Source organism: Shinella sp. 838 (assembly GCF_029623935.1).
In the GTDB taxonomy this organism is placed as follows: domain Bacteria; phylum Pseudomonadota; class Alphaproteobacteria; order Rhizobiales; family Rhizobiaceae; genus Shinella.
On the sequence record NZ_JARSBQ010000006.1, the window covers coordinates 230,687 to 288,357 of the forward strand.

The window sequence follows — 57,671 nt, forward strand, 5'->3', positions numbered from 1 at the left end:
CGACGACATGCGCGACGCGCCGTCGATCTCCATCATCCAGGCCCTGCAGGACGGCGGCGCGAAAGTTTTCGCCTACGACCCCGAGGGCATGGAGGCCTCCCGGACCGTGCTCGACCACGTGACCTACGGCACCTCGCCCTACGACATTGCCGAGGGTGCGGAGGCGATGGTCATCGTCACGGAATGGAACCAGTTCCGCGCGCTCGATTTCCAGCGGCTGAAGGCGAGCATGGCCAAACCCGTGCTGGTGGACCTGCGCAATGTCTACAAGCCGGAGGAAGTGGCCCGCCACGGCTTTGCCTATTCGAGCATCGGCCGCGGCACCTCTCCGATGGTCGCACCGGTCTCCGAGGCGGCGGAATGACGCATTTCCTCGTCACCGGCACCGCGGGCTTCATCGGCTTCCACCTCGCGCGGCGCCTGCTCGCCGACGGCCACACGGTCACCGGCTTCGACGGCATGACACCCTATTACGACGTGCGGCTGAAGGCGCAACGCCTCGCCCTGCTCGAACCTCATGACGGCTTCCGCCAGGTCACCGGCCGGCTGGAGGACCGTGCCGCGCTCGATGCCGCGGCCGCGCTGAAAGAGCCCGACGTCATCCTCCATCTCGCCGCCCAGGCCGGCGTGCGCTACAGCCTGGAAAATCCCGGCGCCTATGTGGAATCCAACCTCGTCGGCTCGTGGAACGTGCTGGAGCTGGCACGCGCGCTGCAACCGAAGCACCTGCTGCTCGCCTCCACCTCCTCGATCTACGGCGCCAACGAGAAGGTTCCCTTCGCCGAGGCCGACCGGGCCGACGAGCCGATGACGCTCTATGCCGCCTCGAAGAAATCCATGGAGCTGATGGCGCATTCCTACGCCCATCTCTACGGCGTGCCGACGACGGCCTTCCGCTTCTTCACCGTCTACGGCCCCTGGGGCCGGCCCGACATGGCGCCGATCAAGTTCTCCGACGCCATCCTCTCCGGCCGCCCGATCGACGTCTATGGCGAGGGCAGGATGAGCCGCGACTTCACCTATATCGACGACATCGTCGAGGCCATCGTGCGGCTCGTCGACGTCGTGCCGCGGGAAGACGGCCGTGTCACGGCGCCCGGCATCATCGATACGCTCTCGGCCGGCGCGCCCTTCCGCACCGTCAACATCGGCGGCGGTCAGCCGGTCGGGCTGATGACCTTCATCGAGACGATCGAAAAAGCGCTCGGCCGCCCCGCCACGCGCAACTACATGCCCATGCAGCCCGGCGACGTGCCCCGCACCTTCGCCTCCACCGACCTGTTGACCCACCTCACCGGCTTTGTCCCACGCGTGTCGCTGGAAGACGGCATCGCCGCCTTCGCGGCATGGTATCGGGAGTGGCGGGCGCACTGACGCCGCGTCTGCCCACGGGGCAGGGGTGGCGCAAGGGGACTGGGGCCGCCAGACAGTGCCTCGGCGATCAGAGCCGCATTTTTCGCCCTCAGATCACATAAGGCGATTTATGGAACGCATGTACCGTCCATGCCTCCGGCCGGAAGCATCTCACCCGGCAGCCGGTTCTGTCGCATGGCAGGATTGCAGGTCGTAGAGGCGGAAGACCGGGCGGGGGCCGGCGGGGAGCGGTTTGGCGGGAGTGAAGGCGATGCGACGTGTCTCGCCGGCCGCAAGGTCGAAGGCATTGTCGGAATAACGGCCGTCGGTGTCGGTCTCGATCATCACGAAGAGCGCCAGTCCGGTGGCGGTGACGTCGAGATGGATGGTCCCGTCCGGTCCATCTTCCTGCGTGAATGTCAGCCCGGCCGGCTCCAGGTCCAGCGCCTTGTAGGTGCCATGCACATAGTGCCCTTCGCCCTGCATGCCGTTCGATGCGGTGAAGCGCCAGACGATGAGGGCACCGGCCGGCAGATCCGCCGCCGTGACGGTCGCAGCGGTCACCGCGGCGTCCGGCGTGCAGGCCGCCCGGGCATCCACGAGCGGCCGGCGCTCTCCCTTCATGTCGAGGAGCGCGATCGAAAGGTCGACCGTGACATCGGCAAGCGTGTCGTTGACCAGCGAGAAGCGGATCGCTCCGCCGCCTTCCTCCGGGATTGCCGCGATCGCGACCGGCTGGAAGAAGCGGCGGACGAGATAGTGCATCGCCTTCCAGCGGCCGCCATAGTCGAGGCTCGACCAGGAGGCGACCGGCCAGGTGTCGTTGAGCTGCCAGTAGAGCGTGCCCATGCAATGCGGCTTCAGCGAACGCCAGTATTCCACCGCCGTCTTGATGGCGAGACCCTGCTGGATCTGGCTGAGATAGACGAAGTTCGGGAAATCCTTCGGGAAGCGGAAGTAGCGGAACATGGTGGCGGCGATGCGTTCGTTGCCGCCGGCATTCTTCTGGTGCAGTTCCATGACGGGCGAGGCGATGTTCATATCCCTCGCCTCGGCATAGGTCTTGATGACGGGCAGCGACGTATAGGACTGGAAGCCGAACTCCGAGCAGAAACGCGGCCGCACGCTGCGGTAATTGTCGAACGGCTTGTTCTCGTGCCAGACGGACCAGTAGTGCATGTCGCCGGAGCCGTCGGCATGCCAGGCGTCGCCGAAATCGAGATAGCCGGAGGCCGGGCTCGACGGCCACCAGATCGCATCGGGCGCCGCCTTGCGCATCGCCTGCTCGATCGTGCGGTTCAGGCGATCATAGGACACCAGGTAACGGTCGCGGTCCTTCCGCGGCTCGTCGAACCAGGTGAGCGCGCCGACCAGCTCGTTGTCGCCGCACCAGAGCGCAAGCGACGGATGGGAGGAGAGGCGACGCACCTGGTAGTCCACCTCCCGTGCGACATTGTCGAGGAAGTCCTCGGTGGAGGGATAGAGATTGCAGGCGAACATGAAGTCCTGCCAGACGAGAAGACCCAGCCGGTCGCAAAGGTCGTAGAACCAGTCCGGCTCGTAAAAACCACCGCCCCAGACGCGGATCATGTTCATGTTGGCTGCCGCAGCGGATTGCAGGAGATCCGCGGTCCCGTCCGGGCTCGACAGTGAAAACAGCGCGTCGGCCGGGATCCAGTTGGCGCCGCGGCAGAAGATTTCGCGCCCGTTGACCTTCAGCGCGAAGCGGCTTCCGGCCGCGTCGGGCGTGGTGACGAGCTCCATCATGCGCAGACCGATCTGCCTGACGACGACATCACCGGGCAGCTCCACGCCAAGCGTGTAGAGCGCCTGCTCGCCGCTTCCCGCCGGCCACCACAGCCGCGGCGCGGCGATCTCGAAGACATGGGTAACAACCGTTTCGCCGGCATTGACGCCGACATCGAGGCGGACACGCTCGTCACCAAGCGCGAAATGGAGGGCCACGATGTCTGGGTTCTTCGCAAAAACCGTCGCCGCCACCTGCAGATAGACCGAACCATCCGCATTGTGCGTCTGCCGCGTCGTCACGTGCTCGATGCGGGCCCTGTCGAGCCGGCAGAGCCGGATCGTGCCGTAGAGACCCAGCGGCGCGATCGCGATGTTCCAGTCCCAGCCGAAATGGCACTGCGGCTTGCGCAGCATGTTGCCGTTGGGGATGGGCGAATTGCCGGGATGGTAAGGAACGTAGAAGGGCTGCCGGGCCTGTCGGTCGGCACCCGCCGCGATGCTCGACTGGAAGACGATGCGGATGACATTCTCGCCCGCCTTCAGCTGGGCGCCGACATCGGGCCGGTAGCGGCGGAAGCAGTTGTCGGCGAGCAGCACCGGCGCGTCGTTGACGAAGACGGCCGCCACCGTGTCGAGATAGTCGATGTCGAGGTACCAGTCGCCATCCGGTTCCGGCAACAGGAAGCGGCGCTCGAGAACCCAGCCGCGGTGCGCCACCCATTGCACCGCCTCCTCGTTGCGGCCGACATAGGGATCAGGAATGAGGCCCGCGGCCGTCAGCGCCGTGTGCACATCGCCCGGCAGCGTGATCGGCGCCGTGATGTCGCCATCGGCCGAGGTGAGTGTCCACGGGCCGGAAAGATCGATCGCGGGATTGGCTTTCGGCAAGGATGTCATGGCTTTGTCCGGATCTGCCGCTCGATGGACGACCGGCGGCCTGCAGGGATCGGCAGTGACGATGACCGCACGCGCAGGTGCATCGACATTCGCCAACTTAATCGATAATGTAAATTGCTACGCCACATCGGAATATTTTTCAATACACCACCAAAAGCATCTTCTACTATTCTGATTCATAAAGATATTTTTCCGAGCGGGGATATCACCCAAAATACTTTATCGTTAAAGCAAATCGTAGAAAATTTCGAGCGGATGCCCGGCGGGCCTGATCGCATCAGGCGCCATAGGGAAATGGAGAGCGACATGCGGGATGGAAACCTGCCCCCCACCCTGAAGACGATCGCCTTCATGACGGGCCTCAGCACCACATCGGTTTCACGCGCGCTCAGCGATGCGCCGGATATCGGGCCGGAAACCAAGGAACGTGTCCGGCTCGTCGCCAGCCAGATCGGCTATCAGCCGAACAGGGCGGGCCTGCGCCTCCGGACGGGCAGGACCAGCGTGCTGGCGCTGGTCCTGAATGTCGACGACGAGATCATGGGCTTCACCAGCCAGATGATCTTCGGCATTTCGCAGGCGCTGAAGGACACAGGATACAATCTGATCGTCAGCCCGAGTTCCCATGACAGCGATCCCCTGCTGCCGGTCCGCAACATCCTGCAGAGCCGCTCGGCCGACGGCGTCATCATTATGCGCACTGCGCCGGACGACCGGCGCGTGCAGCTGCTGCTGGAGAAGGACTTTCCCTTCGTGACCCATGGCCGGACCGATTCCGGATGGACGCATCCCTTCCACGATTTCGACAATGAGAGCTTCGTCTATCAGGCCGTCGGGAAGCTGGCCGGCCGGGGCCGCAGGCGCCTGGCGATCATCCGCCCTCCCCGCGACCTCACCTACGCGGCCCATATCGCCGCCGGGCTCGAGCGCGGGCTGCGCGACTTCGGCATGACCGAGGTGTCGTTGCCGGTCTCGATCGACACCCCCCTTCTCGACGTCAGGGCCGCGATGGACCGCGCGATGCGGGCGCCGGAGCCGCCGGACGCCGTCCTCTGCGTCAGCGCCAGCCTCGCCGTTGCCGTCAGCGCTGGCGTCGAGATGGCCGGCAAGGAGATCGGCAAGGACCTCGACATCGTTTCCAAGCAGGTCTCGCCCGCCCTCAACTGGATGCGCCCGGAGATCCTGACGGCCGACGAGGACGTGCATCTGGCCGGCCGCGAGATGGCGAGAGCGCTGATGGCCCGGATCGCCGGCGCCGATGCCCGCAGCCTGCAAACCCTCAGCCATCCGGTCTGGAAAAATCCCGAAGCGGCCTCACACCTGCGTTGATCGGCACCGCGCCGGCGCAACGCCCGGTTCGCATGCCGGCAAGCCCGGCGGGGAAAACACCCGGCGCCAACCCTGGCAGTGTTGCAGGCAGGCGCCCGTCGTGCTGAAACCAGCAAACCGGTTTTGTCCAGCGGAGGAGTGTTTCGTGACGGTCAGGACATTCGGCAAATCGTCTGACGAGACGATCCAGCGGCAAAGGAAACGCCTTGCCGCACTGGAAAACCTCGATCTCCTCAACAGTCCGCGCGACGCGGGCTTCGACCGGTTCGTCCGGCTGATCCAGCAGATCTTCACCGTGGAGATCGGCCTCGTCTCCCTCATCGACGGGCATCGGCAATGGTACCAGGCCTGCTCCGGCCTTTCCGCAGACGAGGTCCCGCTCGAGGATACGTTCTGCCGCCATGTGCTTGTCGACGAGCAGCCGATGATCGTCCAGGACGCGACGCGGGATCCGCGTTTCGTCGCGCATCCCGCGGTCACCGGCCCCGAGCACATCCGCTTCTATGCCGGCGTGCCGCTGAAGACCAAGGCCGGCTCCACAGTCGGCACGGTCTGCGCGATCGACCGGAGGCCGCGCTCCTTCGGCCGGAAGGATCTCGACATCCTGCAGGAGCTGGCGGGGGCTGCGATGGACCGAATCGAACTGATGCAGACGGCCGCGACCGACAGCCTGACCGAGGCCCTCACCCGCCGCGCCTTCAAGCGCGAGGCGGAACAGCTGATCGCCGCGGCACTGCGCCACAAGCACGACCTGTCGTGCCTGGTGCTGGATGTCGATCACTTCAAGAACGTCAACGACACCCACGGCCATGCGGCGGGCGACGAGGCACTGAAGGCCGTGGCCGCCGCCTGCCGGTCCAGCCTGCGCGCCAGCGATCTTTTCGGGCGGCTCGGCGGCGAGGAATTCGCCATCGTACTGCCCCATACGAGCGCGGAAGATGCGATGATCACCGCGGAAAAGCTGCGCGGCGAGATTGCCGCACGGCCGATTTCCGGCGCCTTCGGCACACTCGCCGTTACCGCCAGCTTCGGCTGCGCGGCTCTGTCCATCGTCGGGCGGGACATCGAAACGTTGCTGGCCCAGGCGGATGCCGCCATGTACCACGCCAAGCAGAACGGGCGAAACCGCTGCACCGCCTGGTCGTCCCTGCAGGCGGCCGGCGGTATCGGCGCACGGCGGCGCGTGCTGAAGGCCGGATCCATCATCTTCAACGACCGCCGCTCGACGATCGACTGCACCGTCAAGAGCCTCGGCGTGGACGGCGCGGGCATCACGGTCAGCAATTCCGCGGGCATACCGCCCGATTTCATGCTCTCCATCAAGGCGGAGGGCTTCGAAACGGCCTGTTCGGTCATTGCCCGCGACCGGCAGAACCTCGAAGTGGCCTTCTGCTAGCAAACGGCAAGCCGGTCAGGAGACCTTGCCGCGCTCCGCAAGAAAATCGAGCAGCGCCCTCACGCGGGAAGGAAGCGGCCCGCCCTGGCCGACATAGACCGCATGGAAGGCCTCCTTCTCTTCGGCACCAAGATGCCCGAGCACAGGCACGAGGCGGCCGGCGGCAATGTCTTGGCGCACGGTGAAGGCGGAAAGACGGGCAAGGCCGACCCCCGCCAATGCCAGATAGCGAAGGGCTTCGCCGTCGCTCGCCTGGATACGGCCCGTGGCGGGCACGATGACGGCCTTGCCGTTCTCCCGCAGCGGCCAGCCGTCCACTGCCCGCGTATAGCCGAAGCCGAGGCGGTTGTGCGCCTGAAGCTCGGCGATCGTGCGGGGTTCGCCGCAGCGTGAAAGGTAGGCGGGCGCGGCAACGACGACCAGTTGCGTCTCCCCCAGCTTGCGGGCGATGAGGCTCGAGCTTTTCAGCGGTCCGGCACGCACGGCGACATCGGTGCGCTCGGCAAGAAGATCGACGACGGCGTCGGTCAGAATGATGTCGAGGGTGATGCCGGCATGCAGCGCCAGAAACTCCGGCAGAAGCGGCGCGAGCACATGCGTGGCATAGGACGCGCTGGTGTTGATGCGCACGCGCCCGACCGGCTGCTCCCCGAGGCCCGCCGCCCGCTCGGCATCCTCCAGATCAGCCAGGATGCGCTTTGCCCGCTCGTAGAACGCGCAGCCCTCCGGCGTCACTTGCAACTGCCGCGTCGAGCGGTTGAGCAGGCGTGCACCGAGCCGCGCCTCCAGCCGCGCGATGAGCTTGCTGACCGCCGAGGGCGTCATGCCCGCGGCACGCGCAGCGGGCGAAAATCCCCCGAGCTCGACCACGCGCGCAAAGATCTCCATTTCGCCGGATCGGTTGACTTCGGATCGACCCATGATGAATTCAACTCACAAATCATGTTCCTCTCGGATATCTAATTCACCCTCTCGTCAGTGTCTATCTTCCGGTCAACACACGATTGGAGTGGACAATGCCCCTAGCGCTTTACGCCCTGACGGTTGGTGCCTTCGGCATCGGTGTCACCGAATTTGTCATCATGGGCCTCCTTCTGGAGGTCAGCAGCGAACTGAACGTCACCATCGCGGCCGCGGGGCTGCTGATTTCCGGCTACGCGCTCGGCGTCACCATCGGCGCACCGATCCTGACGGCGATGACCGCACGCTGGCCGCGCAAGCGCGTGCTTGTCGGCCTGATGGCCATCTTTGTCGCCGGCAACGCTGCCGCGGCGCTTGCGCCGGACTACGGCTGGCTGATGGCCGCACGCGTGCTGACGGCGTTGACCCACGGCACCTTCTTCGGCGTCGGCTCGGTCGTCGCCACGAACCTCGTCGCCGAGGACAAGCGCGCCTCCGCCATTGCCCTCATGTTCACGGGACTGACCGTAGCGACGGTGATCGGCGTGCCGTTCGGCACCTGGCTCGGCCAGCATTATGGCTGGCGGTCCACCTTCTGGGCCGTGACGCTGGTCGGACTGGCCGCGCTGATCGTTCTCGCCACGCTGGTTCCCCGGGATACGGCCGCGCCCACCGCGTCGGACTGGCGGGCCGACCTGCGGGCGATCGCCCGCCCCGCCGTCCTGCTCGGTCTCCTGACCACGGTGCTCGGCTATGCCGGCGTCTTTGCCGTCTTCACCTATGTCGCGCCGCTTCTGACTGAGATCAGCGGCTTCTCGGATACCGCGGTGTCGCTGATCCTTCTGGTCTTCGGCGGCGGGCTGGTCGTAGGCAACCTGCTGGGCGGAAGGCTCGCCGACCGCAACCTGCTGCGCTCCATCTTCGGCACCCTTGCCGCCCTCGCCCTTGTGCTCGGGCTGATGACCTTCGCCTTCAACAGCCAGGTGGCCGCGGTGATCTTCATCGGGCTCCTCGGGGCCGCCGGCTTTGCCACGGTCGCCCCCTTGCAGATGTGGGTGCTTTCCAAGGCGGAAGGCGCAGGCCAGAGCCTCGCTTCGAGCTTCAATATCGGCGCCTTCAACCTCGGAAACGCCATCGGCGCCTGGGTCGGCGGCGTGATCCTCGACCAGGGGCCCGGCCTCGCCTGGGTGCCGCTCGTCGCCGCCGCCTTTCCCGCCGCCGCCATCCTCGTCGCCGCGCTTGCGGCACGGAGCCCGCAGCCTTCCGCGCAAACCGTCTACGCAAATCAAACCGCAGGATTGAGCAAATGACCTCTCTTACATCACACTGGCCGACCCGCCGCCGTCAACCGCGTGAAAAACCTGCCGGCACCGTGCTTCTCGCCAGCACCCTCGTGCTTGCCGCCGCCCTCTCCGGCCCATCGCCGGCGATGGCCGCAGAGACGAGCTGGGTCGGAACCTGGGCGGCGAGCCCGCAGCCGATCTGGGGAGCGGATTTCGCCCTGCCGACGAAAATCCCCGCCTCCGTGACGGGCGAGACCATCCGCCAGATCGTGCGCGTCAGCCTCGGCGGCTCGCGCATCCGCCTCGTCTTTTCCAATGCCTATGGCGACCGTCCGCTGCGGATCGGCGGAGCGAGCGTGGGGCTCGCCGGAGAAACCGGAGCGGTATCCGGCACGATCCATAAGATCACCTTCGGGGGCGGCGATACGATCGTCGTGCCACCCGGAGCACCCGTCGTCAGCGATCCCATGGACATCGAGGTCGATGCCCAGGGCAAGCTCGCCGTCTCCCTCTACCTGCCCGGCGAAACGCCGCTGACCACCTTTCACTGGGACGGCCGGCAGACGGCATGGTTCGGCAAGGGAGACCTCACGGCGGCGAAGGACTTCCCCGCGACGGCGAGCACGGACACCCGCCTTTTCCTCAGTCAGGTACTGGTCGATACGCCGAACGAAGGCACCGTCGTTGCGATCGGAGATTCGATCACCGACGGGAACGGCGCGACGGTCGATGCCGACACCCGCTGGCCCGACTTCCTTGCAAGGCGCCTCGCCCCGCATCGGGTGGCCGTGCTGAACGCCGGCATTTCCGGCGGCAGGCTGCTGCAGGACAAGATGGGCGTGAACGTCGCCGCGCGGCTTGAGCGGGACGTGTTCTCCCAGCCGAACCTGAAGGCCATCATCGTCCTTATCGGCATCAACGACATTTCCTGGCCCGGCACGGACTTTGCCCCGGACCAGCCGCGACCGACAGCGCAAGACCTGATCGCCGGCTACCGGCAGGTGATCAGCCTTGCCCATGCGCGCAATGTCAGGGTCATCGGAGCGACGCTGCTGCCCTTCGAAGATGCACTCAGCGGAACGCCGCTCGACAACTACTATCACCCCGACAAGGACGCTCTGCGCCAGGAGATCAATCGCTGGATCCGGGAGAGCGGCGCTTTCGATGCCGTCGTGGATTTCGACGCGGTGCTGCGCGACCCGGAGCGCCGTGAGCGCATCGCCCCGTCGTTCGATTCCGGTGACCATCTGCATCCTGGCGATGCGGGCAACCGGGCGATGGCGGAGGCCATCGACCTCGACGCACTGCTCGGCCGCTGATCCCGGCCACCGTTCCGCGCGGAAGGCCCCGGCTGTCAGCCGGGGCCCTCGCCTCGTCAGTCGGCGACGGAAACATCCGGGGCGACGGAGCCGATATTGTAGCCTTCGAGCTGGGCGGCCGCGCCGTTCTTCTGCGGGAAGTTGAGGATCGTCGCGGTACCCGGCGTGACGGGAACGACGCGCGACGGCGGCAGGTCGAGGAATTCATGGCAGACGGCGCGGATGACGCCGCCATGGGCGACGACCAGCAGGTCGCCCTCCGTGCGGGACATCCAGTCGTGCACACCATCGGCGACGCGGCCGCGGAAGGCGACCCACGTCTCGCCCCGCGTCGGGGTGAAGGTGCCGGCGCGCCAGGCGACGTAGTCCTCGGGATGGTCGGCGATCAGGTCCGGCTTGCGCAGGCCCGTCCACTCGCCCATGTCGAGTTCGCGGAACCGCTCGTCGGAGGGGGCGTCGGGGTGGCCGATGAGCGCGACGGTCTGCCGGGTGCGGCCGAGATCCGAGGCGATGATGCGGGCCGGCTTCAGCGCTTTGGCATAGGGACGGAAGCGCTTGACCTGGGCGACGCCGCGTTCGGACAACAGCGAGTTGTCCTGGCCCTGCAGCCGCTGCTCGGCGTTCCATTCCGTTTCGCCGTGACGCATGAGGATCAGCCTCATTGATGTATCCTTTCTCCAGTGGCGGCAAAGACCGCATCGGGTGTTCGAATGAACGAGAGGGGGATCGGCTCGCCGGGCGTCGCCGTGAAATAGCCGTCCGCCATGCCGGTGATGCGCAGGTCGCCGATCATCGCGGTCACCATGGTCCGTCCGGCAATCGGCGCGGCCTCGGCAAAGCGCGCCGTCAGCGAGGGCATGCCGGCGACGACGCCGACGCCGACATCCTCGGCACGGTAGAGGAGCTGCGCTTCCGCCCGCCCGCCGGCAAGCGCCGCCGGCGCGAGGGCGAGGTCGTTGAAGAAGAGGGCATCGCCCTTGAGGCGCACCGGCAAGAGATTGGCCGGCGGCGTGCCGAGGAAGGTGGCGACGAAGGTGGTCTGCGGGTTGCGCAGGAGGTCGATCGGCTTGCCGAACTGCTCGACGCGGCCATTGTTGAGCACCGCGACGTGGGTCGCCATCGTCATCGCCTCCACCTGGTCGTGGGTGACGTAGACCGAGGTCGCGCCCGTTGCCCGGTGGATGCGCATCAGCTCGCTGCGCATCTCGATGCGCAGCTTCGCGTCAAGGTTCGACAGGGGCTCGTCGAAAAGCAGGATGCTCGGCTCGGGCGCGATGGTGCGGGCGATCGCCACGCGCTGCTGCTGGCCACCGGAAATCTCCGCCGGATAGCGCTCTGAAAGCGCGTCGATGCCGAGCAGGGCAAGCACCTCCCTCACCCGGCGCTCCCGCTTTTCGCGCGGCCATCTCGCGACCTTCAGCGGCCAGGCGATGTTGCCGGCAACGGTCATGTGCGGCCAGAGCGCGTAGCTCTGGAAGACGAGCCCGGCATTGCGCCGGCCGGCATCGGCGATGACGCCGCCCGTGCCGCTGGAGACGGTCTGCCCGACGAAGGCGATCTCGCCCTCGCTCGGGCTTTCCAGGCCGGCCAGCATGCGCAGCAGGGTCGACTTGCCGCAGCCCGACGGGCCGACGAGAACCAGGAAAGCGCCGGGCGGAACGGAGATATCGACGTCCTGAACGGCGGTGAAGGCACCGAACCGTTTGACGAGATTGCGGATCTGGATGGCGTCCGCGGCGCCTTTCGCAAGGGCGTTCATGTCTCTTTCCATTTCTGGACGCGGTTCTGCAGGCCATGGGCGAGGAAGGAAGCCGCAAGGCAGACCACGAGGATGACGAGGGTGATGGCATTGGCGAACTGCATGAAGCCTTCGGCCGCATAGCGGTAGGCGACCATGCTGAGCACCGGCGAGGTAGCGGTGAAGAGCAGCACGACGAGCGAGAGGTCGCGCACCATCTTCACGAAGACGAGGATCGCCCCGGCGAACAGGCCCCGGATCGCCAGCGGGAAGATGATGGCGAAGAGGCGCCGCACGAGGCTCGCGCCGGTCAGCCGGGCGCTTTCCTCGATGTCGGCAGAGATCTGCCCGAGCACCGAGCGGCCGGACTGCACGGCGAAGGGCAGGTTGTGCGCCGAGGCCGCGATGACCAATAGCGCGAACGTGCCGTAGAGGGAAGGCAGCGGGCCGATGGGCGCACCGTAGAGCGCGATATAGGCCGCGGCGAAGGCGATGCTCGGGATCAGCAGCGGCAAGAAGGCGAGCTGGCTGAGCACGGTGGCGAGCAGGCTGCCGCGGCGCTGCACGATCGTATAGGCGAGCGCCAGGCCGAGCAGCATGGTGGTGAAGGCGACGACGAGGCCGAGACGGATCGTCGTCCAGAGCGCGTCGAGCAGCACGGGATTGCGGAAGATGCCGGCCTGGCCCTGCGCCATCTCGCCGCCGCCCTCGCCGATCCAGAAATGCAGTGTCCAGTTGGAGAACAGCGCACCGCTCTGCGGGGCGAGGCTGGAGGCCGCCAGAACGAGAACGGGCAGCACGGTGGTGACGAAGCCGATCAGCACGGCGAGCGCAAAGAGCGGCCAGCGCCAGCTGCCCAACGGGAAACGCTTGGTGCGCCCGCCCTTGCCGGTGACGGTGATGAAGGCCTTGCGGCCGGAGACGATACGGTCGGAGAGAAAGAGGAACAGGGCCGAGACGGCGATCAGCAGCAGCGCGATGACGAAGCCGCGCTCGTTCTGCCCGGTCTCGATCATGCCGAAGAGGCGGGTGGAGAGCGTCTGCATGCGCACCGGCAGGCCGAGCAGTGCGGGTGCGGCGAAGTTGGAGACGGCGCCGGCGAAGGTGAGCGAGGCGGCGGCGATCAGCGCGGGCGTGACGACCGGCAGGATGATGCCGAAAAAGATGCGGGGGCGTTTTGCGCCGGCCATCTGCCCGGCTTCGACAAGGTCGGCCCCGACGGAGCTGAGCGCGGCGGCGATGATCGTATAGGCGAGCGAATAATAGTGCGCGACGAGCACGATCGCCGTCGGGATGAGGCCCCAGGCGAGCCAGTCGGGAATGGCAAGGCCGCTCGTCTCGAAGAAGCCGGCCGAGCCGCCGAGCCGGGAATTGCGGAACAACGTGCCCCAGGCGAGCGCGGCGGCAAAGCTCGGGATCATGTAGGGCAACGTCGCCATCAGCGCGAGGAAACGACGGCCCGGCACGTCGGTGAGCACGACCAGCCAGGCAAGGAAGCCGCCCATCAGGAGGCAGCCGCCGGCGACGCTGAAGCCGAGGATCATCGTGTTGAGGAGCGGGCGCCACCACAGATTGGCGGAGAGCCGGCTGGCGAGCACCGCCTGCCAGGCCTCGAGACCCTCGGGCGTCAGCGTGGACAGGAGAATGCGCAGGAGCGGCGCGACGACGAGGACGGCGACGATGGCGATGAGCAGCGCCGGCAAGAGAAAGCCCGATCGGAGCAGGCGCCTGCCCGATGGCACGGAAAGCGACGTGGATGTCATGATGATCCTCCACGTCCACCGGCGCACGCAAGGCGCCGGTGGACGGGTCCGTTACTGAAGCGTGATGATGAGGTCGGCGATGCGGCCGCGCGCGGCCGCCGTCTTCGCCGGATCGATCGTCCAGGCCTTCAGCTCGCCGAGCTTGACGGAATCGGGGTGGTCGGCGATCGCCTTACGCACCGCATAGTCGCCCGGCACGTTGAAGGGCTCGAAGCCCGGACCGCCGGTCGGCGTGTCGTCGCCGAACATGAAGTCGATCAGGAGACGCGCGGCGGCCGGATGCGGCGCCTTGTCGGCAATCGTCAGCACCGCCGGGAAGAGGATGCCGTTCGACGGCTCGACATTGTTGGCGACCTGCAGCGCCCAGCCTTCCTTCTCGTTATCGCGGCGGTCGGAATAGGTGCCGAAGCCGACGGGCGGGTTCTTGGCGCCGGCATCGCCGACCGACTTGTTGAGCACGTCGCTGTTGGGGACGAGGATCAGGTCGTTTTCGAACAGCGCCTTGATATACTGCTCGCCGGCCCCTTCGAGGCCATCCTCGATCTCGATGTCCTTGCCGTACTGCGTCTTATAGGCCGCCGCCATCTCGGCGGGATGCAGCGCGATCTCGGTCAGGAGATCGAGCAGTTCGCCGCGCTGGCTCGGATCGACCATCAGCACCCTCCCCTGCCATTCCGGCTCGGTGAGCTGCCAGAGATTGGTGACGGGCGAACCGTCCGGGAAGGCCTTCTCATTGTACATCAGCACCTTGGTGGAGAGGCGCTGGGTGAGCAGCGGCGCCTTGTAGCGATCCTCCAGCTCGCCCGCCACGCGCGGCGGCACGTAGTTCACGACGCGCTTTCCCTCCAGAAGCTTCGTGAAGACGACGGGCGTATCGGCGATGTAGAGCACGTCGACGGCATGGACGCCGGCCTGCTGCTCGGCCTCCACGCGGGCGATCTGCTTGGTCGAGCTCATGTCGACGCCGACCAGGTCGATGCCCGGATAGGCCTTCTCGAAGGCCGCCTCGATCTTGGCGATGCGGCTCGACAGCGAGAAGACCGTGACGCTGCCCTCCTTCTGGGCGAGCGGCAGCAATTGCTCCGGCGTCAGGCTATCGAGATCCTCGGAAAGCGCGATGCCCGGCAGGGCGAGACACGCCACGAGGGCGGATGCGTATACTCGTTTCAGCATGGTTTCCTCCTCCATTTTCCCCATTCAGTCGAAGTCGTTGAAAAGCTCCGACAGTTTCTCCAATCGCCCGATGACTTCCCGCTCGTGCCGTCCGGCGATCGTCAGCACGATGCCGTTGACAATGGCGAAGGGGATCGTCGGGGTCTGGAATTCGCTTCCCGAACGCCCGCGCGGGGCGGCGAGCATCAGATCGGCCGCAGGCTCCATCAGCGGTCCGGCAAGGTCCGAGACGAGAATGGTGCGTGCGCCGACCCGCGCGGCGTGGCGCACCAGCGGCCCGTAGCTCTGCGGCTGCTTGCGGAAGGCGAGCGCGACGACGAGGTCGCCCGCCTCCATGCCGACCAGCCGCTCGGCAATGTCGCGGCCGCGGCCCGTCAGCGCGATGGTCGTCATGCCGAACCGGTCGAGCCGGCGCTGCAGGAAGCCGGCGACGGACTGGGCATGGCCCTGGCCGAAGACGAAGACGCGGCGCGCCTCGAAGATCATGTCGGCGGCGCGGTCGATATCGGCCTGCGGCACCGCGCGGGCCAATGCCTCCAACGCGGTGATCTCTGCCGCGATGAGGTCGGAAAGGTAGTCGCCGTGCTCGACCTTGGCGACCGAGCGGCGCATGCGGTTGGCCGCGTCCTGATCGAGCAGAACCTCGCGCTGCAATTCGGCGCGCAGGTCTGGAAAACCCTTGTAGCCGAGCTTCTGCGCCAGCCGTGTCGCCGTCGCTTCATGCACGCTGGCGCGCTGGGAGAGCTGCGGGCCGGACAGGAACGCCGCCTCCGCGCGGTTCTCCAGCATGGCGGCGATCAGCTTCTGGTCCGCCTCCGTGAGCCGGCGGGACTTGGCCTTTATGCGATCGAGAAGGGTCATGGCGCTCGACAAGGTTGTTTGCAGCGCCGATGGTGTTGGCAAAGTACCTTGCAGTCAAGACAGGCACCGCAAGAATCCTTGCAAGGCTCTGCAAAGCCGCGCCGCCGGGCGGGGCCGTGGGAGACAATTCGGCAGGGAAAACAAGGCGTCGGGGCCGGCGGCCCCGAAACAGGGAGCCGCGACCGGATAGATGGAATGCGAAGGAACCGGCGGGGTCGCTAGCGCTCGTTCCGGTGAATGTCGCGCTGGGTGATGAGGCGCGCGCTGTTGCGGCCGGTGGCATAGGACCACAGCCAGCTCAGCGCCACGGCGATGCGGCTGCGGGTGCCGATCAGGAAGAAGATATGGGCAATGCCCCAGAACCACCAGGCCAGCGCGCCCTTGAGCTGGATGCGACCGAAATCCACCACCGCGGCGCTCCTGCCGATCGTCGCGAGATTGCCGGAATGGCGATAGCGGAAGCGCCCCGGCGGCGGTTTACCGGAGAGCCGGTCGCGCAGCAGCCCTGCCACGAAGCGTCCCTGCTGCTTGGCCGCCGGCGCGATGCCCGGCACCGGCGTGCCATTCTCGTTGAGCACGCTGGCCGTATCGCCGATGACGAAGATCTCGGGATGGCCGGGCACGCCGAGATCCGGCCCGACCCGCACACGCCCGGCCCGGTCGGCCTCCACGCCAAGCCAGGCCGCGGCGGGAGACGCCTTCACGCCCGCCGCCCAAAGCACCGTGCGGGCGGCGATCTCGTTTTCGCCGATGCGCACCCCCTCGTCGGTGATGTTCGTCACCGCCTCGCCGGTCTGCACACTGACGCCGAGCCGGGTGAGCGCCGCCTGCGCATAGGCCGACAGGCTCTCGGCAAAGGCCGGCAGGACGCGTGGCCCCGCCTCGACCAGGATCACGCGGGCGGTGCGCGTGTCGATGTTGCGGAACTCCTTCGGCAGGATGTGCTGCGCCAGCTCGGCGATGATGCCGGCAAGTTCGACGCCGGTCGGTCCGGCGCCGATCACCACGAAGGTCAACAGCGCCGCCCGTTCCGCGGCGCTCTCGGAGACCTCGGCCTTCTCGAAGGCGAGGAGCACGCGGCGACGGATCGTCGTCGCATCTTCCAGCGACTTCAGGCCCGGCGCCGCGCCCTCCCATTCGTCGTGGCCGAAATAGGAATGCCGGGCGCCGGTTGCCAGCACCAGCGTGTCGTAGGCAAGCGGGCGCTCTCCTTGAGATCGACGCGCCGTGCCGCCTCGTCGATGCCGACCACCTCACCGAGGATCGTCGTCACGTCCGCGCGCGTCTTGAAGAGGTTGCGGACCGGCCAGGCGACATCGGAGGTGGGCAGGATCGTCGTCGCCACCTGGTAGAGCAGCGGCTGGAAGAGATGGTGGTTTCGCTGGTCGACGATCGTGATGTGCAGCCCCGGAAACCGCAGCGCCTTGACCAGCGCGAGGCCGGCAAAGCCGGCGCCGACCACGACGAGACGGTGAGCGTTGGAGGAAGGCGCATCCTGCATGTTCGTCATCCCGCTTGTCCTTGTTCCACACGCAGACGCCGCGAACGAGGCGGCGCCCCTGTCGCGGCGTGCGTTTCATACCGTTTCAGGGCAAGGGCCGCACCGGCCCGGCCCCGCCCTCAGACCTTCACCACGCTGGCGGTGTAGATTTCGTCGATCGTCCTGCCGAGGCTGGCGTTGAACGCGGCATCGTTCATCGTCACGCGCAGATCCTCGGTGAGGGCGCGCGAGAAACTGGCGATCATGCCGTGGTTGCGGCTGAGCTTCTCGCAGGCATCCGCCCGGCTGTAGCCACCCGAAAGGGCGACGACGCGGGTGACCGCCTTGTGCTCGACAAGCGGCTTGTAGAAATCCGCAAGCGTGGGGATGGTGAGTTTCAGCATCACCTTCTCGCTCGCCGGCAGGGCGTCGAGCTCCCGGGCGATCTCGTCGCGCAGGATCGCCTCGGCCTCCCCCTTGCTCGGGCTCTTGATCGAGACTTCCGGCTCGATGATCGGCACGAGGCCGTGGCCGAGGATCTGCCGGCCGACCGCGAACTGCTGCTTCACCACGGCGGCAATGCCGGCCTTGTCGGCATGGGCGATGACCGAGCGCATCTTGGTGCCGAAGATGCCTTTCTTCGCCGCGCGGGCAAGCAGGGCGTCGAGATCGGGCATCGGCTTCATCACCTGCGCGCCGCTCTCCTCGGTGGCAAGACCCTTGTCGACCTTGAGGAAAGGCACCACGCCGCGCTCCTCCCACAGATAGGCCGGCACCGGCCTGCCGCCGGCGTCGCCGTCCATGGTCTTCTCGAACAGGATGGCACCGATCACCTTTTCGCCGGTGAAGGCGGGCGCCGTCATGATGCGCACGCGCATCTCGTGCATCAGCCGGTACATCGCCTCCTCGCCGTCATAGTCGGTCTCCGCGATGCCGTAGAGCCGGAGGGCACCGGGCGTCGAGCCTCCGCTCTGGTCGAGGGCGGCGATAAAGCCCTCCTTGCCGGTCATCTGCGCCATCATCCTTGCATCGGCCATGGTTTCCTCCCTGTTGCGGGCCGGGACGCGGCGCGCCCTGCCCTGATCTCTTCTTGCCCGCCGCCCGGCCTCATGCCGGAAGGCCGGCCCTGCGGTAACCCTCGACGAAATGCGCGCGCGTCGCGGCATCGCGGAACGGCTCCGTCTCGGCCCATTGGCTGGTCGAAAAATGCGGATTTGCGATCAGGAACAACGCGACCTCCGCCCGCGCCTCGTCGAGCCGGCCGAGCTGGGCAAGGCTTGCCGCGAGGAACCGGCGCGAGCCGGTGCGGTAGGTCTCGTCGCGGATCAACGTCTCGACGGCGGCCTCGTAGGCGCCGGCGGCATATTGCGCCTGACCGAGCGTCAGATAGTACCAGCTCGCCGGATAGGGATTGAGCCGGAAGGCCTTGCGGATCTGCTCCAGCCCTTCCTCGACGCGCCCGGCAAGCACGAGGATGTCGGAGCGGGTGGCGAAGGTGTCGGCCTCGTTCGGATCGAGCGCGATGGCCCGGTCGAATTCCGCATCCGCTTCGTCGAAGCGGCGCTCGTAGGCGAGCAGGTTGGCCAGCACCCAGCGGCAGCCCGCGTCGTTGGGGTCGATCGCGACGGCTTTTTCCGCAAGCGCGAGGGCAAGCCCACGGGCCGGCTCCTCCGGCTCGCCCCAGTGCACCCAGCCCATCCAGTGGTTCATGGCGAGCCAGCGGTAGGCCTCGGCATAGTGCGGATCGAGCGCGACGGCGCGCGTCAGCATCAGATGCGCCTCGCGCGCCGTCTGTGGCGAATCGTCGATCAGTTTTCGCGCCCGCACGCACAGGTCGTAGGCTTCGAGGCTCTTCGGCCGGTTGCGTGGCGGCGGTGCGCGCAAGCGCCCGAGCAGCGCCTCGACGATCTTGCCGGCGACCTCGTCCTGTACGGCAAAGATGTCGTCGAGGCTCCGGTCGAAACGATCCGCCCAGAGATGGTCGCCATGCAGCGCATCGACCAGCTGGGCATTGATGCGCACACGCCCGCCGGCATGCCGCGCACTGCCCTGCAACAGGTAGCGCACGCCGAGATCCTTGGCGATGGCGCACACATCCGCCGCCCTGCCCTTGTAGGCGAAGACCGAGTTGCGGGCGATGACGAAGAGGCCGGGCATGCGGGAAAGGTCGGTGATGAGATCTTCCGTCAACCCGTCGGAAAAGCTCTCCTGCTGCGGATCGCTGCTGACATTGACGAAGGGCAGCACGGCGATCGACGGCCTGTCGGGCAGCGGGCGGGGCACCCGATCCATCCGGTGCGGCGCGATGGCCCCGGTGAAGCGATAGCCGACGCGCGGCACCGTCGAGATCCATTCGCCGCCGCCTTCGGCCGGGCCGAGCAGTTTGCGCAGCTGGGCGATCTGGACGGTGAGGTTGCCCTCCTCGACGGCCATGCCGGGCCAGGCCGCATCCATCAGCTCGGCCTTGCCGAGGATTTCGCCGGGCCGCCCGACGAGCGCGGCAAGCAGCTTCAGCCCGCGATGGCCGACGGCAACGGGATCATCGTTCCGAAGGAGCGTTCCCGCTCCGGAATCAAGCACGAACGGACCAAAGGCAAAGCGCGCTCCCTGCATAGGGCGCATCTATAGCCGGTTTTGGAAGTTTTTGAGAACTTTTTGGGAGGGCTTAAGGACGGTTCCCGCCCGCCGCCGGCACAATCGAGCCTTCAAGACCGGGCCTTTCCCCGGAAAATCCCTTGGAGGTTGCCATGACCCACATTTCCACAGCAAGGCCGTCCGCCCCGCCGGGCCGTGTCAGCATCCGCACACTTCTGGCCGCCTGGGACGCCCGCCTGCGCTTCCGCTGGGATCTTGCGCGCAAGGCGGCGGAGACCCCGCACCTGATCGAGGATATCGGCCTGACGCGCGACGCGGTCGATACCGAGATCGCCAAGCCGTTCTGGCGGGTATAAGACCGGGATCATGTCGAGGTTTGCATGACGGCGGAAAGCACGACATCAACAGGGGAGAGCGGCATCCCGTGGGCCGCGATGGCCGGGATCATCGCGACCGTCTCGGTCTTTGCCCTGGCACAGGGGCTGACCTATCCGCTGCTCAGCTTCATCCTGGAACGGCAGGGCACGACACCCGCCCTCATCGGCCTGTCGGCCGCCATGACGCCGCTCGGCTTCATCGTCTCCGCACCCTTCATTCCGGCGCTCGCGCAGCGCGTCGGCGGGGCGCGGCTGGCAATCCTCTGCGCACTCCTCGCCGCGTTCGCGCTTGCGGCCATCGGGTTCGTGCAGGACGTGCGTGCCTGGATGCCGCTGCGCTTCCTGCTCGGCGTCTTCGCAAATCCGCTCTACGTGGTCAGCGAGACCTGGCTGATCGCGCTCACGCCCGCCGCCCGCCGCGGCCGCATTCTCGGCCTCTATTCATCGGTCGTCTCCGGCGGCTTTGCCATCGGCCCGCTGTCGCTCGGCCTTGTCGGCACGGCGGGTTGGGCACCGTTTCTCGTCGGCATCGTCGCCTTCGTCCTCTGCAGCCTGATCGTGCTCGCCGTCGCGCAGCGCCTGCCGGACATGCCGCAGGAGGGCGAGGCGGTATCGATCGGCGGTATTTTTTCGCGCGCGCCACTCCTCCTCTTCGCCGTCTTCACCGCGGCCGCCTTCGAGCAGACCTTCGTGTCGCTCTTTGCGGTTTATGGCACAGCGCTCGGCAGCAGCGAGGCGCGCATCGCCGCGCTCATCACCGTGTTCATCGCCGGCAACGCCGTGCTGCAGGTCGTGCTGGGGCGCATCGCCGAACGGTGCGGTGCGGCGCGCACCATGCTGGCCTGCGCGCTTGCCGCACTGTTCTTCTGCCTGCTTTTGCCACAGGTCTTTGCCGCCTGGCCCGTCTGGCCGCTCCTCTTCATCTGGGGCGGGGTTTCCTTCGGCATCTACACCATGGCGCTGATCGAGCTCGGCGAACGCTTCACCGGCCAGGCGCTGATCGCCGGCAATGCCGCCTTCGCCCTCGTCTGGGGCATTGGCGGCATGACGGGTTCGCCCGCGACGGGCCTTGCCATGCAGTTGGTCGGCCATCAGGGACTGCCTGCTTCCCTCGGTCTCCTGTGCTTCATGCTCGCCCTCCTCCTGGTGCTGCGCCGACGACAGGTCTGAGCCATCCCCTTCGAGGTGGATGGGAAGCGTTGCCGCCTTGCTCTAGGCTTCTTGAATGCCGGGCAAGGACAAGGAGAGCGCCCCATGAAATACACCCGCATGCCCATCGAGCTCGAATCGCCCGAACAGCTCGGCTACGACACGATCCGTTACAACCTTTCGGAAAGCTCCGTCGCCGACCGCCGCCTCGGCGAGCTGAAGCTGACGCTCGACGACATCCTGCTGTGCTACGGCGACCATCGCGGCGCACCCGACCTGCGCGGCCTGATCGCCGGCACGGGCGAAGGCCTTTCGGCCGACGACGTGCTGGTGACGGCCGGTGCTGCGGGCGCACTCTTCATCATCGCGACCTCCATGCTGAAAGCCGGCGACCACATCGTCGTGGTGCGGCCGAACTACGCGACCAATATCGAGACGCCGCGCGCCATCGGCTGCAAACTCAGCCTTGTCGACCTCACCTTCGAGGAAGGCTACCGGCTGGATCTTGCAAAGATCGAGGCTGCGATCCGACCGGAGACGAAATATGTCTCGGTCACCTATCCGCACAACCCGACGGGCGTGATGATTTCGCCGGCCAAGCTTGCCGCCCTCGTCGCGCTGGTGGAGCGCAAGGGCATCCATCTGCTGTTCGACGAGACCTATCGCGAGATGACCTTCGGCCCGATGCTTCCGGTCGCCGCCAGCCTGTCGGACAGGGTGATCAGCGTCTCCTCGCTCTCGAAGACCTACGGCATTCCCGGCATCCGCATCGGCTGGCTGATCAGCCGCGACGCCGCACTGATGGAGACCTTCCTTGCCGCCCGCGAGCAGATCGGCATTTCCGGCAGCATGGTGGACGAATACATCGCCTATGTCGCGCTCAGCCAGCGCGAGGAGTGGCTGGCCTTCAACAATGCCCGCATCGCCAGCGCCTTTGCCATCGTCAAGGACTGGATCGCCAGTGAACCGCTGGTCGAATGGGTCGAGCCGTCGGGCGGCTGCGTCTGCTTCCCGCGCATCGTGCCGTCGGCGGATGTCGATCTTGCCACCTTCCACGAGCGCCTCTACAGCCAGCACCACGCCTATGTCGGCCGCGGCCGCTGGTTCGAGCAGGACGACCGGCACTTCCGCATCGGCTACGCCTGGTCGAGCGAGGCGGAACTGCGCCAGGGCCTGGCGGCAATCTCCGCGGCGATCCGCGAAAGCCTGAGGACCTGACAGGCTCTAGAGGTTGAGGCTGCGCAGGAAGGCGGAGAACAGCTCCTGCTGGGTCGAGAGATTGAGCTTGGCATAGAGCTTCTGCCGGTGGGTCTTCACCGTGGCGATCGAGATGCCGAGATGGTAGCCGATCGATTCGCTGGAATGGCCCTTGAGGATCAGCAGTGCCACCTCCCGCTCCCGCGGGCTCAGGAGGCCGCGGCCGAAATCGGTGAAGAGATGGTCGAGGGGGCGCGGCTGCGGCCGCGCCTCGCTGCGGGACAGATGCGCCCACAGCCGGCGGAAGATCGCGGCGATCAGGGCATGGGCCTCCCGAAGCCGGGCGACCGACGCTGCATCGAAGCCGCCTTCGCTGCGGATGCGCGACAGGCTGATCTCCGCCATCTCGCCGCCCGGCAGGTCGACGGCGATGAGCAGTTCCTCCATGCCTTCCGGCCAGCCATGTGTGCGATAGCCGAGCTCTTCATCCTCGTGACGGCGGATGTCGAGGCCGCGATACAGATCCGAGCCGAGATAGTTGTCCGGCGCCAGATCCCGCATCAGGTAGATGCCCGAGGCGAGGCCGCCGAGATAGGCATTGTAGAACGGGTTCAGGACATAGGTGCCGGCAATGAACAGGGCCACGGCCCGCTTGGCGCGCGGGCCGGAAAACGTGTCGAAGACGTAGCTCGGCCCACCGTTCTTCCGGTGGACCACCGAGAGCGCGAGATGGAAGCGCGCGAGCGAACCGATGGCCGCCAACAGCGCGGCAACGCTGTCCGGCTGGTCGTAGCGATCAAGCGCATGGGCGAAGGGCGCTACCCAGCGCGCAGCAAGCGGTTCCGACATGGCACCATCTGTGAAAGTCCTGAGAAAAGCCGGCCAGAACAGGTTGCCCGGTCACCGGAACCGCTCCGGCTTCTTGTTCCTATCGTATTGTCCGGCACCGAAACGATGCGGCCCGGCGTGGACTGCACCGCCGGCCGACACAGTTACGATGCAGCGTCCTGCCGCACAAGCGCGCCAACGACGGCAAGCGTGCGTTCGATCTCTTCCTCGCTGTTGTAGTGGGCGATACCGATGCGCACGACGCCTTCCTCTTCGGAGAGGCCGAGATGACGCGCCGGTTCCAGCGCGTAGTTGTGGCCGGACCAGACATTGACGTCATGGCCCGCCAGTTCCTCGGCGAAGCGATGGGTCGACAGGCGGTCATGGGTGAACGAGATCGTCGGCACACGGTGGGCGAAGAGGTTCGCATTGGCGATGCCCATCAGCCGGATGCCGGGCAGCGCCATCAATCCGCCGATCAGCCGGCGCATCAGGTCGGCCTCATAGGCGTCGAAGGCCTGGTAGGCGCCCGCCATCCTCTCGCGCCGCGTGCCCGTCGCGCCCGTCGTTTCGCCGGCCCAGGCGAGATAGTCGATCGTCGCGGTCAGGCCGGCAAGCAGCTCGGTCTGCGGCGTGCCCGTGCAGAAGCGGTCCGGCAGGTCGTCGCTCTGGCAGCGCACCCGGTGGGGCGGCAGCGCGCGCAGCACCTTGTCACGCCCCCACAGGATGCCGAGATGCGGGCCGAAGAACTTGTAGGACGAGCAGGCGAGGAAATCGCAGCCGATCGCCTGAACATCCGGCAGGCGGTGCGGCGCCAGCTGGACCGCGTCAATCCAGACGAGCGCGCCGGCCGCCCGGGCCATTGCCGCAAGCCTGGTCACGTCGTTGATGCTGCCGGTCATGTTGGAGGCATAGGTGAGGGCGAGGAATTTCGTGCGCGGCGAGAGCAGCGCGGCAAGGTCTTCAGGCTCGATACGCCAGGTCTCCTTGTCGAAGGCGAGCCACTTCACCACCAGGCCATGGTCCTCGGCCATGGCAAGCCAGGGCGAGATGTTGCCCTCGTGGTCCATGCGCGTGACGATGATCTCGTCGCCGGCCACCAGCGTCTTGCCGATGACACGCGCCATCTGGAAGGCCAGCGTCGTCATGTTGGGGCCGATGATCATTTCCTGCCACGAGCCGGCGTTGACGAATTCCGCCGCCGCCTCGTGCGCGGCGCGCCAGATCGCGTCGGCCCGCTCGGAGGCGGCAAAACGCCCACCCAGATTGGCCGATGCCGTCGCCATCGCCCCGGCCACGGCATCGATGACCGAATGGGGGACCAGCGTTCCGGCCGGATTGTCGAGATAGGCCGTGCGCGACTGCGCCAGAGCCGGGAAGGCGGCACGGATCAGATCGATGGGATAGGCGGTCATGGGGAACACTCTTTGCGGCACAGGTCAGGATACCCGCTTATCCCGCGTCCAGAAAACCCTCGCAATCCTCCCAGAAGATGAGGCGCTGCCAAGAAAAAACCCCTCCCCAAAAGGGGAAGGGTCTTCAAACACCGGCCGGACAACCCGTGCCCGGTCGTTGTTACGCCGTCTTGCTGGCTTCCAGCTTGTCCTGCGTCTTCGTGTCGAAGTCGGAGGCATCGTGGCGTTCGTGCAGCTGCTCCGCCGGATCGCCGCTCAGCCGGTTGACCATGCGGCCGCGCCTTACCGCCGGCCGGGCGGCAATCTCGGCCGTCCAGCGCTGGACATTGCCGTAGCTCTTGACGTCGAGGAAGGTGCCGGCATCACCATAGGCCTGGCCGAGCGCCAGGTTGCCGTACCAGGGCCAGATGGCCATGTCGGCGATGGTGTAATCGTCGCCGGCCATGTACCGGTTGTCCGCCAGATGCCGGTCGAGCACGTCGAGTTGGCGCTTCACCTCCATCGCGTAACGATCGATGGCATACTGGATGCGCATGGGCGCATAGGCATAGAAATGGCCGAAGCCGCCGCCGAGGAAGGGGGCGGAGCCCATCTGCCAGAACAGCCAGTTGAAGGTTTCCGTGCGGGCGCGCAGGGCGCTCGGCAGGAAGGCGCCGAACTTTTCGGCAAGGTAGAGCAGGATGGAGGCGGATTCGAAGACGCGGACCGGCGCGCCGCCGCCCGCAGGCGCGTGGTCCATCAAAGCCGGGATCTTGGAATTCGGATTGACCTCGACGAAACCGGAGCCGAACTGGTCGCCATCGCCGATGCGGATGGGCCAGGCATCGTATTCGGCGCCCGCATGGCCGGCGGCCAGAAGCTCCTCCAGCATGATCGTGACCTTCACGCCATTGGGCGTGGCAAGCGAATAGAGCTGCAGCGGATGCTTGCCGACCGGCCGGTCCTTCTCATGCGTCGCGCCGGCGATGGGGCGGTTGATGTTGGCGAAGGCACCGCCATTGCCGCTTTCCCATGTCCATACTTTCGGGGGTTCGTAGCCGGCGGGAAAATTGTCGGCTGGGGATTTCTCGGTCATGAATCTATCCTTGTCTCTGCCCGAACGCATCCGGCCTGCCGGATGCACCTCGCTTTATATAGGAAGGCGATTGCATTTCCTTATCCCCTCCCGCGTCCTTCGTTGCAACGGGCAGCCCCTCCCAGCAAATGACGGTGTTTCCTTAATCCTCCTTTCAAACAGCCGCTGGCACTGTAGCAGGATGCGAATCACCACGATCACCAACTGGGCCTATGGAATCACGGTCGTCCTGACCGCGCTTTCGGGCGCCTCCTTCATGATGTCCTCCCGCAGCGCCCTCCATGAGCGCGCCGCGGTCGAGGAGCATCTGACGCTGGATACGCTCGCCGAGGAACTGGCGCTCGGCGCCGAGCTTCGCAGCGACGAAGCGCGGCTCTACGTGATGCGCGGCGAGGAGCGCCACCTGGAGGCGTTTCGCGCGGAGGAGGAATCGGAACGCCGTCGCGAGGCGACGGCCGCACGGCTCATCGCCCAGGGGCTGGCGCCCGGCGAGGCGGAGGCGCTGAAGGAAGTGGTTCGCGACGCCGAGGCGCTGGACAAGATCGAACTGTCCGCGATCGAGGCCTTTCAACGCGGGGGCAAGGACGCCGCGCAGGATGCGCTTTTCGGACCGGAGCACGAACGATTCCAGAAGGCGCTTCTCCAGACGGTCGCCCATTTCCGCGACCTGACGGCGGCGCGCACCGGCGCCCAGCTTGAAGCCGCGCAGGACCGCAGCAACCTGTGGAGCCTCGTCGCCAAGGTCATGCTCGCCTTGACCGGCGCCCTGTTCGTCGCCGTGCTCTACTTCGTCCTTCGCCGGCGGGTGGCGATGCCGCTGATGCGAATGACGGGTATCGTCAGCCGGCTCGCCAAGCAGGACTATACGGTCGAGGTGCCTGTCGACCGGCGCGCCGACGAGATCGGCGAAATGAACGAGGCGATCGAGATCTTCCGCGCCAACCTGATCGAGCGGGAGAAGCTGGATGGCGAACGCAGGGCCGACCAGCGCACCAAGGATATGATCCTGCAGATGATGCACCGGGTTCAGGCGTGCCAGAACCAGGGGGAGCTTGCCGAGGTCGTGGTTCGCTTCGCTCCGCAGATCTTCCCCGAACTTGCCGGCGGCCTCTACATCCTCAACGACAGCAAGACGGCGCTCGCCCGCGCCGGCGCCTGGCTCGAGCCGCAGCATTCGCCGGCGGCGTTTCCCGCCTCCGCCTGCTGGGGGCTCCGCCGCGGTCGCTCCCATGAAAGCGGCACGAGCGGCTCCGACGTTCCCTGCCAGCATCTCGACATGTCGGGCGCGGCGGCGCTCTGCGTGCCGCTGACGGCCCAGGGCGACATGATCGGCCTGCTCTACATGGAGGGGCGGGAGGAAGAAGCGCTCGGGCCGGGCGGCCTGCGGCTCTATCTCGAACTGATCGCGGAAAATGTCGGCCTGGCGATCGCGAACCTGCAGCTGCGGGAGAAGCTGATCGCGCTTGCCGTACGCGACCCCCTCACCGGCCTGTTCAACCGCCGCTTCCTCGATGAAGCATTGCAGCTGCACGGCCAGGATCGCAGCAGCGAACCGCTCGCCTGCCTGATGATCGATATCGACCATTTCAAGCGCTTCAACGACCAGTTCGGGCACGATGCGGGAGACCTCGTCATGCAATATGTCGGGCAGACACTGCGCGAGACGGTGGGCGCCGCCGGCAGCGCCTATCGCTTCGGCGGCGAGGAATTCACCGTGCTCCTGCCCGGGCTCGGCGAGCAGGAAGGCACCGAAATGGCAGACACGCTGCGGCAGAAGATCGCCAGTGCGACACTCTCCCATTCCGGCCAGGTTCTCGGCACCGTATCGGCCTCCATCGGCGTTGCGGCCTCCCCGCTGGACGGCTCCGTCGCGACACTCATCACCCGCGCCGATGCCGCATTGCTCGAGGCGAAAGCCGCCGGCCGCGACCGGACCATGGCCGCAAGCCAGATCAAGAAGGCAGCCGCGCGAAAGAGCTCCTGACCCGCTCCCCGGCTTCGGCGAACGCCGGGAAGCAGGCACTCGCGTCCCCTATTCAGGACGGAAAATCCGTCGAAACCGCGATCGCCCGCCATTCGGCGATGAGTGCTTCGTTGTCCGCATGTTTTGCGGCAATCGCAGCGATCGTATCGCTGCCGAGCGGCAGGCGGACCGGCGGGTTGGGCGCATCGACGAAATCGACGACGACCTCGGCCAGCCTCTGCGGATTGCCGGGCTGGTTGTGGCTGATGACCTTCGCCCTTTCCCGCACCGCACCGGCGGTCTGCGCATAATCCGCAATCTCGATCGGGCTGATCGAGAGCGAGGTCGCATCGAGGAAATCCGTGCGGAAGTAACCGGGCTCGATCGCCGTCGCATGGATACCGAGTGGGGCGAGTTCGGCGGAAAGGGCCTCCGTCAGGCCCTCGACGGCGAATTTCGTCGAGGAATAGACGCCGAAGCCGGGACCGCTGCGATAGCCGCCGATCGAGGAGAAGTTGAGGATATGCCCGGAACGCTGACGCCGCATATGCGGCAGCACGGCGCGGGTGACGGCGAGAAGGCCGAAGACATTCGTCCGGTAGAGCGCTTCCACCTCCGCCCCCGTCGCCTCTTCGACGGCACCGAGCAGGCCATAACCGGCATTGTTGACGAGAATGTCGATACCGCCGAACCGGGCGACCGCCTCACCGACGGCCCTGTGCGCCTGTGCTTCGTCGGTGACGTCGAGCGCGACGGCAAGCAGGTCCGGGCGTGTGCCGAACCGGTCGAGGATCGCCTGCGGGTTGCGCGCTGTCGCAACGACGCGGTCGCCCTTTTCCAGCGCCTTTTCTGCAATCAGAGCCCCGAAACCGCGCGAGGCACCCGTGATGAACCATGTCCGCATAATACTCTCCTTGAGTGTCGGATCTGTGCCCCGTCTTCGGTGGCAGGACGGTTGTAGCGCGACCCATCTGATGAGATAATCGCGTAAGTTCTCGTCGATCTACTGAGCATGATTCATCAATGAGCCGGATTTCCCCTGCCGATCTGCTGCCGTTCCTGGCGATCGCCCGCCACAGGAGCTTTCGCCGCGCCGCCGACGAACTCGGCTGCACCGCCTCTGCCCTCAGCCATTCGCTGAAGGGTCTGGAGAGCCGGCTGGATCTGCGCCTCTTCAACCGCACGACGCGCAGCGTCGCGCTGACGGAGGCCGGCGAGCGGCTCTTGTCGCGCATCGCCCCGGCCTTCCGCGACATCGACGACGCGGTGGACGATCTCGACGAATTGCGCGGTGCGCCGATCGGCCGGCTGCGCTTCAACACGGCGCGCGCCTCGGCAAGGATGGTGCTGCTGCCGCTCGTCGCGCAGTTCCTGAAGACGCATCAGCGCATCAGCGTGGAGATCGCCATCGACAACGACTTCGTCGATGTGGTCTCCGAGGGCTTCGATGCGGGCGTGCGCTTCGGCGAGGTGATCGCGAAGGACATGATCGCCGTGCCGCTCGGGCCGCGCCAACGCAGCGCCATCGTGGCGGCGCCGGCGCTTTTCGAACAGCATCCTGTGCCCCTGACGCCGGAACAGCTGCGCGGCCTTCCCTGCATCGGCCTGCGCTTCGGCTCTGGACGGCTCTATGCCTGGGAGTTCGAACGGGGCGGCGTGGAGCTTTCCGTCGAGGTGGAGGGGCCACTCGTCGTCGGCGACCAGGACCTGATGGTGGACGCCGCGCTGATGGGCGCCGGCATCGCCTATGCGTTCGAGGACCAGGTGAGCGAGCATATCCGCGCCGGCCGGCTGGTGCGGGTGCTGGAGGACTGGTGTCCCTACTACAAGGGGCTCTATCTTTATTATCCGAACCGCCGGCAATTGCCTGCCGCGCTCAGGGCCTTTATCGATTTTGCCCGGCAGGCACACCGCGCCTGACCTGATTTGCGGAGTATCGCCATTGGACCCTCAAGAGATCGGCAATGTCGTGGACTGGCTCGTGCAACAGGGCCTCGACGGTCTGGATGAGACCGAGCTGATCACTGCCTTCTGCCATCGGCTCGGCCGACTGGGCATCGAACTCGAGCAGGCAGCGATCTTCATCGACACGCTGCATCCCGTGCTGGAATCGCAAGGTTATTTCTGGGACGTCGCGGACGAGGCGAGTGCGGCGCGCCGCGACTTCTCGCGCCTGGACGCAGAGCGCAACGAGCCGCAATGGCGCGCAAGCCCGTTCTTCCACATGCTGGAAAACGAGCTCGGCGAGTTGCACATCAACCTTACCGAAAAGAGCAACTACACCTTTCCGGTGCTCGAGGACCTGCGTGCAGAGGGCCACACCGATTATTTCCTCCAGCTCCACCGGCTGGGCGAGGCGATCGGCGAGGTCGATGGCCTGTTCTCGCGCTGGTCGACGAAACGGCCGGGCGGTTTTTCCGCCGAGGACATCGCCTGCCTGCGGCGCACGGTGCCGGCCTTCGCGCTGGCCGTGAAATCCACCGCGTTCCGCCGCATGACCAGCGCGCTCGTCGAGGTCTATCTCGGACGTGACGCCGCGCGACGGGTGCTCAAAGGCCGCATCGAGCGCGGCAAGGTCGACAGCATCAAGGCCGTGCTGTGGTTCTCCGACATGCGCAACTACACCGCGCTGTCGGAAAGCGTGCACAGTGGCGACCTGATCGCCATGCTGGGCGATTATGCCGAGGCGGCCATCTCCGCCGTGCACGCAGCCGGCGGCGACGTGCTCAAGCTGATGGGCGACGGCACGCTCGCCATCTTCAACCACGCCGACCCGCAGGAGGCCGCCGCCGCCAGCCTCAAGGCCTGGTATGATCTCGCCAGCCGCGTCGAGGCGCTGAACGCCCGGCGGCAGGAGGCGGGGCTTGCCACCACGACCGTTCATGTCGGGCTGCATATCGGCGAGGTGTTCTACGGCAATATCGGCAGCAACGATCGGCTGGACTTCACGGTGATCGGCCCGGCGGTCAACGAGGCCTCGCGCATCGTCGCCGCCAGCCGCAAGGTCGGCCGCCAGCTTTTGATCTCCAACGACCTTCTGAGCCTTCTGCCGGTGCTGGAAGCCAGCGCCTTCGAGGATCTCGGCGCATTTCGCCTGAAGGGCGTGAAACGCAAGAAGCGGCTGCATGCGCCGAGGAGGCCATGACACGGCCGGCCGGCAAATTGTGCCGCCGCAATGCCGCCTGTATGCTCCCCGAAACGATCGAACCTCCTCTTGCCGCGGATGACCCGATGACGCTGCCGTCCCCATCTTTCACCCTGCCGCTCCCGCTGGCGGCACTGGCCGCCACCCTCCTCGCCGTCAGCGCGCCGGCTGCCCGGGCGGCACCGGATGCCTGCATCGTCCAGGGAGCCACGATCATCGAGAGCGCCTATCCGACGGCAGCACGGAGCGCCGACGGGACGTTCGTAGTCGATGGCGCGATCATCCGGCTGCCGGAGCAGAACGACAGCGACGCCCATGCCGTGGTGTGCCGTACCTGGCCGTCGCAGCCCGCGCTGACCCTCGTCGCGGTGCCGCTGATGACCCGGCAGGCCGACGACGGAAACGAGGGCGACATCGAGCTCCTCGTCGTGGACAGCAAGAAGGCGACGGTCCGGCAGCGATTGCGGCTTCCCGGCCTGATGACCGATGACGCGCTCTATGTCTCCAGCGTCGCCCTCGACACGGCATTCTATCGCCTCGCATCCAGGAAGATCGCCTTCGGCCTGCGGCTTTCCCTCCAGGGTAGCTCGCGTTCCAATCCCTTCGGTGAAACGACGCTGTGGCTCTTCCTCGTCGACGACGGCAAGCTCCGGCCCGTACTGGACAACATCGTCGTTTCGAGCAACCGGGGAGAATGGGACACAAATTGCGCCGGCGAGTTCGAAAACACCGAGCGCACCCTCTCGATGGAGCCGTCGCCACAATCGGCCATAGCCGACATCGTCGTGAGCGAGACGACCACGACGACCGTCAACGTCGCCGGCAAGGACGGGGCCTGCCTCGACACCGAGACGGCGGCAACCGCCACCCACCGGCTCCGCTACGACGCTTCCGTCTACCGTGTTCCCAAGGCGCTTTCCCGGATGGAATAGGACGGCCCCAGCCTTTGCCTTTTGCCGAATCACCCCGGCGCCGCTAGAGCATGCGCGGATATGCACAAACGGCCGGAGCCATTCTTGAAGACCATCGCAATCGATTTCGAGACCGCCAATGAGCAGCGCGCCAGCGCCTGCTCGGTCGGCCTCGCCTGGATCGAGGACGGCCAGGTGGTGCGCGTCGAGGAGCGGCTGATCCGGCCGAAGACGATGCGCTTCTCCTCCTTCAACATCGCCATCCACGGCATCCGGCCGGACCATGTCGAGGATGCCGGCGAATTCCCGGAGGTCATGGACGAATTCGCCGACGACTTCCGGAACGCCACGATGATCGCCCACAACGCGGCCTTCGATTTCAGCGTCTGGCGCGCCTGCCTCGACCAGTACCGGCAGAGCTATCCGGAGCTGCACTATCTCTGCTCGGTGAAGATGGCGCAGAAGGTGTGGCCGGATCTCGGGTCCCACAAACTCAATGTGCTCGCCGCCCATCTCGGCCTGACCTTCGCGCATCACAATGCGGCCGAGGATGCCGCGGTCTGTGCGCAAGCCGCGCTCTCGATCGCGCGCTCCCTCAAGGTGGAACGCGTGCAGGATGTACCGGCCCGGATCGGCATGAAGGCGGGGCGCCTGTTTGCCGGCGGCTACGAGGCCTGCACCTGCCGCAAGGCCTGACGGGCGGCCCCGTCCCGGGCTTGCCGACGATGCCGTTTTCCGCCTTGCAAAAGCCCGTATCTGGTTGAAAGAAAGGGCCGCGCCGCTGCAAAACGGGGCGCCCCGTACTATCGCCAAAATTTTTTCTATCGTCGCTTTTCATTCCTGGATTGTACGCAGTCGGAACTCTACGTACCGGTCCAACACCGTCATCGTCGGCTGTCATTCGGAGCAACAATGTTCGCACGCAACAAGGCATGGTCCAGCGCGGCCGGGGCCGCATGGCTTTTGATCGCCGTCGCCATCAACGGGCCGCACGCCGCCCGGGCAGAGACGTCGGACGCATCCACCCCGCCGCTGGAACTGGCCGGCGTCGACGTCACGCGCGTCGAGCCGCGCGACATTGCCAGCGACGTGCGGATCTCGGGCTCGCTCACCCCGATCCGCCGGTCGACACTCGCCGCCCGCGTCGCCTCGACGATCGTCGAACTGCCCGTCAAGGTCGGCGATGTCGTCAGGAAGGGAGATCTTCTCGTCCGCTTCGACACACGGGCGCTCGAATCCACCCTGACCGTGCGCCGGGCTTCGGCGGAGGCCCTGGCCGCACAGCTGCAGCTTGCCGAATCCGTCCTGCGCCGCACCACCAACCTCGGGCAGAGCGGCGCCTCCACGGAGGCGGCTACCCTGGAGGCCGAGGCGAATGTCGCCAATCTCGCGGCCCAGCTTCGCTCGAAACGGGCCGAGATCGCGGATGCCGAGCGCGACCTCGCGGACGCGGAGGTCCGCGCCGTGTTCGACGGCGTCGTCGCCTCGCGGCCCGTCGAGCAGGACCAGACGGTGGCGCTCAACACGGAACTCCTCACCATCGTCGATCTCTCCAGGATGGAGGTGGATGCCGGCGTGCCGACCAGCCGTATTCCCATGGTGCGGGTCGGCCAGCCGGTCGAGCTCAATGTCGAGGGTTTTCCGGACAGGACCTTCTCCGGTGCGGTCACGCGCATATCGCCCACCGCCGTCGCCGGCTCGCGGGCCGTGCGGGTCTTCCTGGCGATCGACAACAACGACCGCACGTTGAAGGGCGGCATGTTCACGACGGGCATCCTCAAGGTCGACGAACGCAAGGGCGTCATCGCCCTGCCGAATGCGGCGATCCGCCAGGACCAGACGGGCAGCTTCGTGCTCAAGGTGACGGAAGGCGTGCTGCGCCGCCAGCCGGTCGTGCTGGGCACCGCGTGGACGGACCGGGGCCTCGTCGAAGTCTCGGGGCCTGCGGCCGGCGACGTCGTCGTCTCCGCACCGCTTCCGGCACTGGAAGCGGACATGCCGGTCGTCGTCGAGGGGCTGTAAGCGATGTTCCTCACGCGCATCAGCGTCCGCCACCCCGTCTTCGCCACCATGATGATGGTGACGATCCTCGTCATCGGGTTGTTCGCCTATTCCCGCCTCGGCGTCGACCAGTTCCCCGAGACCGACCTTCCCATCGTCGTCGTCACGGCGACCTATACGGGCGCCTCGCCCTCAACCGTCGAAAGCGAGGTTTCCCGCCCGATCGAGACTGCGTTGAACACGATCGGCGGCATCGACACGATCATTTCCGAATCCTACGAGGGCCGCTCCGTCGTCGTCGTGCAGTTCGAGCTCGACGTGGATTCGCAGGTCGCCGCCCAGGAGGTTCGTGACCGCGTTGCCCGGCTGGAGGCGAGCTTTCCCGATGCGGTGGACACGCCGCAGGTCACCCGCTTCAATCCGGACGACGAGCCCATCCTCTCCATCGCCGCGTCCTCGTCGAAGCGCACGCTTTCGGAAATCACCACGCTCGCCAACCGCGTGATCACCAACCGGCTCAGCGTCATCGCCGGCGTCGGCCAGATCTCGCTGGTCGGCGGCAGCGAGCGCCAGGTGCTCGTGATGGTCGATCCCGACCGCCTCGAAGCCTATGGCATCGCGGTCACATCGGTCATGGATGCCATCCGCAAGGAGAACCAGGACCGCGCCGCCGGCACGCTGATATCGGGCATCAACCAGCGCATCGTCACGGTCGAGGGCCGCGTTCCTGACGTGACGGGGTTCAACAGCATCATCGTGGCGCAGAGCGGCGGTTACCCGGTCTATCTGTCCGATGTCGCGACGATCCTGGATGTCGGCGCCGAGGTAACGAGCCGCGCCACCTATCAGGGTCTGCCCTCGCTGGGGCTCGACGTCGTCAAGGTGCAGGGCGCGAATACGGTGGAAGTGGCGGCGGAACTGCGCAAGGAGATCGCGGCGCTGAATGTCGAGCTCGCCCCCGAGGGCGTCGAGCTGAAGGTGACGCGCGACAACTCCCGCCCCATCGCCGCGCAGGTCGACGAAGTCCAGCGCACGCTGGTCGAGGGGGGCATACTCACCGTGGTGATCGTCTTCCTGTTCCTCAATTCCTGGCGCTCGACCGTCATCACCGGGCTGACGCTGCCGATCTCGGTGATCGGCACCTTCGCCCTCATCTATGCGCTCGGCTTCACGCTCAACACCATGACGCTCATGGCGCTGTCGCTGTCGATCGGCATCCTGATCGACGATGCGATCGTCGTGCGCGAAAACATCACGCGCCACCTGCACATGGGCAAGAGCCATGTGGATGCCGCGCTCGACGGCACGAACGAGATCGGCCTTGCCGTTCTCGCCACCACGCTCTGCATCGTCGCGGTCTTCCTGCCCGTCGCCTTCATGGGCGGCCTCATCGGCCGGTTCTTCCTGCAGTTCGGCGTGACCGTCGCCGTCGCGGTGCTCATCTCGCTCTTCGTGTCCTTCACGCTCGATCCGATGCTGTCGAGCGTCTGGTACGATCCGCAGTCCGAGGTAAACGCGAAGCGCGGCTTCCTCGGACGGCTGATCGCGCGGTTCGACCGCTGGTTCGACCGGCTTGCCGACCGCTATCGCCGGCTCATCCGCTGGACCTTCCGCTATCGCAAGACGACCGTCTTCGTGGTCATCGCGCTGTTCTTCGCAAGCCTGATGCTCGTGCCGCGCATCGGCGCGGAATTCCTGCCCCCGGCCGACCAGGGCGAGGTCTCCATCGCGCTGAAGGCCAATGAGGGCGCGTCGCTGGACTACATGGCGGCGAAGGTCAGCCAGGTCGAGCGGGCGCTGCGCGAATTCGACTATGTCGACACCATCTACTCCACCGTCAATGCCGGCGGGGCACGCGGCTTCAACGAGGCGACGGTGGCCGTCCAGCTCAAGCCGAGCGACGAGCGCTCGGTGACGACGGCGGCCAGCATGGAGCCGTTCCGCAAGCGCCTTGCCTCCATTGCCGGCCTTGAGGTCTCCATCGGCCAGAACACCGGCATGGGCTCGTCGGAAAAGCCGCTCCAGCTTTCCGTTCTCGGCGACGGCGAGGCGGAGCTGCGCCGCATCTCCACCGAGATCACCACCGCCCTCGCCGCCATTCCGGGTGCGACCGAGGTCGAATCGTCGATCGAGAACAAGCGCCCGACGCTTGCCGTGCGGATCCGGCACGAGGCGGCAAGCGATCTCGACGTCTCGATCGCGGCCATCGGCGATACCCTGCGCCCGCTCGTGGCGGGCGATGCCATCTCCGTCTGGAATGCGCCCGACGGGGAGACCTACGATGTCGTGGTGCGCCTGCCGGCAACGGGCCGGCGCGATGCCGCGCAGCTTCGCGACCTCACCATCGCCACCGGCCGGACGGACGAGGACGGCAAGCCGATCACCGTTCTTCTCGACCAGGTCGCCGACGTCATCGAAAGCACCGCGCCGGACGCCATCACGCGCAAGGACCTCTCGCGCGAGATCCGGATCAAGAGCAATATCGAGGGGCGGGCGCTCGGCGACGTGACGGAGGATCTGAACGCCGCCATCGCCAAGATGCAGATCCCGGCGGGCTACCGCATCAGCTTCGGGGGCGATGCCGAAAACCTCGAGGAGAGCATGGGTTATGCGCTCCAGTCGCTCGCTCTCGCCGTCATCTTTATCTACATCATCCTTGCCTCGCAGTTCGGGTCCTTCCTTCAGCCGGTCGCCATCATGATGACGCTGCCGCTCTCGCTGATCGGCGTGCTGATCGGCCTTCTCGTCACCGGCTCGACGCTCAACATGTTCTCGATCATCGGCTTCATCATGCTGATGGGCCTCGTCACCAAGAACGCGATCCTGCTCGTCGATTATTCCAACCAGGGCCGGCGGGAAGGCAAGAGCCTTCAGGACAGCCTCGCGGATGCCGGCGCGGTGCGCCTGCGGCCGATCATCATGACGACGCTGGCGATGATCTTCGGCATGCTGCCGATGGCCATCGGCCTCGGCGAGGGCGGCGAGCAGCGCGCGCCGATGGCCCATGCTGTCATCGGCGGCCTCATCTCCTCCACGCTTCTGACGCTCGTCTTCGTGCCCGTGGTGCTGACGCTGCTCGATCCGGTCGGAACGCGCGTTTCCGGATGGTTCCCCAAGGGCCCCCGCCACAGGGAGCGGCAGGCCGAAGAGGACGCCTCGCTCCAGCAATCCTGAACTCTGCCGACTTCGGAGACCCCGAACACCTCCGGGACAGGCCGGGCATGCGCCCGGTCACGAAAAACCAGCCGGGGCGGAGGGAACCTTCGCGCCGGTGGACGGTTTACGCTGCGTTGCGAAAAGTTCGCTGGCGCCGTTCGCTGGCGCAAAATCCCTCTTTTCAGGGTTCGACGCGCCTCTGCAATGGGACGTGCTGCCCCAAAGGTGTAGTGAATTCATGGCTCGTCTCGTCGTCGTTTCCAACCGCGTTCCCATTCCCGACAAGAGCGGCACCGCCCCTGCCGGAGGGCTGGCGGTCGCCCTTCAATCGGCACTCGAAGCGCGCGGCGGGCTCTGGCTCGGCTGGTCCGGCCGATCCTGCGCGGACGATGCGGTCGGGCCGCTGCAGATGCAGAAGGAGGGCAATATCGAATACGCCCTCACCGACCTCACGGAACGCGATGTCGAGGAATACTACCAGGGCTTTGCAAACCGGGTGCTCTGGCCGATCTGCCACTACAGGCTGGACCTTGCCGAATATGGCCGGCGCGAGATGGCCGGCTATTTCCGCGTGAACCACTTCTTTGCAAGCCGCCTCCTGCCGCTCATCGAGCCGGACGACCTGATCTGGATCCACGACTATCATCTCATCCCGCTGGCCGCCGAGCTGCGCCGTCAGGGTGTGACCAACCGGATCGGCTTCTTCCTGCACATTCCCTGGCCGGCACCGGACGTCTTCCATGCCATGCCGGTGCACGAGGCACTTCTGACGAGCCTGACCGCCTATGACGTGCTTGGTTTCCAGACCGAACATGATCGCGAGAACTTTGCCGACTGCCTGTCGCGGCGCGACCTCGCCGCCCGTCTGGATGCTTCGCGCTTTGCCACCGATGGGCGCGTCTTCACCGCCCGGCCCTATCCGATCGGCATCGAGACGGAAGAATTCGCCGCGCTGGCGAAACGGGCGGCACAGACCGCGCTGCACAAACGCATGCTGCAGAGCCTCGACGGCAAGCAGCTGATCATCGGCGTCGACCGGCTCGACTATTCCAAGGGCATCACCCAGCGCATCGATGCGTTCGAATCCTTCCTGACCCGCCATTCCGACAGCCAGCGCAAGGTGACGCTGCTGCAGATCACACCGAAATCCCGCTCCGAAGTACCGGAATACGAGGCGATGCAGCGGGCCGTCGCGGAACAGGCCGGTCGCGTCAACGGCGCGCTCGGCACGGTCGACTGGGTGCCGATCCGCTACATCAACCGCTCGCTGCGCCGGCCGGCTCTCGCCGGGCTCTACCGCATGGCCAAGCTCGCCCTGGTCACGCCATTGCGCGACGGCATGAACCTCGTCGCCAAGGAGTTCGTGGCGGCGCAGAGGGAGGAAGATCCCGGCGTCCTGTTGCTCTCCCGTTTCGCCGGCGCCGCGCAGGAGCTGAAGGAGGCCGTGCTCGTCAACCCCTACGACGTCGAGGGTACCGCGGAAGCCATCGCCCGAAGCCTCGCCATGCCCCTGGAGGAGCGGCGGGAGCGCTGGAGCGCCATGATGACGACGCTGCGCGCCAACGACGTCTTCACCTGGTGCGACACGTTCCTCGAGGATCTCGCCGCCAAGCCCGTGCAGAAGGCCCGCCCCGCCTCTGTCTCGACACCCGTCAGGACGTCCGAGGCCCGCACGCAGCCCCTGCGGAAGGCAATGTCGACACCGGTCGCACGCTGGTCGTAGACGTCCGTTCACGGGTGATGGCTTTGCTCAGCCATCACCCGTGAAAGCGGAGAGGAACCGGGTGGCTGCCTGTTCCAGGGTCGCCAGATCGTATCCGCCCTCCTGCACCAACAGGACCGGCAGATCGAGCCGTCCGAGCCGGTTACCTATCGTCCCGAAGGCATCGGCAGTCAGCTGGAGGCCCCGGGCCGGATCGCTCGCCAGCGCGTCGAAGCCGAGGGAGATGACCAGCGCCGCGGGCCGGTGGGCGAGCGCGGCGTCGAGGCAGGCCGTGAATGCCATGAGATAGGCCGCATCGCCGGTTCTTTCCGCAAGGGGGTGGTTCAACGTGAGACCCGGGGCTGGTTGCCCCCCGGTCTCGTCGGAAAAACCGGTGAGATGCGGATAGTAGCCGGCCGGGCTGCGGTGCAGGGAGGCGAAGAAGACGTTTGGATCCTCCCAGAAGATATCCTGCGTGCCGTTGCCGTGGTGAACGTCGATATCGATGAGGCTTACCCGCCCGAGCGATGTAGCAAGCGCCCGTGCCGCAATGGCGGCATTGTTCAGATAGGTCGCGCCGCCGCCGAAGTCGCGACCGGCATGATGGCCCGACGGCCGGCAGAGCGCATAGGCCCGCCGTTCCCCCGCACGGATGAGCGCAGCGGCGGTAAGCGCCACCTGCGCCGCCCAGTATGCGGCCTGCCATGTGCCCGCGCCAAGAGGGGTTATCTGATCCCGCAGATGATACCCCGCCTTGGCGATCGGCGACCAGTCCGGCCGATAGGCATCGGGACGGGTTTCGAAGATGGCGGGTGCGAGCGGCCCGTGCTCCGCACCTTCCGATGCCGCGAGAAAGTCGAGATAACGGTCCGTATGGACGGCCGCGAGCGGTGCGCTGCCGTGATCGACGGCATCGACCACCGCAAGCCCGGCACGCCGCACCGCCCGCAAGAGCGCATCGAGACGGGCGGACACGTCCCGGCTCGGCCGGGCAACGCCGCCTTCGACGACGGTGCCCGGGCTGTGCAGCCGGTGCCGGTCGCAATAGACCGCCTTCATGTCAGGCCGGGATCAAAACGGCGTCGCGGCTGTTCCAGCCGAGCGAAATGGCCTGCGCCGGCGCGATATCGCTGCCCGTGCCCGCATTGGGGATCTTGGCGACAAGCGTCGCATTCTCCCCGAAGCGGACATGCACCCGACGGTGGTCGCCGAGATAGATGACCTCGTCGACCGTTCCGGAAAAGCGGTTTGCGCAGGCGGCGGCCTGGTCGACATAGAGCCGTTCCGGACGCAGGGAGACGATGACGGGCTGGCCCTTCGAAAAGGCCGTGCTGCTGGAAACGCTGATGACCTGCCCGTCCTCCGTGCGCACGCCGTATTCGCCGCCGTCGCTGCTGCTGACGATCTTGCCGGTAAACCGGTTGTTCTCGCCGATGAAGCCGGCGACGAAGGCCGTCGCGGGACGCTCGTAGAGCTCGCTCGGCGGCGCAAGCTGCTCGATCCTGCCGGCATTGAACACGGCGACGCGGTCGGACATGGTCAGCGCCTCGGACTGGTCGTGCGTGACATAGACGACGGTGATGCCGAGGCGCTCGTGGAGATGCTTGATCTCGAGCTGGAGATGTTCGCGCAGGTTCTTGTCCAGCGCGCCGAGCGGTTCGTCCATCAGCACCACATCCGGCTCGAAGATGATGGCACGGGCGAGCGCGATGCGCTGCTGCTGCCCGCCGGAGAGCTGGGTCGGCTTTCTTTCGCCCATCGCCCCCATCTGGACCATGTCCAGCGCCCTTCGGACGCGGCCGGCCCGCTCTCCCTTCGCGATCTTGCGCACCCGCAAGGGATAGTCGAGGTTTTCGGCGACCGTGAGATGGGGAAAGAGCGCATAGTTCTGAAACACCATGCCGATATTCCGGCGATGCGGCGGCACGGCTTCCAGCGATCGCCCGTCGATCCGGATGCTGCCGGAACTCGGCGCCTCGAAGCCTGCCAGCATCATCAGGCTCGTCGTCTTTCCCGAGCCGGACGGCCCGAGCATGGTCAGGAACTCACCCTTCGCGATGGTGAGGTTGAGATCGTCGACCACGAGGCTGCGGCCGTCGTAGCTCTTGTCGATGTTGAGGAATTCGACGTAGTTGGAGGATGACATTCTGGTTCCCCTTTTTATCTGTCATTCAGCCGCGTGGACGGCGGGGCGGCGCTGCGCCCAGGGGCGCGCCTCTTCCAGTTGCGCCGCGAGCTGAAGCAATGTCGCCTCGTCGTCGAACCGGCCGGTGAACTGCGTACCGACGGGCAGGCCGTCGGCCGTCCAGGAGAGCGGCATGCTCATTGCCGGCAGGCCCGCCATGTTGGCGAAGGTCGTGAAGGCGAGAAACTCGAGAAAACGCTCCATGACCGCCTCTCCGCCATGCCTGTCGGCATCGAAATGGCCGAGTTCCGGCGGTGGCGTGCCAAGCGTCGGGGTCAGCCAGACGTCGACGTCGAGCAGGAAATTCGCCAGCGTCCTGCCCGTCGTGTGGAACCAGTTGAGATCGACGAGATAGTCGGCCGCCGAAATCCGCGAGCCGACACCGTAGAGATACTGGTTGAAGCTCTCCACCTCGCCCACGAGCACAGACGGGGTCTCGCCGCGATTTCGCGCCAGCGCGGTGATCGCGCGTGTCGCCGTCATCGCCCAGAACCGCTTGTAGAGAGTGTTGTAGGTCTCCCCATCGATCGTCGGCGTGCATTCCACGACCTCGTGGCCGAGGCTTTCGCAAAGGCGCGCCGTGTCGATCGTCGCCGCGACGCAGTCGGGATCGACCGCGGTGCCGAGCAGGGAGGCCGTGGTGAAGCCGATGCGCAGGCGGCGCGGCTTCATCCGGATCGCATCGGCATAGCGACCCGAGGGGGACGGTGCCGTGTAGGGGTCGCCGGGCATCGAACCCTGTGTGGCATCAAGAAGGGCGGCGCTGTCGCGCACGCTGCGGGAGAGGACATGTTCGTTGACGATCCCGCCCGTGCTGTCGCCGAGATCCGGCCCCAGCGTGATGCGCCCGCGCGAGGGTTTCAGTCCGAAGACGCCGCAGCACGACGCGGGGATGCGAATGGAACCGGCACCGTCGCCGCCATGTGCCGCCGGCACGATGCCCGCCGCCACCGCCGCGCCGGCGCCGCCGCTCGAACCGCCGCTCGACCGCGCGACGTTCCAGGGATTGCGCGTCGGGCCGAACAGCTTCGGCTCGGTGGTGCCCAGCGTGCCGAACTCACACAGGTTGGTCTTGCCGAACGTGCTGAGACCGGCCGCGCGGTAGCGGCGCATCAGCTCGCTGTCCCGGGCGGGCACGAAGTTCCGGGTCAGCCGGGAGGCGCCGGTGGTCGGCACGCCCTTCATGTGACAATAGAGGTCCTTCACCAGGAACGGCGCCCCGGCAAAGAGGCTGTCCTTGCCCGCCTGCGCGGCTTCCGCACGCCCTTCGTCATAGAGCGGGGCGATGATGGCGTTGATCGCGGGGTTTACCTTTTCAGCACGCCGGATGGCCGCCTCGACCAGCTCCCCGGCCGTGACCTGCCCCGACTTTACGAGATCCGCCTGCGCGGTGAGGTCCAGATTGACAAAATCATCCATCGTCACGCCCTCACGCTGCAAGCCGGGCGGCGGCATCGTCGAGCGCCGCCGCTATGCCGTCGACGAGCTGGTCGACTTCCTCAAGCGTCATGACGAAGGGCGGACAAATCGAAATGACGTCGCCCATGTTGCGGATCATGACGCCGTGCGCCCGGCAGCGCTGCTCGACAAGTGCGCCGACCTTCAAGGCCGGATCGAAGGGTGCGCGGCTTGCCTTGTCGGCCACCAGCTCGATGCCGGCAAGGAAACCGGTCCCCCTGACCTCGCCGACGAGCGCATGGCTCGCAATCCGCGCGTCGAGCGCGGCGAAGAGCCGGCGGCCGAGTTCGGCGGCCCGGCCCGGGGCATCCATTTCCTGATAGATGCGCAGCACATCGGCCGCCACCGCGGCGGTGACCGGATGGCCGGAATAGGTGAAGCCGTGGCCGAAGACCCCGATGCGGTCGGCCTCGTCGGCGATCGCCTGATAGATGGGATCGCCGATCACCGCCGCGGCGATGGGCAGGTAGCCGGAGGACAGTCCCTTGGCGACCGACATCATGTCCGGAACGAAGCCGCAGGCCTCGGACCCGAACCACTTTCCGGTTCGCCCGAAGCCGGAAACGACCTCGTCCGCAAGAAGCAGGATGTCGTGCTTCGTCAGAAGCTGCTGCAGCGCCGGGAAGTATCCCGGCGGCGGCGTGACAACACCGCCCGCCCCCATGATCGGCTCGGCGATCATCGCGGCGATGGTTTCCGGCCCTTCCGCCTCGATCAGGGTTTCCAGCGCAGCGATCAGCCGGGCGCAATAGGCCTCCTCGCTCTCGCCCGGCAGGGCGTTGCGATAATAGTGCGGCTTCTCGGTATAGATCACGTTGAGACCCGGCATGTTGAAGCTCTCGTGCATGTGCGGCAGCCCGCCAAGGGCCGCCCCCATGATCGTGCTGCCGTGGAAGGCGCCCTTGCGGCTGATGATCTTGCGCTTGCCGGGCTTGCCGCGTGCGACATTGTAGTACCAGGCGAGCTTGATCATCGTGTCGTTGGCTTCCGAGCCCGAATTCACGAGGAAGACCTTGCTGCCCGGGATGGGGGAAAGCGTCGCGATCTGCTCGACGACATCGACTGTCGGGTCGTTCGAGCGGTGATTGAACGTGTGGTAGGTGGCGAGCCTGCGCATCTGGCTCGCCGCCACATCCGCAAGGCGCTCGTTGCGAAAGCCGAGCGAGGCGCACCACAGGCCTCCCATGCCTTCGAGATAACGATTCCCCATCTCGTCGACGACGTAGCAGCCCTCCCCCGCCGTGATCACCAACGGGCCTTCGGCCTCGTGCCTGCGCGGGTTGGTCTGGGAATGGAAGTGGTACGCCATGTCGCGCGCCCGCAGCGAGTTGTGCAAGGTAGCCTCCGGAACCGTGTTTGCTATTTTATAAGTTATAAGTTATCAGAAAACGCATGCAAGCGAATTTCACCGGAGACGGGAAACTTTTTGCGGCGTCCCACCGTCGCGTCGAGCGATAAGATATAAGCGATTGGCGGCCCCCAGCATTTCAGCTAGAGCTGCAACAAAGATCAGGAGAAGTCCCATGAGCGTTATGGAGATGCAGCCCGGCGAAGCGGGCAGCCTGTCCGCCCGGATCTACAACAAGGTGCGGGAAGGCCTCATCGTCGGCAACTTCGCGCCGGGCGACCGCCTCCTCATGCAGGATCTCGCAGAACAGCTCGGGACCAGCGTCACGCCGGTGCGCGAGGCCTGCCTGCGGCTGGTCAGCGAACAGGCGCTGGAACTGCGTTCCGGCCGTTTCGTCACGGTGCCGGACCTCAGCCGCGCCCGCTACATCCAGATCAAGCTCATCCGCATGGCGCTCGAAGGGATGGCGGCAGAACATGCCACCGACCACGTGACCGCGGCCGATCTCGCGCAGCTCGAAGACTTCCACGCCGCCTTCGTGAAGAACGAAAAGGCCGGCAATTTGGAGGCGGCGCGCTCCGCCAACCGGGCCTTCCACTTCGGTGTCTACCGCCTCTCGCGCATGCCGATGCTGGTCGGCCAGATCGAGAGCATGTGGGTCTCGATGGGCCCGATCCTCAATGTCTACTACCGGGAAATCCCGCACGGCTATACCGGTGCGGAGGAACACGACCATCTCATCGAGGCGCTCAGGGTCGGCGACAAGAAGAAGGCCCGCCTGGCCATCGAGAACGATATCCAGCGGGCCTCGCCCAGTCTCCTGCGGTACTTCGAGGAACGCGGCGCCGCGTGAAACCGGCGCCGGAGAAATCTCAGACCTGCGCGATGCGCGGGGTGCGCAGGCCGGCGGTTTCCCCGCCGTCCACGGTCACCACCGTGCCGTTGACATAGGTCGACTGATCCGACAGCAGCCAGGCGACGACATCCGCCACCTCCTGCGGGGCGCCGAAACGGTTGGCGGGGATGCGCAGTTCGAGCTGTTTCTTGCGCAGCGCGTCGCTCATGATCTTGCCCATCATGCGCGTTTCGATCTGGCCGGGGCAGACCGCGTTGAAGCGCACCTCCTCGCCGAACTCCAGCGCCAGCGCCTGGGTGAGGCCGATGACGGCAGCCTTCGAGGCGCAGTAGACGGCAAGCCCCTCCTCGCCGGTCTTTCCGGCGATGCTGGCGATGTTGACGACCGATCCCCTGCCGCGCCGCAGGCCTACCAGCGCATGGCGAATGAAAAGAAACGTGCTGCGGGCATTGACCGCAAGCACCTCGTCCCAGTCGTCCTGCGTGGCGGAAGCGAAGGAGATGCGCTTCGACATGCCGGCATTGTTGACGAGGCCCGAAAGCGCGCCCCCGCCAAGGTCGAGCGCCCGGTCGATGACACGCCGGCAATCCTCCTCGCGGCTGACATCGCCGGGCACGAAGGTGACGCCGGGAGCGATATCCTCGAGCGCCCTGCCCGCCTCGGCATCACGGCCCGTCGCCACCACGCGGGCGCCGTCCGATGCAAGCTTCTCCACGCAGGCCCGCCCTATCCCGTGCGTGGCACCTGTCACGATGATCATTTCCAGTCACTCCACAAAGCATGTCCAGCCGGAGCGACAACGCTCCGGCATCGACTGATAAAATAAAACAAGGTTCCGGCACCTAGCTGTTGCCGGTCGAACGGTGCGCCGCCGCGCGCTTCTGGGCCAAGGCCCCGCCCCCCATCAGGACGATGGAGATGATCACGAGCAATGTCGACATCGCCAGGATAGACGGATCGATATTGTCCCTGAGGCCATCGAACATCTGGCGCGGCAGCGTGCGCTGGCCCGGACCGCTGATGAAGAGCGCGACGACGACCTCGTCGAACGAGAAGACGAAGGCGAAGAGCGCGCCCGAGATGACGCCCGGCGCGATTAGCGGCAGCGTCACCGTGCGGAAGGCATGGACCGGGCTCGCACCGAGGCTCGCCGCCGCCCGCACGAGGTTCATGTCGAAGTTCTTCAGCGTGGCGGTGACCGTGATCAGCACGAAGGGCACCGCCAGGACCGCATGGGCGAGAACGAGACCCAGGAACGACGCGACGAGGCCCAGCTTGGCGAAGAAGAAATACATGCCGACGCCGCTGATGACGACGGGTACGATCATCGGCGAGATCACCACCGCGAGGATCATCGACCGGGCGGGAAGCCGGCCGCGCGACATGCCGAGCGCCGCCAGCGTGCCCAGCACCGTCGACACCAATGTCGCGCCGGCGCCGATGATCAGGCTGTTGAGGAGCGCCGACATCCAGGGCTGCGGCTGCAGGATCTTCTCATACCATTGCAGCGAAAAGCCCGGCAGCGGATAGGACAGGAAGTTGGCCGAACTGAAGGAGATCGGGATGATCACGAGCGTCGGCCCGATCAGGAAGATCATCGCAAGGCAGCAGAAGGCGATCTGCACGCGTCTCAAGGCAACAGGCATCTCTCACTCCATTCCGACGATGCGGCCGATGCCGACGATCCGCCCGACAACCGCGTAGAGCGCGAGGATGCAGGTCAGAAGCAGGACGCCGAGCGCGGCGGACATGCCCCAGTTGATCGTGGTGTTGGCATAGAAGGCCACGAAGTAGCTCAGCATCTGGTCCGATGCGCCGCCGACGAGGGTGGGCGTGACGTAGTAACCGGCGGAGATGATGAAGGTGAGGAGACATCCCGCGCCGACGCCCGGCAGCGTGAGCGGCAGATAGACCCTGAGAAACGTCGTGACGGGTCCGGCACCCAGCGAAGCGGAGGCTTTGACATAGGACGGCGAGATGCCCTTCATGACGCTGACCAGCGGCAGCACCATGAATGGCAGCAGGATATGCACCATCGCGATGTAGAGGCCGGTCCGGTTGAACACGAGTTCGAGCGGTGCATCCGTGATGTTCAGCGCCTGAAGCAGGCGGTTCACCACCCCCTCCTTCTGCAGGATGACGATCCAGGCGCTCGTCCGGACCAGAAGAGACGTCCAGAAGGGCAGGAGCACGCAGGCCAGCATGATCGCCGAGAACCGGCCGCCGATGGCGACGATGGCATTGGCGATCGGATAGGCGACGAAGAGGCAGATCACCGTGACCAGCGCGCTGATCGTCAATGTCCGCATCAGCGTCGAGAGGAACAGCCGCTCCTCCGGCGGGGCCATCTGCACACCGCCGTTCTCGCCGGGACGCAGGTCGACGGCCGAGAGCAGGTAGAAGGCCGTCAGCGGCGCGCCGTTGCGCTGGATGACCCGCCAGTAGGCCGGGTTGTCCCAGTTCCCGTCGATGGCGAGCAACTGGGCCTTTGCCGGCGCCTCTGGTGCCTTGCGGACCGTTCGGGCCGTCTTGGCGAGAAGGCTGCGAAACCCGGTGATCTCGTAGTTCAGCCGGCGGCCCGCCTCCGCCATGATCTTGGGATCAGCGCCTGCCCGGATATCGGCGACCAGCGCCTCGAAGGCCGCATCGGACGGCGTATCGCGCCCGTCCCAGTCCTCCAGAGAGGAAAGCGTCGCCGGAAACGCAGTGCGGACCTCGGGATTGTTGATGGCATGGAACAGCATGGTGCCGAGCGGCAGCACGAAGGCAAAGACGATGAAGGCGACGAGAGGACCGATCAGGACGAGGCTGACGATCGTCTGCCGCCGCCTGTCGGCGCGAAAGCCGGTGGCAAGGGCGGAAACCCGCCCTTGCTGGCCGTCGGCCGCGCCGATGCGCGGCCGCAGGAGAACATCCGACGTCATTGCGCGCGCCATGTCGCAAATCGCGCCTCGAGCGCCTCGCCGTGGTCGGCCCAGAACTCCGTGTTAAGCGCCACCGCCGCGGTCATGTTCGCCTCGGTCGTCGGAAGGTCCTTGGCGATCTCCGGCTTGACGCCGCGAATGGCCGCAAGGTTCGTGACGCCATAGGCGATATGCTGCGGGAAGGTCGCCTGGGCGCTCTCGGTCGAGGCGAAGGCGATGAACTTCTCCGCATTTTCCCGGTTGGGCGAGCCCTTCACGATGCCCCAGTAGTCGATGCCGAAGACCTGACCGTCCCAGATGAGGGCGAAGTCCTTGCCGGAGGCATTCGCCGCCGCGACGCGGCCGTTGAAGGTCGCCGTGGCGACGACGTCGCCGGCGGCAAGGCGCTCGACGGATTCCGCGCCCGTCGTCCACCAGAGGATCGACGACTTGATCTCGTCGAGCTTGGCGAAGGCGCGGTCCTGGCCCTCGTCCGTCGCAAGCACGTCATAGACCTCGTCCTTGGTAACCCCGTCCGCAAGGAGCGCGATTTCGAGGGTCATCTTCGCCGTCTGGCGGAACCCGCGCTTGCCGGGCCATTTCTCGACATTCCACAGGTCGGCCCAGTTCTTTGGCCCGTCCGCCAGCTTCGCCTTGTCGTAGCTCGGCACCATGGACCAGACGAAGGCGCCGACGCCGCAATCGCTGTAGGCTTCGGGAATGAAGTCCTCCCGCTTGCCGATCCTGCTCCAGTCCAGTCCCTCGAAAAGACCTTCGGCGCAGCCCGACAGGAGCGTGTTCTGCTCCACCTGCATGACATCCCAGGAGACGCTGCCGCTGTCGACCATGGCACGAACCTTGGCCATCTGCCCGGAATAGGAATCTTCCGTCAGCGCCACGCCTGACGCTGCCGCAAAGGGTTCGAAAAAGGCCTTGCGCTCGGCGTCCTGCAGCACGCCGCCGGCCCCGACGACGGTCAGTTTGCCGGCATCGGCAAAGGCGGCGGAAGCCCCCGCCAGGACGGCGAGCATGCCCAGCCCGCCAAAAAACCCACGATAGGTCATGACATCCTCCCTTATTGTGCGACCCAGCGGTTGAAACGCTGCTGAAGTTCCTCTTCGTGATCCACCCAGAACGGCGTGCTGACGGCGAGCGCCCCCACCATGTTCTCCTCGGCCGTCGGAAGCTGCGGCTTGATGTCGGCGGAGATGCTGTCCATCGCCTTGGCGTTGGTCACGCCGTAGACCATCTTCTCGGCAAAGGCCTTCTGCGGCTCGGGACTCGTCATGAAGTTGACGATGTCGAAAGCCTGGTCCCTGTTGCCGCCCTTCGGAATGGCCCAGAAGTCCATCGCATAGAGCTGGTTGGTCCAGGACATCTTGAAATGCCGGCCCTGCTGGTTCGCGGCGATGACGCGCCCGTTATAGGCCGAGGTCATCGTCACCTCGCCGGAGGCCAGCCATTCCATCGGCTGCGCGCCGCTTTCCCACCACTGGATGCTCGGCTTGATCGCGTCGAGCTTGGCAAAGGCGCGGTCCTGTCCCTCCTTGGTTGCCAGGATGTCGTAGAGCTCCTCCGGCTTTGCGCCGTCGGCGAGCAGGGCGACTTCGAGCGTCATGCGCGCCTGCTTGCGCAGCCCGCGTTTTCCCGGCCATTTCTCGAGATTCCAGAAATCCGCCCAGGAGGTGACGCCGCTCGTCTTGTCGCCGTCATAGGCGAGGATCTTCGACCAGACGAAGGCGCCGACGCCGCAATCGGACTTGGCCGGCGCGATGATGTCGGCGCTATTCGGCAGACCGGCCCAGTCGAACGGCTCCAGAAGGCCCTGGTCGCAGGCGAGAATCATCTCGTTCTCGTCCATCTGCACGACGTCCCAGGTCGTCGTGCCGGTTTCGACCATGGCCTTCACCTTGGCGATGCCGCCCGTGTAGGATTCTTCCAGAAGCGGCGCGCCGGCTTTCTCCTGATAGGGCTTGAAGAGCGTTTCGCGCATCGCTTCCTGCGTCGCGCCGCCGAAGCCGACGACGGTCAGGTCGCGGGACAGCGCCGGAGAGGCGACGACGAGCGCGGCGCTCGCCATCATTGCAAAAAACCGAGTTCTCATGGGTTCCCCTTTTGTGTTTGAGAGCAGGTTTGGAAAGATCAGGCCGCGACGGACCGGGCGAGGCCGGCCATGGTCGTGTCGATGAGTTCGAGCGTGTCGTCGAGGACGGCGCGGTCGTGGCTCAGCGAGAGGTAGAGGCGTTTGAGCTGGAGCGGCTGGAAGACCTGCCGGCCGGCGATCAGCGCGCGGCGGAAGCGCATGTCGAGATCGTTGTCGTTGCGCAGAAGATCCGTGTAGTCGCGGAATGCGCCGTCGAAGAAATAGACGAGCCAGACCGACCCGAAGCCTGCGGCCTGCGCCTTCAGGCCGTGTCGCGCGATGATGCCGTCGATCTCGCCGCGCAGATAGGCGCCAAGCTCGAACAGCCGCTCATAGACGCCCGGTCTCGCCAGCTCCTCGATCGTCGCCTTGACGGCCGCCATCGAGGACGGCGTGCCGTTGAACGTGCCGCCCATGAAGACGGCACCCTCACCCGTGCGGCCCACCCGTTCCATGATCTCGCGTCGGCCGGCGACGAGGCCGATCGGATATCCGCTGGTCGCTGCTTTCCCGAAGGTGGCAAGATCGGGCGTGACGCCGACAATCGACTGGTAGCCGCCCAGCGCGTGCCGGAAACCGGTGATCACCTCGTCGAAAATGAGGACGACCCCGTGCTCGGTGGTGATCCGGCGCAGGTCGGAGAGGAACTGCGTCTCGGCAATCACCGCGCCCATATTGTGCGCGATCGGCTCGACGATGATCGCCGCCACCTCGCCCGGGTTTTTGCGGATGTAGTCCTCGACGGCACCGGCATCGTTGTAGGGCAGGATGGCGGTGTGGCGGGCGGCATCGAACAGCATGCCATCGGACATCGGGTCGTAGGAGCCGAGCATCTGGCGGCTCGACTGGCCATTCATGGCGACATAATCGTGCCAGCCGTGGTAGCCGCCCTGGAACTTGATGATCTGTTTCCGCCCGGTATAGGCGCGGGCAAGGCGAAGGGCATGGTAGGTCGCCTCCGAGCCACTGCTGCAGAAGGCCACCTGATCGGCGCAGGGGATCGCGTTTACGAGCAGCTCAGCCACCTCGACCTCCAGCTCCAGCACGCCGGCACCGATCAGATCGAGGTTTTCAGCCGTCTTCGCAATCGCGGCAGCGACGGCGGGCGGGCGATGACCGAGCACATTGGCGCCGAAGGCGCAGTGATAGTCGGTGTAGCGGTTGCCGTCCGCGTCATAGAGATAGGGGCCTTCCGCCCGGGCAAAGGCGATCGGCGCGCCGAGGCGCCGGCTGGGGCTCAACAGGCCGCCGGGAATGACGGCTTCCGCGCGCGCGGCGATCGTTTCGTTGTTCGTCGGCATCGGCATTCTCCTTACGCAAGGCTTTCGAGCGCCACGGCCCTGATGCCGTCGCCGTCCAGGCGGTAGTGCCTGTAGAGATGGGTGGGGGGGGCGATCAGGCTGTATTCGTCGCAGATACCGTGCCTGACGAGGCGGGCGCCCTTGCCCTTTTCGGCCAGCACTTCCGCAACCGCACCGCCGAGGCCGCCGAGGATGTTGTGCTCCTCGACCGTCAGGATGACCCTGGAACGGGCCGAGGCCTCGATGATCGCCTCTTCGTCGAGCGGCTTGATCGAATGCATGTCAATCAAGCCGACGGAATGGCCGGCAGCATTCAGCTCCTCCATCGCGCGTCTGGCGCCATGCACGGGATAGCCCGCGGCGATGATCGTGATGTCCTTGCCGATGCCGTGCACGATCGCCTTGCCAAGTTCGAAGGTGACACCGTTCTCATAGACGACCGGATCATGGCCGCGGTGGATGCGAAAATAGATCGGAAGCGGATAGTCGACGGTCGCCCTGAGGGCCGCATCGAGCGCCGGCCCGTCCGCCGTCGACACGACAGCGAGGTTGGCGATGCTGCGCATGATGGCGATGTCTTCGGTCGCGTGATGGGAGGTTCCGTAAAAGCCGAGCGAAATACCGGTGTGATGCCCGATCAGACGAACCGGCTGCCTGCAATAGGCGACATCCATGCGGATCTGCTCGCAGCACAGAAGCGCGAGGAACGAGGCGAAGGTCGCGACATAGGGAATGACGCCGGTCGTCGCCATGCCGGCGGCCGCCGAGACCATGTTCTGCTCGGAAATGCCGAACTGCACGAAACGCTCCGGATAGCGCTGGGCGAAGGCGGAAAGGCCGTTGGAATATTGCAGGTCCGCCGTGCCCGCCATGACCGGATGGCCGGCCTCGGTAAGGGCGATGAGCGCATTCGACAGCGTGGGGAGCGAAGGCGCACGGCGGTTGATCTCGCGGTATTGCCACGAGTCCTTGGAAAGCAGCTGGGTCATTGGGAGATTACCGTGTTCAGGATCGTTTCGCGGGCCTTGGCCTCGTCTTCCGCGCCGAGATAGCCGAGATGCCAGCCGGGTTCGGTTTCCATGTAGTCGATGCCCTTGCCCTTCACCGTGCGGGCGATGATGCAGCAGGGTTTTTCGCGCGTGCGATCGGCCTTGACGGCGCGCAGCAGCGTCGTCAGCGCCGCAAGGTCATGGCCGTCGACGGTATGGACCTCCCAGCCGAAGGCGCGCCATTTCTCGTCGAGCGGTTCGATCGCCAGGACGTCGTCGACCTTGCCGTCGAGCTGGTAGCCGTTGCGATCGACAATCGCGACGAGGCTGGAGAGGTTGTGTGAAGCGGCGGACAAGGCGGCTTCCCAGACCTGGCCCTCCTGCATTTCCCCGTCACCGAGCAGGACGAAAGCATTGAAATCCCGTTTCTGAAAGCGTGCGCCAAGCAGCATGCCGACGCCGTTCGACAAGGCATGACCGATAGAGCCGGAGCTGAAATCGACGCCGGGAACCTTCGTCATGTCGGGATGGTCGCCGAGGGGGCTGCCGAGCCGCGTATAGCTTTCAAGCCATGCGGGATCGAAGAAGCCGAGATCGGCGAGAATGGGGAAAAGGCCGACGGCCGCATGGCCCTTGCCCATCAGGAAGCGGTCCCGGTCGGCCCACGCCGGCTCGCCCTTTCGAAGCCGCATCACATCGTAATAGAGCGCCGCAAAAATCTCCGCGCAGGAGAAGACGGAGGTGTAGTGGCCAACCTTGGCGATCGAGATCAGCCGAAGCGTCTCGAGCCGGATGAAGCGCGCACGCTCCTCAAGGAAGGCAAGCTGTTCGCCGGACAATAGGTCATCGTTGCGCGCCACCGAAAGGTGGCCGCCTGGAGTCTGTCGCACTGACAAGGATCTGCTCCCGCTGTTTTCTAACTTATAAGTTATAAGATATAGAAAACCGGCAGACGCGCAACAGTTTTTTGCGCCGGCAGCGCATTCCGCCACACACCCGTCGCAAGCGCCTTCATCCGGCGGACGAGAATAGATTGACCGGTCGTTCGGTTAATAGTAATTGTTGCCGCGCGCCATGGAGGATGGCGCCGATTGTGAACATGCCAGGAGGAAAGAATGTTCCACACCCGCCGGCCGGCGCTTGCCGCTTTCCTGATCTCCGCCGCGCTTATGCCGCTCGCTCCCGCCGCCGCCCTCGCCGCTTCCGATGTCGAGATCATCCGCGACAACTGGGGTGTGCCCCATGTCTATGCCGGTGACGTCTATGGGCTCTATGCCGGCTTCGGTTATGCCGTGGCGACCGACCGGCTCTTCCAGATGGAGATGTCGAAGCATTCCGTTCTCGGCACGGTTTCGCAGGTGCTCGGCGCGGACCATCTCGGCTACGACATCGCGACGCGGGCCGATTTCGACCATGCCGATATCCGGGCGCAGATCGAGGCCCTGTCGAAGGAAGAACGGGACATCCTGCGCGGCTATGCCGCCGGCTACAACAAGCGCGTCGCCGAGGTTCTGGCCGACCGCAGCCGGCTGCTGCCGAAGGAGTTCAGCGATTTCGGGATCGAGCCGACGACCTGGAGCGATTTCGACGTCGCGATGATCTATGTCGTGACCATGGCCGGCCGCTTCTCGCACTACTCAACCGAGCTCGACAACGCCAAGGTTCTGGCAAAACTCGAGAAGCAGCACGGCAAGGAGAAGGCCGCCGAACTCTTCGACCAGATGTTCTGGCTGGAGGACCCGCTTGCCCCGACGACCGTGCCGAAGGGCGGCCAGTATCAGATCAAGGCGGAAAACAAGCCGTTCTTGGATGGCACGCGTTTCAGCGCCCTCGCCGACCGGAGCGTTCCCGGTGGAGACGAAGCGCGCCCCCGCGCCTCGAACCTCTGGATCCTCGGACCGAAGAAGACCACCGACGGCTCGACCATGCTGATGAACGGGCCGCAATTCGGCAATTTCAACCCGTCCTATGTCTATTCGATCGGCCTGCACGGCGCAGGCTTCGACCTGACCGGCTCGACGCCCTTCGCGGTGCCGAACGTGCTGTTCGGAACGAACGGCCAGATCGCCTGGGGCGCGACCGCGGGCCCGCTCGACGTCAACGACTACTTCCAGCTCGAACTCAATCCCGACAACCCGGCGCAGTACCGCAAGAACGGCACCTGGCACGACATGCGCGCCCGCCCGGAAACCTTCAAGGTCAAGGGCCAGGCCGACGTTGCCACCGTGGTCTATGAGAGCGACTACGGTGTCGTCAGCGAGATCGACCCGCAAAGCCATACGGCCTACGCCTTCAACCGCACCTGGAAGGGCAGGGAAATCCAGACGCTGCTTGCCTGGGTCAACTCGACCAAGGCGCAGAGCTACGAGGACTGGTTGAAACAGGCGAAGAACGTCGCCACCACGATCAACTGGTACTACGCGGACAAGGACGGGAACATCGGCTACGTCTCGCCAGGCTATCTGCCGGTCCGCAATCCGGCGCAGGACCAGCGCGTGCCGGCCAGGGGCGACGGCTCCATGGACTGGCAGGGCATCCGCGCCTTCGCCGACGTGCCGAAGACCTACAATCCGGAGCAAGGCTGGATCGCCAACTGGAACAACCGTTCGGCCCATGGCGAGGTCGCCAACTTCGAGGCGACGCCCTGGGGGGCTTCGGACCGCGTCGACGAGATCGTCGCACTGATCACCGGCAAGGACAAGCTGACGCCGCAGGACGTCTGGGACATCAACGAGAACATCGCCTTTCTCGACATCAATGCCCGCGCGCTGCTGCCGTTCCTCTTCGAGGCGGCGGCAAAGCTTGCCGCCGATGACCCGCGCCAGGGCCTGGTCACGGTGCTGAAGGACTGGGACGGCCGCATGGTCCGGGGCGAGGACGGCCGCGCCACGGCGCCTGCCGTCGCGCTCTTCCAGCGCTGGGTCAAGATCATGGTGGCGGACGTGCTGATGGACGACCAGCCCGGCATCGACCCGACCGTCGCCCTCAACCGTATCTCGCGCCCGACGCAGGTACTGCGCAACGCACTTCTTGGAGACAAGGCCGGCATCGCGCAGCGCCACGACTTCTTCAACGGCGTCGACAGGAACGAGATCATGCTTGCGGCGCTCGGCAAGGCCGCCGCCGCCCTGACCGAGGAGCATGGCAGCGACAAGCCCGAAAGCTGGCGCGCAACGCTGCCGCAGCACATTTTCGCCACCAAGAACTATCTCGGCATCGCGCAGACAGGCGAGGATGCGGGGATCGAGGTCGGCACGACGATGAACCGCGGCACGCAGAGCGATCTCATCACCTTCAAGGACGGCACGGCCTCCGTCTGCATGGTGACGCCGCCCGGCCAGAGCGGCTTCATCAGCCCCGCAGGCCAGACGTCACCGCACTATGACGACCAGATCAAGCTTTACGAGACCTTTACCTGCCGTCCGCAGGCGCTGACGCGCAGCGCGGTCGAGAAGGTAGCCGTCGAAACCCTGAAGCTGACGATCGACTGATATCCCGGATTGGCCGGGCGCAAACCGGCCTGTCGGGGCATTGCCTCGACGCTACGCCGAGGCGCAATCGATCCGGCCCGGAAAGGCAAAGGAAACCTCCCGGTCGCGGTTCCACGAACCGCGACCGTCATTGGCCGACCGCCAACGTTCGGTCCTGGAGAACAGCCGGCGCGTCATCTGCCGGCCAAGGCAGCCAGATCGTTGCCGCCGTCGAAGAAGCGGGATTGCGCCGCCTGCCCTACGAGATGATATCGAAGTCGCCCGCGGTCAGGTTCAGGCCCTTGTCGAGCACCCCGAACAGAACGGCCTTGCCGCTGCCGCTGCCATCGGCATCGTACCAGAGCTTCCCGCTTGCCTTGTCGTAGATGATGCGGTCGGAAGCATCCTGTGCCTTCGTGCCGGTGCTGAAAGCGCCCGAACTCAAATCGCCGACTTTCCCGGCTTTGAAGACATCGTCATCGAGAACGATCTTGTCTTTTTTCACCGAAAAATCGCCGATCGTATCGACATTGGTGGCGCCGAGTTTCGTGTTGAACACGAACATGTCCTTGCCGCTGCCGCCGACGAGAGCATCCTTGCCGGACCCGCCATAGAGCTTGTCGTCGCCGCCGCCGCCGTTGATCTTGTCGTTGCCGCCATTGCCGTTGATCGTGTTGTCGTCCGCGTTCATCCTTATCTGATCGTCACCGCTTCCGGCCCGGATGATCTCGACGCCCTCGAGCTCCATGCGGAAGACTTCGTCGACCGTATAACCTCTGATATCGACATATTTGTCGTTGACGAGGATTTCCGGCTTGAGGCCCTGGAGCTTGCTGAAGTCCACGGTGTCCGTGCCGGTGCCGCCACTGAAATAACGCTCGTAGCTGTCCATGATTTCACGGACCGCGTAGGTGTCGTTTCCAGCTTCCCCATAGCTCTTGTCGGACCCTCCGCTATCCACGATCGCGTCATCGCCGCTGCCGGCATGGATGACGTCGCTTCCCGATCCGCCGTCAATCGCATCGTTGCCGCTGCCGCCATCGATCTTGTCCTTGCCGGCGCCTCCCTTCATGGTGTCGTTGCCACCCTGACCCCACATGCCGTCGTCGCCGTTGCCGCCCGACATGCGGTCGCTGCTCTTGTCGTCGGCCTGTACCTCCCCGGGGATGGACCACTTCTGCGGCGTCATGGTCTTGCCCGTCGTGCCATCCCAGGTGAGGGTCAGGGCCTCGCCGAACCAGTCTCCGCGCAGCTTGGTTTCCGTTCCGCCATACATCAGATCGTTGCCGTTGCCACCGTCCATCACGTCGCCGCCATAGCCGCCTTGCATGAGGTCGTTGCCGTCCTCGCCTTTAAGAGTGTCGTTGTTCCACTCGCCATGCATGTAGTCGCCGCCGGCGCCGCCAAACATCTTGTCGTTGCCGCGCCCGCCGAGCAGCTGATCAGCCCCATCCTTGGCGCCAAGGCCGGAAATGTCCGACTTGCCGTAGCCATAGATGAAATCGTTGCCGTCGAGACCGACCGCAATATCCCGGCCCAGCCCGCCGAAAATCACATCCGCAGCCTTTCCGGTCCAGGCGAAATCATTCCCGTCGCCGGCCAGGACCTCGACCGGCTCCGTCGCATCGGAAGCCCTGAACAGCTCCGGCCGGTCTCCGATACCCTTCAAGTTCAGGAGCGTGCGCAGCTTGGGATGGTGCAGCATATCGACCTGATAGGTGCCGCTGAAATCGCTGATGCTCCAAACCTGGAAGGAAATGACATCGACGCCTTCGGGTATGATCAGGGAACCGCGCGTCTTTTCATTGCTCAGAAGATGCGTGTTGTAATTAAGCCCAAACGTTTTTAGATATTCATATGTATATGCGCCAAACCTAATAGAAAGATCCGTGCCGGAAGAGCCAAAAAAAGAAACGAAAAGCTCATCTCCAGCCTTTAGGCCGGAGGCCTCCAGATCAAGAACAAAATAATCTGCGCGATCATTTCCAAGATAATCATCGATAGACCCTATAAATCTACCGACAACATCTTTACCAATCTTAAATACCGGATAAAACTCCCCATTACTTGAGAACGCATCGTTGTCAAAAGTGTCTCTTCCGGTAAGTTCGGAATATTGCTGAACGGTCGCCATCTACCACTCTCATCCCAACGGCATCGCCCACCAGCGACACACCCCACCTATAGTATCCTGGTTGCAGAATATCCTGTCAACGCGACAACAAAGGGACGGAATATTCTTTCCCACTCCAAAGCAACACGC

Annotated in this window: 45 protein-coding genes and 1 pseudogene (1 of these 46 cut by a window edge); 19 read left to right on the forward strand and 27 right to left on the reverse strand. The window is 65.7% G+C overall.

Going from position 1 to position 57,671, the window contains the following annotated elements; translation table 11 throughout:
• Positions 1 to 364, forward strand: partial view of a UDP-glucose dehydrogenase family protein gene (locus tag P9A16_RS19675; protein ID WP_023517375.1) — the 3' end only. Its footprint begins 980 nt before the window's first position; only the last 364 of its 1,344 coding nucleotides appear in the window; its start codon lies beyond the left edge, outside the window; its stop codon occupies positions 362 to 364.
• Positions 361 to 1,374, forward strand: a complete 1,014-nt coding sequence (locus P9A16_RS19680) for an NAD-dependent epimerase (RefSeq protein ID WP_023517374.1) — start codon at positions 361 to 363, stop codon at positions 1,372 to 1,374. Before P9A16_RS19675 ends, P9A16_RS19680 begins: the two co-directional genes overlap by 4 nt.
• Positions 1,375 to 1,524: 150 nt before the next feature.
• Here the strand turns inward: P9A16_RS19680 and P9A16_RS19685 are convergent, their stop codons facing one another.
• Positions 1,525 to 3,999, reverse strand: coding sequence for a beta-mannosidase (locus P9A16_RS19685; RefSeq protein WP_024270291.1), 2,475 nt, complete (start codon positions 3,997 to 3,999; stop codon positions 1,525 to 1,527).
• A 306-nt stretch (positions 4,000 to 4,305) separates the two neighbouring features.
• Here P9A16_RS19685 and P9A16_RS19690 point away from each other — a divergent pair, with 306 nt between their 5' ends.
• Together P9A16_RS19690 and P9A16_RS19695 are read left to right on the forward strand one after the other, a co-directional pair.
• Entirely contained in the window at positions 4,306 to 5,328 is a 1,023-nt protein-coding gene (locus P9A16_RS19690) for a LacI family transcriptional regulator (RefSeq protein WP_278025909.1), read from the forward strand.
• A 145-nt stretch (positions 5,329 to 5,473) separates the two neighbouring features.
• Positions 5,474 to 6,724: a sensor domain-containing diguanylate cyclase gene (locus P9A16_RS19695; protein ID WP_023516410.1), complete on the forward strand. Its 1,251-nt coding sequence runs from the start codon at positions 5,474 to 5,476 to the stop codon at positions 6,722 to 6,724.
• A 15-nt stretch (positions 6,725 to 6,739) separates the two neighbouring features.
• Here the strand turns inward: P9A16_RS19695 and P9A16_RS19700 are convergent, their stop codons facing one another.
• Positions 6,740 to 7,645 (reverse strand): LysR family transcriptional regulator, encoded by a 906-nt coding sequence (locus tag P9A16_RS19700; RefSeq protein ID WP_023516411.1) that lies wholly within the window; start codon positions 7,643 to 7,645, stop codon positions 6,740 to 6,742.
• Positions 7,646 to 7,740: 95 nt separating this feature from the next.
• Between P9A16_RS19700 and P9A16_RS19705 the strand changes: the two genes are divergently transcribed.
• On the forward strand, positions 7,741 to 8,934 hold the full coding sequence (locus P9A16_RS19705) for an MFS transporter (RefSeq protein WP_023516412.1): 1,194 nt from the start codon (positions 7,741 to 7,743) through the stop codon (positions 8,932 to 8,934).
• Positions 8,931 to 10,226: an SGNH/GDSL hydrolase family protein gene (locus tag P9A16_RS19710; RefSeq protein ID WP_023516413.1), complete on the forward strand. Its 1,296-nt coding sequence runs from the start codon at positions 8,931 to 8,933 to the stop codon at positions 10,224 to 10,226. The genes P9A16_RS19705 and P9A16_RS19710 overlap by 4 nt, the downstream gene beginning before the upstream one ends.
• 56 nt (positions 10,227 to 10,282) lie before the next feature.
• Here P9A16_RS19710 and P9A16_RS19715 read toward each other — a convergent pair whose 3' ends face one another.
• The 8 genes and pseudogenes from P9A16_RS19715 to P9A16_RS19750 form a co-directional block, all read right to left on the reverse strand.
• Positions 10,283 to 10,888: a histidine phosphatase family protein gene (locus P9A16_RS19715; RefSeq protein ID WP_023516414.1), complete on the reverse strand. Its 606-nt coding sequence runs from the start codon at positions 10,886 to 10,888 to the stop codon at positions 10,283 to 10,285.
• Positions 10,885 to 11,985 (reverse strand): ABC transporter ATP-binding protein, encoded by a 1,101-nt coding sequence (locus P9A16_RS19720; RefSeq protein ID WP_023516415.1) that lies wholly within the window; start codon positions 11,983 to 11,985, stop codon positions 10,885 to 10,887. Before P9A16_RS19720 ends, P9A16_RS19715 begins: the two co-directional genes overlap by 4 nt.
• Positions 11,982 to 13,727 carry an ABC transporter permease gene (locus P9A16_RS19725; RefSeq protein WP_023516416.1) on the reverse strand — a complete coding sequence of 582 codons (1,746 nt, stop codon included), beginning with the start codon at positions 13,725 to 13,727 and terminating at the stop codon, positions 11,982 to 11,984. The genes P9A16_RS19720 and P9A16_RS19725 overlap by 4 nt, the downstream gene beginning before the upstream one ends.
• 51 nt (positions 13,728 to 13,778) lie before the next feature.
• A complete protein-coding gene (locus P9A16_RS19730) occupies positions 13,779 to 14,900 on the reverse strand; it encodes an ABC transporter substrate-binding protein (protein ID WP_023514787.1) in 1,122 nt (373 codons plus the stop codon).
• A gap of 24 nt (positions 14,901 to 14,924) precedes the next feature.
• Positions 14,925 to 15,761, reverse strand: coding sequence for a MurR/RpiR family transcriptional regulator (locus P9A16_RS19735; protein ID WP_024270290.1), 837 nt, complete (start codon positions 15,759 to 15,761; stop codon positions 14,925 to 14,927).
• 218 nt (positions 15,762 to 15,979) lie between these two features.
• Positions 15,980 to 17,262: pseudogene (locus P9A16_RS19740) on the reverse strand (NAD(P)/FAD-dependent oxidoreductase).
• 119 nt (positions 17,263 to 17,381) lie between these two features.
• Positions 17,382 to 18,278, reverse strand: a complete 897-nt coding sequence (locus P9A16_RS19745; RefSeq protein ID WP_023514610.1) for a fructose bisphosphate aldolase — start codon at positions 18,276 to 18,278, stop codon at positions 17,382 to 17,384.
• A gap of 70 nt (positions 18,279 to 18,348) precedes the next feature.
• Positions 18,349 to 19,854 (reverse strand): winged helix-turn-helix domain-containing tetratricopeptide repeat protein, encoded by a 1,506-nt coding sequence (locus tag P9A16_RS19750; protein WP_278025910.1) that lies wholly within the window; start codon positions 19,852 to 19,854, stop codon positions 18,349 to 18,351.
• Between the two features lie 134 nt (positions 19,855 to 19,988).
• On the opposite strand from P9A16_RS19750, the gene P9A16_RS19755 reads away from it, so the two are divergent.
• The 3 genes from P9A16_RS19755 (at position 19,989) to P9A16_RS19765 (ending at position 22,580) form a co-directional block, all read left to right on the forward strand.
• Positions 19,989 to 20,192 carry a DUF1127 domain-containing protein gene (locus P9A16_RS19755; RefSeq protein ID WP_023514608.1) on the forward strand — a complete coding sequence of 68 codons (204 nt, stop codon included), beginning with the start codon at positions 19,989 to 19,991 and terminating at the stop codon, positions 20,190 to 20,192.
• 24 nt (positions 20,193 to 20,216) lie between these two features.
• Positions 20,217 to 21,383 (forward strand): MFS transporter, encoded by a 1,167-nt coding sequence (locus P9A16_RS19760; protein ID WP_023514607.1) that lies wholly within the window; start codon positions 20,217 to 20,219, stop codon positions 21,381 to 21,383.
• An 84-nt stretch (positions 21,384 to 21,467) separates the two neighbouring features.
• Positions 21,468 to 22,580: an aminotransferase class I/II-fold pyridoxal phosphate-dependent enzyme gene (locus P9A16_RS19765; RefSeq protein ID WP_023514606.1), complete on the forward strand. Its 1,113-nt coding sequence runs from the start codon at positions 21,468 to 21,470 to the stop codon at positions 22,578 to 22,580.
• A gap of 6 nt (positions 22,581 to 22,586) precedes the next feature.
• Here the strand turns inward: P9A16_RS19765 and P9A16_RS19770 are convergent, their stop codons facing one another.
• The 3 genes from P9A16_RS19770 to yghU form a co-directional block, all read right to left on the reverse strand.
• On the reverse strand, positions 22,587 to 23,408 hold the full coding sequence (locus P9A16_RS19770; RefSeq protein ID WP_023514605.1) for a helix-turn-helix transcriptional regulator: 822 nt from the start codon (positions 23,406 to 23,408) through the stop codon (positions 22,587 to 22,589).
• 143 nt (positions 23,409 to 23,551) lie between these two features.
• A complete protein-coding gene (locus P9A16_RS19775; protein WP_278025911.1) occupies positions 23,552 to 24,802 on the reverse strand; it encodes a cysteine desulfurase-like protein in 1,251 nt (416 codons plus the stop codon).
• 160 nt (positions 24,803 to 24,962) lie between these two features.
• Positions 24,963 to 25,877 (reverse strand): glutathione-dependent disulfide-bond oxidoreductase, encoded by a 915-nt coding sequence (gene yghU / locus P9A16_RS19780; RefSeq protein ID WP_023514603.1) that lies wholly within the window; start codon positions 25,875 to 25,877, stop codon positions 24,963 to 24,965.
• Between the two features lie 181 nt (positions 25,878 to 26,058).
• Here yghU and P9A16_RS19785 point away from each other — a divergent pair, with 181 nt between their 5' ends.
• Positions 26,059 to 27,861: a diguanylate cyclase gene (locus P9A16_RS19785; protein ID WP_278025912.1), complete on the forward strand. Its 1,803-nt coding sequence runs from the start codon at positions 26,059 to 26,061 to the stop codon at positions 27,859 to 27,861.
• A gap of 52 nt (positions 27,862 to 27,913) precedes the next feature.
• Here the strand turns inward: P9A16_RS19785 and P9A16_RS19790 are convergent, their stop codons facing one another.
• Entirely contained in the window at positions 27,914 to 28,744 is an 831-nt protein-coding gene (locus P9A16_RS19790; RefSeq protein WP_023514601.1) for an oxidoreductase, read from the reverse strand.
• A 119-nt stretch (positions 28,745 to 28,863) separates the two neighbouring features.
• Between P9A16_RS19790 and P9A16_RS19795 the strand changes: the two genes are divergently transcribed.
• From P9A16_RS19795 to otsA, 7 genes are all read left to right on the forward strand, one after another.
• Positions 28,864 to 29,760: a LysR family transcriptional regulator gene (locus tag P9A16_RS19795; RefSeq protein WP_023514600.1), complete on the forward strand. Its 897-nt coding sequence runs from the start codon at positions 28,864 to 28,866 to the stop codon at positions 29,758 to 29,760.
• 22 nt (positions 29,761 to 29,782) lie between these two features.
• Positions 29,783 to 30,985 carry an adenylate/guanylate cyclase domain-containing protein gene (locus P9A16_RS19800; protein WP_023514599.1) on the forward strand — a complete coding sequence of 401 codons (1,203 nt, stop codon included), beginning with the start codon at positions 29,783 to 29,785 and terminating at the stop codon, positions 30,983 to 30,985.
• Between the two features lie 86 nt (positions 30,986 to 31,071).
• Positions 31,072 to 31,917: a hypothetical protein gene (locus tag P9A16_RS19805; protein WP_051758613.1), complete on the forward strand. Its 846-nt coding sequence runs from the start codon at positions 31,072 to 31,074 to the stop codon at positions 31,915 to 31,917.
• A gap of 84 nt (positions 31,918 to 32,001) precedes the next feature.
• Positions 32,002 to 32,592, forward strand: a complete 591-nt coding sequence (locus tag P9A16_RS19810) for a 3'-5' exonuclease (RefSeq protein WP_023514597.1) — start codon at positions 32,002 to 32,004, stop codon at positions 32,590 to 32,592.
• Positions 32,593 to 32,808: 216 nt separating this feature from the next.
• Positions 32,809 to 33,918, forward strand: a complete 1,110-nt coding sequence (locus tag P9A16_RS19815; RefSeq protein ID WP_023514596.1) for an efflux RND transporter periplasmic adaptor subunit — start codon at positions 32,809 to 32,811, stop codon at positions 33,916 to 33,918.
• 3 nt (positions 33,919 to 33,921) lie between these two features.
• Complete coding sequence (locus P9A16_RS19820) at positions 33,922 to 37,071, forward strand: efflux RND transporter permease subunit (protein ID WP_024270288.1); 3,150 nt, start codon at positions 33,922 to 33,924, stop codon at positions 37,069 to 37,071.
• A 220-nt stretch (positions 37,072 to 37,291) separates the two neighbouring features.
• Complete coding sequence (gene otsA, locus P9A16_RS19825; RefSeq protein WP_023517140.1) at positions 37,292 to 38,776, forward strand: alpha,alpha-trehalose-phosphate synthase (UDP-forming); 1,485 nt, start codon at positions 37,292 to 37,294, stop codon at positions 38,774 to 38,776.
• Positions 38,777 to 38,803: 27 nt separating this feature from the next.
• Here otsA and P9A16_RS19830 read toward each other — a convergent pair whose 3' ends face one another.
• From P9A16_RS19830 to P9A16_RS19845, 4 genes are read right to left on the reverse strand one after another with little or no spacing between them, the layout of a single operon-like run.
• A complete protein-coding gene (locus P9A16_RS19830; RefSeq protein WP_023517139.1) occupies positions 38,804 to 39,814 on the reverse strand; it encodes a histone deacetylase family protein in 1,011 nt (336 codons plus the stop codon).
• Between the two features lies 1 nt (position 39,815).
• Positions 39,816 to 40,901, reverse strand: coding sequence for an ABC transporter ATP-binding protein (locus P9A16_RS19835; RefSeq protein ID WP_023517138.1), 1,086 nt, complete (start codon positions 40,899 to 40,901; stop codon positions 39,816 to 39,818).
• Positions 40,902 to 40,922: 21 nt separating this feature from the next.
• Positions 40,923 to 42,359, reverse strand: a complete 1,437-nt coding sequence (locus P9A16_RS19840) for an amidase (RefSeq protein ID WP_278025913.1) — start codon at positions 42,357 to 42,359, stop codon at positions 40,923 to 40,925.
• Positions 42,360 to 42,369: 10 nt separating this feature from the next.
• A complete protein-coding gene (locus P9A16_RS19845) occupies positions 42,370 to 43,734 on the reverse strand; it encodes an aminotransferase (protein WP_023516861.1) in 1,365 nt (454 codons plus the stop codon).
• A gap of 187 nt (positions 43,735 to 43,921) precedes the next feature.
• On the opposite strand from P9A16_RS19845, the gene P9A16_RS19850 reads away from it, so the two are divergent.
• Positions 43,922 to 44,599, forward strand: a complete 678-nt coding sequence (locus P9A16_RS19850; protein ID WP_023516860.1) for a GntR family transcriptional regulator — start codon at positions 43,922 to 43,924, stop codon at positions 44,597 to 44,599.
• Positions 44,600 to 44,618: 19 nt separating this feature from the next.
• Here P9A16_RS19850 and P9A16_RS19855 read toward each other — a convergent pair whose 3' ends face one another.
• The 8 genes from P9A16_RS19855 to P9A16_RS19890 form a co-directional block, all read right to left on the reverse strand.
• Positions 44,619 to 45,362, reverse strand: a complete 744-nt coding sequence (locus P9A16_RS19855; RefSeq protein ID WP_024271388.1) for an SDR family NAD(P)-dependent oxidoreductase — start codon at positions 45,360 to 45,362, stop codon at positions 44,619 to 44,621.
• Positions 45,363 to 45,444: 82 nt separating this feature from the next.
• Positions 45,445 to 46,248: an ABC transporter permease gene (locus P9A16_RS19860; RefSeq protein WP_130516720.1), complete on the reverse strand. Its 804-nt coding sequence runs from the start codon at positions 46,246 to 46,248 to the stop codon at positions 45,445 to 45,447.
• A gap of 3 nt (positions 46,249 to 46,251) precedes the next feature.
• Positions 46,252 to 47,526, reverse strand: coding sequence for an ABC transporter permease (locus P9A16_RS19865; RefSeq protein ID WP_023516124.1), 1,275 nt, complete (start codon positions 47,524 to 47,526; stop codon positions 46,252 to 46,254).
• Complete coding sequence (locus P9A16_RS19870; protein WP_023516125.1) at positions 47,523 to 48,569, reverse strand: ABC transporter substrate-binding protein; 1,047 nt, start codon at positions 48,567 to 48,569, stop codon at positions 47,523 to 47,525. Before P9A16_RS19870 ends, P9A16_RS19865 begins: the two co-directional genes overlap by 4 nt.
• Positions 48,570 to 48,580: 11 nt before the next feature.
• Entirely contained in the window at positions 48,581 to 49,609 is a 1,029-nt protein-coding gene (locus tag P9A16_RS19875) for a polyamine ABC transporter substrate-binding protein (RefSeq protein ID WP_023516126.1), read from the reverse strand.
• A 38-nt stretch (positions 49,610 to 49,647) separates the two neighbouring features.
• Positions 49,648 to 50,949: an aspartate aminotransferase family protein gene (locus P9A16_RS19880; protein ID WP_023516127.1), complete on the reverse strand. Its 1,302-nt coding sequence runs from the start codon at positions 50,947 to 50,949 to the stop codon at positions 49,648 to 49,650.
• An 11-nt stretch (positions 50,950 to 50,960) separates the two neighbouring features.
• Positions 50,961 to 51,938 carry a transketolase family protein gene (locus tag P9A16_RS19885; protein WP_023516128.1) on the reverse strand — a complete coding sequence of 326 codons (978 nt, stop codon included), beginning with the start codon at positions 51,936 to 51,938 and terminating at the stop codon, positions 50,961 to 50,963.
• On the reverse strand, positions 51,935 to 52,798 hold the full coding sequence (locus P9A16_RS19890; RefSeq protein WP_051758791.1) for a transketolase: 864 nt from the start codon (positions 52,796 to 52,798) through the stop codon (positions 51,935 to 51,937). Before P9A16_RS19890 ends, P9A16_RS19885 begins: the two co-directional genes overlap by 4 nt.
• Positions 52,799 to 53,053: 255 nt before the next feature.
• Between P9A16_RS19890 and P9A16_RS19895 the strand changes: the two genes are divergently transcribed.
• Positions 53,054 to 55,429: a penicillin acylase family protein gene (locus P9A16_RS19895; protein WP_023516130.1), complete on the forward strand. Its 2,376-nt coding sequence runs from the start codon at positions 53,054 to 53,056 to the stop codon at positions 55,427 to 55,429.
• Positions 55,430 to 55,667: 238 nt separating this feature from the next.
• Here the strand turns inward: P9A16_RS19895 and P9A16_RS19900 are convergent, their stop codons facing one another.
• Positions 55,668 to 57,542, reverse strand: a complete 1,875-nt coding sequence (locus P9A16_RS19900; protein ID WP_024269955.1) for a calcium-binding protein — start codon at positions 57,540 to 57,542, stop codon at positions 55,668 to 55,670.
• Between the last annotated feature and the right edge of the window lie 129 nt (positions 57,543 to 57,671).

Bases quoted from the DNA above. Each gene is read 5' to 3' on its own strand.
- P9A16_RS19730 (WP_023514787.1), bottom strand. From the start codon at position 14,900: ATGCTGAAACGAGTATACGCATCCGCCCTCGTGGCGTGTCTCGCCCTG.
- P9A16_RS19855 (WP_024271388.1), bottom strand. From the start codon at position 45,362: ATGATCATCGTGACAGGTGCCACGCACGGGATAGGGCGGGCCTGCGTG.
- P9A16_RS19710 (WP_023516413.1), top strand. From the start codon at position 8,931: ATGACCTCTCTTACATCACACTGGCCGACCCGCCGCCGTCAACCGCGT.
- P9A16_RS19755 (WP_023514608.1), top strand. From the start codon at position 19,989: ATGACCCACATTTCCACAGCAAGGCCGTCCGCCCCGCCGGGCCGTGTC.
- P9A16_RS19835 (WP_023517138.1), bottom strand. From the start codon at position 40,901: ATGTCATCCTCCAACTACGTCGAATTCCTCAACATCGACAAGAGCTAC.
- P9A16_RS19735 (WP_024270290.1), bottom strand. From the start codon at position 15,761: ATGACCCTTCTCGATCGCATAAAGGCCAAGTCCCGCCGGCTCACGGAG.
- P9A16_RS19725 (WP_023516416.1), bottom strand. From the start codon at position 13,727: ATGACATCCACGTCGCTTTCCGTGCCATCGGGCAGGCGCCTGCTCCGA.
- P9A16_RS19715 (WP_023516414.1), bottom strand. From the start codon at position 10,888: ATGAGGCTGATCCTCATGCGTCACGGCGAAACGGAATGGAACGCCGAG.
- P9A16_RS19745 (WP_023514610.1), bottom strand. From the start codon at position 18,278: ATGGCCGATGCAAGGATGATGGCGCAGATGACCGGCAAGGAGGGCTTT.
- P9A16_RS19760 (WP_023514607.1), top strand. From the start codon at position 20,217: ATGACGGCGGAAAGCACGACATCAACAGGGGAGAGCGGCATCCCGTGG.
- P9A16_RS19750 (WP_278025910.1), bottom strand. From the start codon at position 19,854: ATGCAGGGAGCGCGCTTTGCCTTTGGTCCGTTCGTGCTTGATTCCGGA.
- P9A16_RS19765 (WP_023514606.1), top strand. From the start codon at position 21,468: ATGAAATACACCCGCATGCCCATCGAGCTCGAATCGCCCGAACAGCTC.
- P9A16_RS19690 (WP_278025909.1), top strand. From the start codon at position 4,306: ATGCGGGATGGAAACCTGCCCCCCACCCTGAAGACGATCGCCTTCATG.
- P9A16_RS19820 (WP_024270288.1), top strand. From the start codon at position 33,922: ATGTTCCTCACGCGCATCAGCGTCCGCCACCCCGTCTTCGCCACCATG.
- P9A16_RS19875 (WP_023516126.1), bottom strand. From the start codon at position 49,609: ATGAGAACTCGGTTTTTTGCAATGATGGCGAGCGCCGCGCTCGTCGTC.
- P9A16_RS19895 (WP_023516130.1), top strand. From the start codon at position 53,054: ATGTTCCACACCCGCCGGCCGGCGCTTGCCGCTTTCCTGATCTCCGCC.
- P9A16_RS19775 (WP_278025911.1), bottom strand. From the start codon at position 24,802: ATGACCGCCTATCCCATCGATCTGATCCGTGCCGCCTTCCCGGCTCTG.
- P9A16_RS19840 (WP_278025913.1), bottom strand. From the start codon at position 42,359: ATGGATGATTTTGTCAATCTGGACCTCACCGCGCAGGCGGATCTCGTA.
- P9A16_RS19770 (WP_023514605.1), bottom strand. From the start codon at position 23,408: ATGTCGGAACCGCTTGCTGCGCGCTGGGTAGCGCCCTTCGCCCATGCG.
- P9A16_RS19685 (WP_024270291.1), bottom strand. From the start codon at position 3,999: ATGACATCCTTGCCGAAAGCCAATCCCGCGATCGATCTTTCCGGCCCG.
- P9A16_RS19885 (WP_023516128.1), bottom strand. From the start codon at position 51,938: ATGACCCAGCTGCTTTCCAAGGACTCGTGGCAATACCGCGAGATCAAC.
- P9A16_RS19700 (WP_023516411.1), bottom strand. From the start codon at position 7,645: ATGGGTCGATCCGAAGTCAACCGATCCGGCGAAATGGAGATCTTTGCG.
- P9A16_RS19900 (WP_024269955.1), bottom strand. From the start codon at position 57,542: ATGGCGACCGTTCAGCAATATTCCGAACTTACCGGAAGAGACACTTTT.
- P9A16_RS19880 (WP_023516127.1), bottom strand. From the start codon at position 50,949: ATGCCGACGAACAACGAAACGATCGCCGCGCGCGCGGAAGCCGTCATT.
- P9A16_RS19790 (WP_023514601.1), bottom strand. From the start codon at position 28,744: ATGCGGACATGGTTCATCACGGGTGCCTCGCGCGGTTTCGGGGCTCTG.
- P9A16_RS19795 (WP_023514600.1), top strand. From the start codon at position 28,864: ATGAGCCGGATTTCCCCTGCCGATCTGCTGCCGTTCCTGGCGATCGCC.
- P9A16_RS19720 (WP_023516415.1), bottom strand. From the start codon at position 11,985: ATGAACGCCCTTGCGAAAGGCGCCGCGGACGCCATCCAGATCCGCAAT.
- P9A16_RS19860 (WP_130516720.1), bottom strand. From the start codon at position 46,248: ATGCCTGTTGCCTTGAGACGCGTGCAGATCGCCTTCTGCTGCCTTGCG.
- P9A16_RS19850 (WP_023516860.1), top strand. From the start codon at position 43,922: ATGAGCGTTATGGAGATGCAGCCCGGCGAAGCGGGCAGCCTGTCCGCC.
- P9A16_RS19705 (WP_023516412.1), top strand. From the start codon at position 7,741: ATGCCCCTAGCGCTTTACGCCCTGACGGTTGGTGCCTTCGGCATCGGT.
- P9A16_RS19865 (WP_023516124.1), bottom strand. From the start codon at position 47,526: ATGACGTCGGATGTTCTCCTGCGGCCGCGCATCGGCGCGGCCGACGGC.
- P9A16_RS19680 (WP_023517374.1), top strand. From the start codon at position 361: ATGACGCATTTCCTCGTCACCGGCACCGCGGGCTTCATCGGCTTCCAC.
- otsA (WP_023517140.1), top strand. From the start codon at position 37,292: ATGGCTCGTCTCGTCGTCGTTTCCAACCGCGTTCCCATTCCCGACAAG.
- P9A16_RS19785 (WP_278025912.1), top strand. From the start codon at position 26,059: ATGCGAATCACCACGATCACCAACTGGGCCTATGGAATCACGGTCGTC.
- P9A16_RS19830 (WP_023517139.1), bottom strand. From the start codon at position 39,814: ATGAAGGCGGTCTATTGCGACCGGCACCGGCTGCACAGCCCGGGCACC.
- P9A16_RS19815 (WP_023514596.1), top strand. From the start codon at position 32,809: ATGTTCGCACGCAACAAGGCATGGTCCAGCGCGGCCGGGGCCGCATGG.
- P9A16_RS19870 (WP_023516125.1), bottom strand. From the start codon at position 48,569: ATGACCTATCGTGGGTTTTTTGGCGGGCTGGGCATGCTCGCCGTCCTG.
- P9A16_RS19805 (WP_051758613.1), top strand. From the start codon at position 31,072: ATGACGCTGCCGTCCCCATCTTTCACCCTGCCGCTCCCGCTGGCGGCA.
- yghU (WP_023514603.1), bottom strand. From the start codon at position 25,877: ATGACCGAGAAATCCCCAGCCGACAATTTTCCCGCCGGCTACGAACCC.